Here is a 57671-nt window from a genome sequence, read left to right on the forward strand (position 1 = left end):
CGTACTTAGTTACATCATGAAAACTTCATTCCTAATCGTACAATTGAGTACAACGATAACCGCATAAGTAAGTTCATTGCCCAATATGGAAAATGTGCCGTTACAGGTAGTGAACTAGGCAAACATGATTGGCACTGTCATCATAAAGTCCCGTATCATCTCTCCAGAGATGACACGTACTCAAATTTGATTGTGCTGCATGAAATCGTCCACCGCCTGGTTCATTTAAAGGATATTGAAAAGATGAAAGATTTAATGAAAACTCTAGAGTTAAATAAAAAACAAATCCAAAAGGTAAATGAACTCCGAAAACATTGCGGAAACGACTCAATCATAAATTGGAATCAAAGTGCTTCTATTAATTACATAGAAATGAATGAATTGGATTAGTTGGGGCGCCGTATGCGGTGAAAGCCGCACGTACGGTGCTAGCAGGGGGAAAAGGGAGCGATAACTTCAAACCCTTACCTATCTGTCATGAATAAACCGAAACTATGATGAATGAGTATTCGTCTAATTTTAAGTGTTAATCAATAAGGACAACTGAATAAAAAAATTCTATAAGAGGGGGGGGGAGAAAATTGAAAAAGTTCTCTTGGTTAAGCTACTGGTCTTTAATTTTTAGCGTTTTACCAATACCATTTTTCTTTGCAATGCTTTATGAACTAATAAGGATAAACGGCTATTTCGGTTTTTCTCTTATCGCCTTGTCCATTATTTTATCTTTGGTTTTTGGGATTATGGCTTTCATTAAAAGCACAGAAAAAAATATACTTGCTGGAGTAGCCATTTATATCGCACTATTTAGTGCGGGAGTAGTGGTCATAATTTTATTGCTTGGACAAATGGGTAACCAACCAAATGCCTAATCGTCTTCTAAATACAAGTCACCCTTTGTTCAAGTAAAGGGCAGCATTCCTGTTATGAAGAAAAATGGGGTTTGAACAAGAAAAGATCCTCTTGGTATGATATGAGTGTCCTGTGCTGGCCAGCAAAAAGGACAAAATCATATCTACCAGGAGGCCTTCAACATGAATTATAACCAAAATGAAAAGATTGCTCAAATTACTTCTCAAACACTAATTATAGGTGTAGACATTGCGAAATTCAAGCATGTCGCGCGTGCTCAGAACTTCAGGGGGATGGAGTTTGGAACTCCGTGTCACTTTGAAAACTCACACGCTCACTTCGATCTGTTCTTAAGCTGGATCAAGCAGCTGATGGATCAAAATAAGATGGACAAGTTAATTATAGGCATGGAACCAACAGGCCATTACTGGTTAAACTTAGCCCACTTCCTTAAGGAGAAAGAGATTAAGTTTGTGGTGGTGAATCCCATGCATGTAAAGAAATCCAAAGAGTTGGATGACAATTCACCAACTAAAAATGATGTTAAAGATGCCAAAGTGATTGCCCAGTTAGTCAAAGATGGAAGATACGCTGAACCGCAAATTCCGCAAGGAGTTTATGCAGAACTTCGTGTGGCACGAAAAATACGCGACCTTTTGTCTGTTGATCTTCAGATGCTTCAAGGGCAAGTTCACAACTGGCTAGACCGCTATTTCCCCGAATTCCTAACCGTCTTTAAGGATTGGGAAGGGAAAGCAGCACTACAACTATTAAAGCTGAATGTATTACCACATGAGTTGGAACTTTTATCGGATCAGGACATTCTGACTCACCTTAGAAAGACTGTAAAACGTGCGGTTGGACTCCGTAAAATTCAAGAGCTTAAACGAGCTGTCAAAGACTCAATTGGCATAAGGGAAGGCTCAAAGATGGCTAAATTAGAGCTTCGCACTTTACTGGAAAAGTATGAATTGGTAATCGAAAGGTTCGAAGAATTAGATTCAGATATAGAAGAACTTCTTGAACAAATCCCTGGAGTTCCACAAATGTTAGCGATCACGGGAATCGGTAAGGAAACAGTGGCTGGGTTCTATGCGGAAGTAGGAGACCTAAGAAACTATTCTCACCCTCGCCAGATCATCAAATTGGCGGGACTTAGCTTGAAGGAGAATACTTCCGGAAAGCATAAGGGACTAACGAAAATCACGAAACGAGGCAGGAAAGCACTCAGGGCTCTCCTCTTCCGAGTAGCTATGCCGTTAGTCGCCAAGAATGCCGCCTTTAAATCGTTACATCAGTATTTTACTACTCGACAGAGTAACCCATTGAAAAAGATGCAGTCCATGATTGCCATATTTAACAAGCTAATTAGAATCTTATTTACGATTGGCACAAAGCAATGTGAATTTAGTGAAGAAAGAATGTTGAAAGACATTCCCCATCTGGCTTCATTGCAGGCAGCAGCTTAATGTTTCACAGTTGTTTATTAGTATTTTTCTAATGATTATAGTCATAGACATTTGAAGCACGGATTAGTCAGTAAAACCATTAATGTGCGGGCATAGACCCTGTAGGGCAGCATGACTGACATCCACCTCATGGAAAGGTTGGACGAAGGAATTTTAGAGCATAGACTCTGTGAGAATTGGGAGGGTTAACCTCCATGAGAAATGTGGAGATCCACCAGTGCGACCATACTTTTACTAGTTATCCACTTTTTGGATTGAAGTGGCTAGGTAGACTAGCTTTCTTTTTCTCTTTATGCCCAAAATTACCCTTACTTTCAACATCTATCCATACTTCAGCTGTCTTAGCTATTTAAATTTCTTAGGAATATTGAGAATAAGCGAGAAAACAAGAGTTATCTCTTTCTTTATAGAGGGAGGTTAATTGAATAATTCGAAACTTTGATGAATGGGTTTCCGTCTAATTACCAAAGTATCAAGAGAAATACAGTTCGCTGAATAGCACAAGATTAAGAGGAGGTTGATTTATGAAAAGGTTATTCGTAAGTTTACTTTGTTTTCTGCCTCTAGTGGGCAGCCAACAAAACGATTCTGTTAGTGGAACAATCACGGATGAAAACACAAAGGCAAAAATTGAACAAATAACAGACACTTCGTCTCATACAGTAGTTGAGTATCTTTCGGACGGAATGAGCAGAGGTAATCACGAATATGAAGGAAATATCGTTGTAGATGAAGATTATTACAAAGATAACTCCATTGAAAGAGGAGATGTGATTTATTTTGAAACCCCTGACATAGACAAAGAAAAGTATCCGCAATTGAATCCTAATAAAATGAATATTTCTAGAGTGATTGCTTTACCTGGAGAAACCGTTGAGATAAAAGATGGTAATGTAATTGTAAACAACAAAAACCTGGACGCTTTCTATGGTTCTTCTCTAAGTTTAGGAATGGCACAAGATGAATATTTGTCTTATTTGGACGAACAAAATGCAACGTATGATGAAGAGAGTGTCCGCGAATATTTCTCTAGGGATATTAGGAAAGTTGAGCTCTCTAATAATGAAGTGTTTGTCTTGGGAGATAACGGTTATAGAAGCATTGATAGTTCAATCTTCGGACCACTCCCCATCAATAATTTAAAAGGTAATATCCTGGGAATAACCCCATAGTTAACCAGATTACGATTGTATAGAGCGACATATCTTATGTGGATGAAGGGTGAATTTTTGTATGAGTAGTATCGGAAGTGAATACCTAGGTGTTGTTATAAAACAGCTAGAAGCATTAAAAAGCAGGGCTGAAGAAGCATTCACTCAACTATCTGACGAAGAATTACATTGGAAGCCAAGCAGTGAATCAAATAATGTGGCTATTCTGATTCAACATCTTAGTGGGGATATGAATTCAAGGTGGTCGGGATTTTTAACTACTGACGGTGAAAAAAACACTCGTGACAGAGATAAAGAGTTCGTTGACCTCTGTTCGACAAGAGAATCCCTTATGGAGCAGTGGAATGGTGGATGGAAGTTACTTTTGGAGACAATAAAAAAATTGAAAGAGGATGACTTACAGCGAATTGTTATACTAAGAAATAACCCAATAAGTGTCCTCGGTGCTATTCAGATAGAAATTGTTCACATAAGCAATCACATCGGTCAAATACTTTATATTGGGAAACAGATAAAAGACTCAGACTGGATTATCCTTAGCATACCTAAAAATGGTTCTAAGGAGTTTAATAATAAAGTCTCTGCTAAAGATAGATAAAAAGACCATCTTATGTTTTCGGTTTTGTTTTCAAAGGTCTGAAATTATTTATTGGAATTTAGTTTAAGTTTAATATATATAACCGGTTGGTTTATATTCACAGTAGGAATAATTGGCTTTATAGCTTCTCTGTTAGCGAAGGGAATATACATCTGCCATTCTTAGCAATAATAATTGGTTTCTTTTGTATATGGTTATCCAAAATCTTGAGCAGATAGTTATTCAATAAAGGTGGCGTTAATCCAAGAAGGATTAACGCTTCTTTTGCTGAAGTTATTGGATGAAAGGGGCATTTTCTGGAGAAGTATTGGATAGAAATAAAGGATCTTTTACAATCTTTAATGAACCTAAAAGGAAAGGGAAAAGGGGGAAATTAAATTGGGTTCGAGGATCATGCACCTGGTTATAGCAAATAGAATAGCAGATGAACTGTCACTCAAAGATAAAACATCATTTCTTTTAGGGGGCATTGCAGCTGATGCAGTTTCACCTAAAGACTTATCACATTTTTACAAAGGGAATGTTAAAGACTATTCCCGATATATTGATTACAGGGAATTCATACATAAATATAGCTTTAATAAAGATTCCCACTTTATAAAGGGATACTATACTCACTTAATCGCTGATGACATTTGGTTGAAAGGCTTTTATCTGCCTTGGTTAAAGAACCGAATGGAGGCAGATGAGGATATATTCAATCGATACCATAATGATTTTCGATTATTCAATGGGAAACTATTAGATTACTATGGATTCACACAAGAATTAAGTGAAACAATTAGTAAAAGTGGGACAATCATTGACACGGAAGAGGTAAATTCTAACGATGTAAAAGAATTTATCCCTTATGTCATAGGGGATATGGATTATGGCAGCGACGAACTTGAACAGCCACTAAGAGTGTTCACAATGGAACAAATTATTGGGTATATAGAGACTTCCGTAGATAAGGGCTTAATAGGCATTAAATCTTTATAAATAGTTAATGTGATGGTGTTGAACTGTCCCAGCTTAGGTTTATTTCATTAAGGGGTGCCATAGCTAAAGATTAGCCAAAACTGATCCCAGGCTACTGCTTCTTCAATTATTGGAGCAGTTTAATGGAATTAGTGTAAAAGATTGAAACTCTATCCATTTGCTAATCGTCATATACCCAAATAAAAATGCCATAATGGGAGCAAGTATTAAAGTTGAGGAGGCAATTGATTGTGGATATAGTGTTTGGGGTTTTAATTGCTGTTTTGTTGTTATTTTTCTCTTCTTTGGAACTTTGGTATGCACCGGATAATAGTTCGTTATTTAAGGGTTTTAGAACAAAACTAATGATAATTCTTCCTCTATTTTTATTATCGTTTGCAATTTATTATTTCTTTTTGTCGTGATGGTTTTATAACTGTATTCCATATACGGAGGCGTTGGCTGAACAAGCTGTCGCCCTTTGAGTCTATGTAGGTTAGAAGATTGAAAGGAAAATAATTCACGCACAAAAAAGGGGGTATAGAAGCTGGACTTATTAATCTGGATAACTATTGTTTTCATAATAGTCGGATTTGCTTTTCTTACTTTTATGAAAAAAGGGATGGAAAGGAAACTTGCTTTTATAACAGCAAATACGGAAAACGAGGAAAATTCAACAGAAACTAAATCCATAATTTGGTGGATAGTGAGTGCCGCAGCTTGGGGAATAGTGAGTATGTTTCTTATTGTTTGGTGTTTTCATAATCACTTTGGATAACTGTTAAAGGAACAGGTGCATATGCTTTCTAGAAAGGAGTAGAGTGACTTGCAAAAAATAAGATATTCCAAAGACCTAATGGGTGTTCGAATTGTGGCTACAGTGGTTGTAATCTTGGCTTTGATATTACCATACTTTGGTTTTATTTCATATAGAATAACGCCGTTTTTAATCCTTGCAACGATTGTTGTTTTTTACATAATCGAAGGTCAACTTGGTAATTAAAGGTGATTAGAAATAATCTTACTTTTTTTGAAAAAACGGATACACCAAATAAATTCTGAAATTTAGTAGAGCTATGATAATTCTTCTAGAGTAATCCAAGTTATTGAGGTGATAGAGTATTTTCCATTACTTAGTCCAAAGCAGCAAATTTTTAAATAACAGTAGTCAAAGGGATTAAATTACCTTGTTTGCAGTTATTTGTTCTGCTGCTGAAGTGGCCATTTGCTTTAATCACTGACAAAATAATCCATAGAGGGGGGATTCCGTGAAGGGTGTAAAAAAGCCGATAAAAGAAAACAGAAAAACTGACTCAATATTGATGGCATTGGTAGTGGTTTTACTTGTAAAGAATGCAATTGACCTCTTTTTCTTTGACCTGCTGCCAACTGCTGCAGATAATCTCTTTTGGTTTTTAATTTCTACAGTTTTGATAGTTACCTTTTTTATCAAGAAAAATTACATATATCTTGCCATAATGCTGGTACTATTAATAGCAGGTTTCGTGAATCTTAGTCTGGAAATATAAAGAGTACGTATTAGGGGGTATCAGGCAGAGTCTATATCCTATTTGCAGACGTTTAGTCCAATCTCACTTATAGAGGTAATGCTATGATCACTATAAAAAAGATTAAAATCATCCTATTTCTGATACTTGGCTTCCTGTCGCTCGCGATCGGGGTCCTGGGAACGGTGCTGCCTGTATTGCCCGGCGGTCCGTTTTATTTGTTTGCAGCTTTCTGCTTTGCCAGAAGCTCCAAGCGGTTTGACGATTGGTTCAGGAACACTTCTATATATAAAAAATATGTTTTAGCTTTTCTGCAGAAAAAAGGGTTGACTCGTAGAGAGAAAATAAGAATAAATGTCATTGCGGATTTCTTCGTGATTCTTTCTATCTTGTATATAGATATCCTGATAGTCCAAATACTGTTATTAGCTCTTGCCCTGTATAAACATTATTACTTTATCAAAAAGATCGAGACAACAGCGCCAAGCATTAAAAAGTACCACTCATTATAGTTGTAATGAAGTTGTACCAACCTTTGAATATAGGATTATAGGAATGATAATGGCTTGATATTATTATAAATTGGCTTCCTGTTAATTATTTGGAACAGTATTTTCTCTATTAATAGATGTCCTAGTCAGGGAAAATACTGCGCATAATAACGAAATAATCACAATGGCAGCCCCAAACCAGGCAGTATGGGTGACTGTTCCGGTTTGATTAAGCACTATGCCGCCGAATCCTGAACCTAGTGAAATCCCTATTTGTATAGCTGAATTATTAAAGCTTTGCTGAATATCGGAAGTAGCTGGGTCTGTATTGATCAAGTAGGCTTGCTGCGGTGGTGCCAGGCTCCAGCTTAATGCAGCCCAAACCATCATGACAGGTATAAAAACGATCAGTGAAAAAGTCGAAAATGGTAAGATAAATAAGGCGATTGCAAATGCACTGATCACAAGGATAATGCTTTTTGGAGCTCCGATCGAATCGGAAAGAATGCCTCCAAAGGCCCCTCCACTTACAGCTGCAATCCCAAATAATAAATAACAAATACTAATCCAGCCGGAGCTCAAGTTCATTTCCGATTCTAAAAATGGAGTGAAATAGGCATAAAGTGTATAGTGTCCGGCCAGCAAGAATACAGTTGCAAGGTGAGCACTTCCTATTTTGGCGCTGGCCACTGCTTTTAATTGCTGTGAAAGAGGGATGGTACTTTCCCCTGGTACACGCTCCAAAAAGATTGAAATAAGGATGAAAGATCCGATTGATAAAATCGCAATTCCAAGGAATATCACTCTCCAGCCGAATGTATCCGAAATAAGGATACCAAGCGGAACGCCCATCACAAGGGATGAACTGATTCCCATATAAATAAGCCCCAAAGCCTTTGCCCGATGTGCAGGCGTAACAATTTTAGCAACGATAGTTAAGGACAGGACAACGATGAGGGCTGTACTCATTGCAGTCAGTACCCTTGCGGTCATCATAAAAGTAAAATTCGGACTGAAATAGGTCATAATATTTCCAATAAAGAAAACAAACAGAGATATGAGATATAGTTTCTTTCGCTCAATTTTGCTAGTCAAGACAAGCAAACCTGGTCCTGCAACTGCATAAATCAGCGCGAAAACGGTTATCAGTTGTCCTGCACTGCTTAATGAAATATTAAAATCTTCTGCGATAGTAGGAAGGATTCCGCCTACGATTAATTCGACCAATCCAACCGCAACAGTTGATAAGGCCAGTATATACACTTTAAAATTCATCTTGATTCAACGCCCTTTCACAATAAACTTCAAATTTCAGAAAATAAAAAACTCCTGATTACAGAAAAAGAATAGAAATTCATTTTCTGTAATCAGGAGTTTAAGGTTCCTGGTAGAGACCCCCAAGCCATATTCTTGAGGTTATACAGTGTATATATTTTTTATAAAATACTTTGAAGAGTTTATCAGATGTTTATAGATTATACAAGGGTTATAGGTAGTTTATATATTATTTCATTAGGCTCGGATAAAGCCAAATGATCTCCGGCTTTCTCTTTCTTTATTAATCGAACAGTTTCATAGATTAAGAAAATCGCAAAAAGCACTTAATTTAATATGAAATTCCACTTGGGAGTGATCTTATTGGAAAAAGAGAATAGAGATATGGCCTTGAAAACTTTAAACTATTTATGTAATGGTTCACAAATTGAAGGGGTAATATTTCATGGCTTAAGGGTTCTTCTTTCTGAAAATGAAAACAACAGCCACAGAATAGATGGACAAATATCGATAAATATTGAAAGCGGTATCAAGGTATTTCAATCAATGCCTGAAACAGATCCAGAGTCCAATGAAATACCTAATCTTGATTGGGTGGAATCAGCGAAGATACTGTGTGAACTGCGTTTGAAGAAGATTGTAGATGTTAAGTTGGGACAAGAAACTCCTCATCTCTACTTAATTCTTCAATCTGGAGAAGTCTTATTCATTAATGGTCATCATGACAAATTTGAGAGCTGGCAAGTGGAAGTTCAAAATAACACTCTTGAAAATGAAGTTTTTTTAGTAGCAGCCTGCCCAGGGGATGATTTAGCTGTATGGGTCCCAGGGGATATTCTAGAGTAGGAGAGTTATGCTTGGCTTGTAACAAAAGATGATCCAGAACTAGCCAGCGTATTAAGAGACCTCCTGCAAATGGAGATTGAATTTCAAAATTGAATAAGTTGAATTTGAAACATTAACTATTTGGAACTCGTCATATTCTTAAGAGCCAGCAGAGATTAACTGTAAGTGTTGGGAGGGGCTCCTTCAACTTAGAGGTTTTTTTAATAGGATGGTTTTCAAACCAAAATCTAATTGAAGTTGCATCAGCGATAGGGGGCATTAGAATGTCTGGTTTCTTTATAGCACTTATGTTTTTCTTTATCGTAATGGCAAACATCATCGCGTTTATTTCTTATAAGAAAAAGAAAAGTCTATATGCTGCTGCTTTTGTTCTATTACTGCTGGCAGCTGTATTTGGGGCAATTGGCGGTATTGTAGCATTACTTACTATTCGTGACCCATTTGCAATATTTTATGGTTTGCAAGTTGGATATTATTTGCTGATTAATAGTGTCATTGTTTTAATTATTGCAGTTATCGTCACTGTTATTAAAAGATACAATAACAAGTAAAGATGGGCGTATGGGAGAAGTCATTGAAGTTCCGAGTATTTGTACTTTCCCAAAGTACAAATCTAAACTGAGGAGGGTTTGTTAATGAAAGAGCAGTATTATTCAGTCTTATCAGTAGTCTTCTTTCTAATGGCTGTTTTCCCACTCATAGCTGGGTTGACGACATGGGGAAATGACCTATACGCAGCTGTTTTGAATATAAGCATCTTTTTGCCTTTGATTTTTGGTTTGGCGGGATTGACTTTTGCTTTACTTGGTATGAGAGGCAAGGTCAAAATTAGTCTTATTTTGGTGAATGTTTTAAGTGTAGCTCTTTCGTTATTTTTGGTGTTTGTAGCGATGTATGGCTTTCAACAAGCTTAGCAGCTACTTGATTAGAGCCTTCTTATTTTTTCTAAGTGCAATCCTTGAGTATAAGGGCAGGGTAAATGATAAAGTCTTAAGGATACGTTTGTTCAGGCTCTGAAAAAGTCATGATATACTAAAGAAAACTAAAGAAGCGAGGGTGTATCATGGCAAAACATCGAATTTATACTACCAGTTTTGCAAGTGTCTATCCCCATTATGTTGCGAAGGCGGAGAAAAAGGGACGCACCAAAGCAGAAGTGGATGAAATCATAAGCTGGTTGACAGGGTATAGCCAGGAAGAGTTAGCTGAAATACTGAAAAAAAGACAGACTTTGAGACATTCTTTGGAGAAGCTCCCCAACTGAATTCTTCACGTACCTTAATTAAAGGTGTGATATGTGGTATCCGAGTGGAGGATATCGAAGAACCAACTATGAGAGAAATTCGCTATCTGGATAAGTTGATTGATGAATTAGCTAAGGGTAAAGCGATGGAAAAGATTTTGCGTAAATAATACTGAACATGCAGCACCGATTCCCTATTTAAAGAGTCAGTGTTATTTTGAAAACAGATTATGACATTCAATAGAAAAAAGGGAGTAGGAAGGACGGTGAAATGAGTGAAAGCTATTTTGCAGAATGAATTTGGCAGTGCAGATGTCCTTACTTACACGGATGTTGAGATACCAACCATTGCTCATAACGAGGTGCTAATTAAAGCATCACATACAAGTGTTAACTATGCAGATATTAAGAAACGTGTGGGAAATAAGGGAAAAGGAAAGTTTCCTTTAATGCTTGGATTGGATGTTGCAGGAACGGTTGAAGAGGTATCTCCTGACTCTGCCTTTTCGGTAGGAGACCGGGTAATTGCTTTTCCTAAGAATGGATCTTATGCCGAATATGTCGCAGCACATGAGCAGTTAGTTTTTAAAATTCCAGACAGTCTGTCATTTGAACAAGCCTCCGCCATGCCTACCGTATCAATCCTCTCGTATATTCTTCTTTATGAGGTTGGACAAGTGAAGGAAACGGACACCATAGTTATACATAGCGCGGCTGGTGGTGTCGGATCGATGTTAATTCAATTAGCCCGCATAGCAGGTGTTGGTAAAATAATAGGGACTGTCGGTAATTTGGAAAAAGAATCTTATGTTAAGAGATTAGGCGCGGATATTGTTTGCACTTATGAAACCTTTTCTGAAGAAGTATTAAGGGAGACTGATCAGAAAGGTGCAAATGTGATATTCGATTCAGTTGCCGGAGACGTGACCACTAGTAGTTTAGACTGCTTAGCCTTTTACGGCACCCTTGTTCAATTTGGAAACAGCAGTGGTAAAGTGGGCACAATCAAAACAAGTGATGTACATAGCAGCTGCAGGAATATTAAAGGATTCAGTCTGGGAACAACAAGAGAACTTGATCCAGCACGATTGAAGCCTGTTGCAGAAAAAGTGATTGAACTATTTGCTTCTAATAAAATTTCGCTTCCAATTGCACAAGTATTTAATCTAAGCGATGCTGGGCTGGCGCATAAATTAATTGAGAGTCGTGATTATGAAGGGAAAGTTTTGTTGAAAATATAATCTTAGATCAGCTCCGTTTAGCTAGGCTTATCCAAAATGGGTAAGCTTCTTTTTATAAAAAATTTCCTCTTGAGTTTGCTGAACGGTTTTGAAATAATTAGAATAAGTTTCCAAATCAAAAGAGATCAATTCTACGATTGGTGGGGAAGTCATGGAAAAACCAGTAGTAATTCTGAGTGAGTATAATCCCCATTGGGAAGATCAATTCGAGTATGAGAAGAAACAAATCATGGGTGTAAGTGGTAATAAGATTAATGGGATTGAACATATCGGAAGCACTTCGGTCCGGGGGCTTAAAGCTAAGCCCATCATTGATATCCTGGCAGGAGTCAGGGATTTGAATGTGGTTTCTTCTCTGATCGGTCCTTTAAGTGAAGTCGATTATGAGTATGTTCCTAAACCGGAATTAACCGACAGAAGTTTTTTCAGAAAGGGATTGTGGGGCAAAGGCACCTGCCACCTGCATATTTGTGAGATAAATAGCAGTGAGTGGGTTGAGAAGTTACTGTTTCGTGATTATCTGAGGAAGTTTCCTGGAGCAGCTGAAGAGTATGCTCTGCTAAAGAGTGAGCTTTCTTCTCTATATAAAAATGATCGGCCTGCTTATACCAAACAAAAGGAACCTTTTATTAAAGATATAATTAAAAAGGCTAGTAAATTAAGTGGATCTTGATTTCCCATTTTCAAGTAATAGTCATATAAAGAAAAGGAAGTGCCGTTTTGAAAAGAAGCTATTTAGTAATAATGTCAGCAGCAATTCTAGCAATCTCTACAGCATGTTCTAACTCCACAGGTGAAAATGAAGAAACATCCAATGTATTACCCGCATCAGAAACTGCAGCTTCTAGGACGGATAATAAGGATACAAGTATCCCTGAAGAAGAAAACAGTTCCCAAACAAGTGCTTCAAAAGATGAGACAGAAAAGGGGACAAATGATTTTGATGTCGATAACTATTTAAATGAGAAGTATGCAATAGAAAATACGCATTACAAAACAGACATATGGAACAATGAAGAGACGGGAAGAACAGAATACACAGTAATAATACTTCCTGATACCAAGGAATTTGGCCAAGAGATAAATGAAGTGTTCAAGAATGGCGATACCGTATCACCTTCTGATGATGAACGAACAAAAGCAATGCTGGATATGGCTCCGAAAATCATGGACGATTTAACTGATGACAAGCATCACGTCGATTCGGTTAATTGGATGTCATACGATGGTGAATTCACAGTAAGGTTAATGCAGGATTTCCAAAATAGTGATTTGAGTACTAATGAAGAGGGAGAATCTTTATCTAACTATTCCAGTAAACAAATTGAATACGCTCGTGTATGGCTGCAGCTTGGTGTTCATCAAGAAATCGATGAATTGAACGTCCGTCACATTCCGGCAGGGACGCCAATGAACCCTAACCATGAGAAAAGCATCGGCTACCCGGAAGATGTCATTCAGTTAGCAGGTTCCCGATTGATCGACGGTTCGGTAACTTATAGTGGAAATGGTGATGGTACTATCAACGTATATAAAGTTCCTTTGCGCTGGGATGGCAACTACTCTGATATTGATGAAAGCTTCTATGAAGAAATCGTTGAAGATACCGAGCTTGTCTATATTGACACCGGCGACGATGAAAAAATTATAGACCTAATACAATTAATTTCGGATAATGGAGCGTATTGACAGGCTGAAAAATTCATCAAAAACCATATCTCTAGCAAAAGTATTTTTCTATTGTTTATACTATAAGCAATATCTATAAAAGGGGTTGCAAAGTCATGACAAAAAGAGAGCTGGAATACAAAATCAGCGAGGTAAAGGCTGATTATGTCCGGATACAGGCAGACATGGAAAAAGTGGATTCTGTCGGAGGAAACACTAAAAAATCAGAAGAGCGATTAGAGCAGCTGGAAAACGAATTGGCCCAGCTTAACAAACAGCTTTCAGAGCTATAATAAAATCCTGGAATCAAGGAAGTACATAAATAAAGTAGAGGACGAAATCGCTTAGGATTTCGTCCTCTTTTTTTATGATCATAGGGCAGGATTTTATACTTGTATAGGAGGATTGAGGGAATCTTCTTCGAGTGTTTAACAGCATTAAATGCTCAGATTTAGAAGGTGATGAGGTAAAAAGGAGTTTTAAACAGCATCAAATAACCAGATTCCCAAGATGATGAGTTATAAGGGAGCTTTTAACAGCATCAAATGCTCCGATTATAAAAAATGATGAGGTAAAAAGGGGCTTTAAACAGCATCAAATGCTTAGGTTTAGAAAATGATGAGGTAAAAAGGAGCTTTAAACAGCATCAAATGCTCAGATTCTAAAGATGATGAGGTATAAAAGGGCTTTAAACAGCATCAAATCATCAGAACCTGAAACATGCTGGGGTATAGAAGTGTGTTTAACAGCATCAAAAATAAGATTCTTGAAAACAATGCAGTATAAAGATCCGTCCCCAAAGTAAAACAAGCCATGAATGTTTAGAGTCTCAGCATTTACAGATAACATTAAAAGAAGAATTTAATGTTACTCGCCTCTTAACAAAACCTTTACAATTCCATCCTTGAAATTAATATATAAGCGTATTATTATATAAGCAGAACGTTATGTATCAAACGAATAAATGACTTTACTGGTTGAGACACTAAAAATACTAACATCACCCAAGCTTATAAGTAAATCATTATTTGATTATTATTAACATGGAAGGTGGTTATGAAATGCCTGCTGTCATGATTCAATTAGAAAGAGCTGCTGCTGTCTTGAAATTGCTTGGCGATAAAACAAGACTGACGATGGTAAAGATCCTTGATCATCATGATTGCTGTGTTTGTGAATTTGTGGAGATTTTTAAAACCAGCCAGCCAGCTATCAGCCAGCATGTCCGTAAACTGAAAGATGCTGGATTGGTGAGTGAATCACGAAGAGGTCAGTGGATAGTTTACTCATTGAACAAGAACAGTGAATTCTATCCTTTGGTACAGAGCCTGCTCGATCAGCTACCGGACCAGGGATTCAGATTGAAAGAGTTGGAGAAACAAGGTTTGAGAATATCATGTGAGTAAAAAGGAGGAAGAATCTTGACGCAGATTATTTTAGCATCGGTGATTTTCCTGATCACCCTTATCTTAGTCATCTGGCAGCCCAAAGGGTTATCCATTGGGTGGTCAGCATGCGGAGGAGCTATACTGGCTCTGATTGTGGGAGTAGTCGATTTTAATGATGTCATCGACGTTACATCCATCGTCTGGAATGCCACTTTGGCTTTCATCGCCATCATCATCATCTCTCTCATTTTGGATGAAATAGGTTTCTTTGAGTGGGCTGCCCTGCATATGGCCAGAGCTGCAAAAGGAAACGGAGTCAGGATGTTCGTGTATGTTTCCATCTTGGGAGCATTGGTGGCAGCATTTTTCGCGAATGACGGAGCGGCCCTGATTTTAACACCCATCGTATTAGCAATGGTAAGGAATCTTAACTTCAATGAAAAAATGGTGTTTCCATTCATCATTGCCAGCGGATTCATTGCGGATACCACATCGCTTCCGCTTGTAGTCAGTAACTTGGTGAACATCGTTTCAGCGGACTTTTTCGATATAGGATTTGTAGAGTTCGCATCACGGATGATTGTTCCGAACTTGTTTTCATTGCTTGCCAGTATTCTTGTCTTATACTTATTTTTTAGAAAAAGCATTCCATCCAATTACGATTTATCGCAATTGAAGAAGCCTCAGGAGGCCATTAAAGATCACAAGATGTTCCACTTATCATGGATTGTTTTGGGGGTACTATTAGTCGGTTACTTTGCGAGCGAGTTCATCGGAGTTCCTGTTTCTTTCATAGCAGGTATTGTCGCGATTTTCTTCCTGCTAATGGCGAGAAGAAGTTCAGCCGTCGACACAAGGACGGTCGTGAAAGGAGCACCATGGGCAATTGTTTTCTTCTCTATCGGAATGTATGTAGTTGTTTACGGATTGCGAAATGTCGGCTTGACCAATGTCCTGGCAGACCTCATTCAGGTAACGGCAGACCAGGGGTTGTTCGCAGCGACCATCGGTATGGGATTCATCGCGGCCATCCTCTCTTCAGTTATGAATAACATGCCTACCGTTATGATTGATGCACTCGCTATCGCGGAGACGGATACAAGCGGAGTCGTCCGGGAAGCCTTAATATATGCAAATATCATCGGATCAGATCTTGGTCCGAAAATTACACCAATCGGTTCTCTTGCAACCCTGCTTTGGCTGCATGTACTGTCCCTGAAAGGTGTGAAAATTTCCTGGGGAACGTACTTTAAAACCGGAATCATCTTAACCATTCCAACCCTGTTCATCACATTAGTCGGCCTTTATATTTGGCTGCTGATTATATAAAAATTTTAACCTGTAAATTCACAAAAAATCTATTACACCAAAAGGAGACTAATTATCATGTCAAAAAAACACTCTACTTCCTATGCACAGGTAACTCTTGCCGAAGCCAAATGGCTGAAGGCTGGGCTAAAAAACACTTAGGTGACGACTGGAATGTCTATAGCGCCGGAATTGAAGCGCATGGTTTGAACCCGAATGCTGTAAAAGCAATGAACGAAGCAGGAATTGATATCTCCAACCAAACATCGGATATCATTGATCCTGAAATCTTGAACAATGCTGATTTAGTTGTTACCCTTTGTGGAGATGCAGCAGATAAGTGCCCTATGACACCTCCTCATGTTAAACGTGAGCACTGGGGCTTCGATGACCCTGCAAAAGCGCAAGGAAGCGAAGAAGAGAAATGGGCTTTCTTCCAGCGCGTCAGAGATGAAATTGGCGAGCGCATCCATACATTTGCACAAACTGGAAAATAAAATAAGGAGCCAAGGGACCTATCTCTTGGCTTTTCTCAAAAATAACATATAAGCATATGCTTATTTAATTGTAAAGGAGCATGAGAGATGAACAAAATTGATATTTTCGATCCTGCTTTATGTTGTCCGACTGGTGTTTGCGGCCCGAGTGTTGACCCGGAATTAACAAGGATGGCTTCAGCTGTATTTCTTTTAGAGAAAAAAGGCTTTGAAATTAAACGTTTCAACCTTGCCAGTGATCCTTCTGCTTTTGTGGAACACAAGGAAATTAATAAATTGCTTCATGAAAAAGGCCCGGACTCTCTTCCGGCCATCCTCGTTAACGGCGAATTAGTGAAGGTCGGAGAATACCCTTCCAACAGTGAACTTGCCCAATGGTGCGGAATCAAACCGGAGGAACTAACAGAAAAGAAACCTAAGCTCAAACTTGATTTGAATTAGAAAGGATGAACGCTCTTGTTTCAACCATTCGATACCAGGACAATTGCCAACACAAAATTTTTATTCTTCACAGGTAAAGGCGGGGTGGGGAAAACTTCCACCGCCTGTGCTTCCGCATTAAGATTGGCAGATGAAGGAAAGCCGGTCCTGCTAGTGAGCACCGATCCCGCTTCGAATCTTCAGGATGTGCTCGAAGTGGAACTGACCAACACACCGATGCCGATACCAGGGGTGGCTAACCTGTCCGCCTGTAATCTGGATCCTGAAGAAGCTGCCCGTGCTTATCGTGAGAAAGTAATCGGACCGTATCGCGGGAAATTGCCGGATTCTGTTGTTTCAACAATGGAAGAACAGATGTCAGGTGCGTGTACCGTCGAGATCGCTGCCTTTGATGAATTCACCAACTTGTTAAGTGATAAATCCCTTGTCGAGTCTTACGAGCATATTATTTTTGATACAGCTCCTACAGGACATACATTGAGGCTTCTTCAGCTTCCAACAGCATGGAGCGGTTTTCTTGAGGAAAGTACACATGGAGCTTCATGCTTGGGTCCTTTATCAGGATTATCAGAAAAGAAACAGGCCTACTCCACAACGATGAAGGCACTTGCAGATCCATCGCAAACGACTCTTTACCTTGTGGCAAGACCGGATGAATCATCCCTGCTGGAAGCCAGCCGTGCGTCACGTGAGTTAAAAGAGATCGGGATCATCAACCAGAAGCTTGTCATGAATGGACTGCTGCAATCACATATTCCAGAAGATAAAGCTTCCTCTTCCTTGCATGCCAGACAGCAAAGAGCTCTGAAGGGTATTCCTGAAGATTTAAGTCAGCTTGACACTTATTCGCTGCCATTCGTTTCCTATTCACTGACTGGTCTTGACAGCCTGCGAAACTTATTCAAAGGAATGATCATCGATGAAGCAGAAACTGAAAACCAACTGCAGACTCTAAGCCTTCCGGGGCTCGGGGCTATAATTGAAGATTTTTCAAACTCCAATACCAGGGTCATTTTTACAATGGGAAAAGGAGGCGTAGGAAAAACCACAATGGCTTCCGCATTAGCCATCGGGTTGATTGGAAAAGGACATAAAGTTCATTTGACGACAACAGATCCTGCGGCACATCTTGAATATATGTTTAAGGGGAGGCAGGCGAAGGAGAACCTGACAATCAGCCGAATCGACCCTAAAGCAGAGGTGGAAGCCTATAAGACAGAAGTACTGTCCAATGTAAGCAGTGACCTGGATGAAGAGGCAATGGCGTATATTAAAGAGGATTTAAATTCTCCATGTACAGAAGAAATTGCCGTATTCCGCGCCTTTGCAGAAGTGGTCGCGAAATCAGAAGAAGAAATTGTTGTCATCGACACAGCGCCTTCAGGCCACACATTGCTTTTACTGGATGCTGCGCAGTCTTATCATAAAGAATTGGCCCGTTCCACTGGCGAAATTCCCGAAAGTGTAAAAACACTGCTGCCGCGGCTTCGCAACCCGAAAGAAACGGGTGTCGTGATTGTTACGCTGGCAGAGGCAACACCTGTGCTTGAAGCCGGCCGGCTGCAAAGTGACTTAAAGCGTGCAAACATCGTGCCAAGATGGTGGCTGATCAACCAAAGCCTTCACGCTACTGAAACAACAGATCCAGTACTGAAAGGCAGAGCAAAAGCTGAAGCTGGGTGGATCAAGAAAGTATCCTCTGAGTACAGTGAACAGTGCGCCATTGTCCCGTTTATGGATGAGGACGATTCAGGCCATGAAGAAGTATCGAAATATATCAATCGGTAAAATGGGGGAATTAAGATATGGAAAAAGTAGTGATTTTAGGAACAGGGCCTGCGGGTCTGACGTCAGCGATTTATTTGGCAAGAGCGAATATGGAACCTCTTATTATTGAAGGAGATCAGCCGGGAGGCCAGTTGACATTAACAACAGAAGTGGAGAATTTCCCTGGATTTGTTGATGGTATCATGGGCCCGGAATTAATGGACAATATGAGGAAGCAGGCAGAAAGATTTGGTGCCCGATTTAAAAGGGGCTGGGTAACAGATGTTGATTTATCGCAGCGTCCTTTTACCTTGAAAGTCAGCGGTTTGGGTGAAATTCAGACGGAATCACTTATTTTGTCCACGGGGGCTTCAGCCAAAATGCTGGGTATTCCCGGAGAATCTGAAAACATCGGCCGCGGAGTCAGTACTTGTGCAACCTGTGATGGTTTCTTCTACCGCGGAAAAAAAGTCGTCATTATCGGAGGCGGAGATTCGGCCATGGAAGAGGCAAGCTTCTTAACGAAATTTGCATCAGAAGTGATAATCGTTAACCGCCGCGAAGAACTGAGGGCATCAAAAATCATGCAGGACCGTGCAAGAGAAAACGAAAAGATTTCCTGGTCCCTGAATAGGACACCCCTTGAAGTCATCTCAGATGGAATGAAGGTTACAGGCTTGAAGGTCAAAAACAATGAAACAGGTACTGAAGAACTAATCGAGACAGACGGAATCTTTGTCGCAATCGGCCATTCACCGAATACTTCTTTCTTGAAAGGCCAGATTGATACAGATTCAAATGGCTATATCGATGTAGTTCCAGGCACGACTGAAACAAATATTCCCGGCGTCTTTGCCTGCGGTGATGTTCAGGACAGCAAATACCGCCAAGCGATTACAGCAGCGGGAACAGGCTGTATGGCCGCACTTGATACGGAAAGATACCTGGAAGGAAACAGAGTGCAGGACTGGAGTAAATCTTTATAAAAGGCTGGTTGCTAAAACCTTATTGCTTTTTCAACAAAAAGTATTAACACTTCTAGCCTGAACTATCTTGGTAAATAATCAAGAAAAGAGCTGCTCATCCTCAAGGGTACGAAACGCAGCTATCCATATTAAACACTCTTTTAAAAAGGCGGAGGAAATATGACAACTCAACACTATCATGAACTAATCAAAGATCGCATATATATCGGCGGTGCTGATGGAGCCAAAGAAATCCTGGAAAAGGGCAAGGCAGATGTCATCTTTGATTTACGTGCCGAAGCACCTGAAGTTGAATATGATAGAACACACAGCCCTATCGTGGATGATGCTGAACATCAGGATGAATCCATCAGAAAATCTATAGACATGGTCGTTGATGCCTATGAACAGGGACAAAAAGTTTACTTTCATTGCGCTGGGGGCAGCAACAGAACCGGTACAGTCGCCATTGGTACACTACTTTCATTAGGGAAAGCAAACTCGATTGAAGAAGCAGAGGATATGGCAAAGGCTGCCCGGCCAAAGATTAACGTAAAACCTGAAATGAAAGAGTCTTTGGGTCGCATTTTCCCGAATAAATAAGGTATCATGGTAATTGGCGTGAAAAATTCATAAAGTAGTAAGGAGTGCAAATATAGTGAACATTACAGATGGAGCTCGTGATTTCTTACAGGAAATGTTAAAAGAACACGATGCTGAAAACATTCGTTTTTATTTTGCAGGCTTTGGCTGAGGACAGCCACAAGTTGGGCTGGCTCTGGATGAGCCGGAAGAAAATGATGAAGTATCAACGATTAATTCAATCAAGGTAGCGATAGACCCGAGAATAGAATCGGCTGCGCAAAACCTGATCCTGGATTTCAATCAGGATAGCAACGGCCTGGAACTCAAAGGGAACGAAAGTGACTGTTGTTAATCTGTAATATAAGAATGGGAAAACCTCTGTGAGGCTTGAAAACAGTTTTACTTTAGAGGAGCGCATTAAATTCAAATAAGATAACGCACTGTGAATTCACTTTAAAATTCACAGTGCTTTTTTTATTGTGGATATTTATTATTAACTTTTTCTTACCCTGCAATTGAGCAGACGCCTATGTTAGAAGAGATTTCAATACAACATTTCACCCATGTTGGATCAATAAGGGGAAATTTTCCCGTTATGATGAAAAACAGGCGCCGTTTTGAAGTGAATAAGGGTAAATTTTCCCCTTAAGCAAAGAAAAATGACTCTTTTGACCTGATTTTTAGCAAATAGAGGGAATATTTCCCTCTATTAAAGGCATTTTAGGAGCTGTTTTACTAAATAAGGGGAAATTTTCCCCTTATTATTAAGCGTCTAAAAAATCTGTCTTACTTACGGACTTTGATAAACTAGGCTTAAAGATCTAAGAATAATACCGTATTTTATAGCAAAAAACCCAGATTCAAAAGGATCTGGGTTTTTTGATTTTTTAGGATCTTCTTATTACATTAAAGCCTTCGTTAGTTTAATATCTTTATCAATTCAATCTCATCTCTTATTGGGATACCTTCATTGCCAATCAAGGGTATCTCTGGTTTTAACTCTCTTGCTTTATCAACTGCATTATTTATAATGTGAGAAAGAATAAAACCTCTTTTTTGATAAAACTTTAATGCTGATAAATTATCGTTTGTTGTTATAAGTTTAACGAGTCTACATCTTTTTTTAATAGCAAGATTTTCTACTTCTTGAACTAACGATGTGCCTATTCCTTTACCTTCTTCAATACTATCCAAAGATATAATTTCCAATTCTTTATCTTTGATTATATAAGTAATTAAGCCAATGATTGCTCCTTTCACATTTACAATTGCAAAACCCTCTAATATACTACAATCATAAACGCCACTTGAAATAACCATTTCTGGACTTCCCCAATGTAATTTGAAAAATTCAATTATTTTGTTTTTCGGTATATCCTCAACTGAGTAGATTTTCATTATATGCCACCCCATTGTAGTAAGATCATATTCCAGCAAGCTGCCCGTTTATAGAAATATCCATTATTCACAATTGTATCACACAATACTAGATGCTCATCTTCGCAAGAACAGGTTGCTAATTGACAAGTCATTTATCACCCTAATTAACATCTCATTTATTATCTGTTCAATATTCGAAGTGCTAATAAACCCCAAATTCGAATGCAAACATTGTTATAACAACAAATAAAGCAGGCTAATTCATATGAATTAGCCTGCTATTTATAATGCTATTGGTAATTTTTTCTACCAAAACGGCACCCCTTAGTGACCTTCACAGGGGCTTTTCTTTAGTCAATAGTTCCTGATTGAAACCATTTCGAGGCCAGCCTCGTATATAACATATAGAAGAAGACGGAGGGCTGCCAATGTATGAATACAAGTATGTTGAAACGACACTTGGAGGATTTTTCACTTCTCCTCAACACAGAGAGGTAATCGATGAGTACGCTTCACAAGGATGGAGGCTGGTTCAGGTTCTGCCGCTAAAATATAATGGACATGGAAAACCGACAGATTATGAAATTATATTCGAACGTAAGATTTCGGTAGACGATTGATTCACTGAGCCTTCTAGACTGGGAATAATTAAGGTATGACGCAGATTATATTTTATTTTAAGTTCTAGGGAGAGGTATAAATGTTTAAAAGTAAACGTTACTGGATGCTACTGCTGCCGTTTTTAATTGTGGGAGTATTGCTTATCCTGTTTTTGCCTCAAGAAGTCAAGCCATTGGTACAACTTCTGGGTATACCATTTTGGATTCTCTATTTTGTTATGGCTATTCTGTTCTGGAAGTTCTCGGATACACATGGGCAGTGTTTGAGTCTGCTGGTCCTTTCCCTGATACACTGCAGGAAACATGGGGACGTATCTATTCAGAATGGTTTCCTGCCTCAAGCTATCAACAAGTAGAAGGGCCGGAGATTTTGTCAATAAAAAGCAAGGATTTATCTTCGTCCGAAGTCAAAAGTGAAATATGGATCCCTGTTTTGAAAATATGATAGGGAAGAGCTAGTTAAACAATGGACTGTAATTCTGTGATTGCAGTCCATTTTTCATTTCATGACCTATACCTATCAGGAAATTCTGTAGATATATTTATGGGTAATTATGTTAAAATAAAGTAGTCGTTTCATAGTAATATTTTGGAATTATTGAAGTGCAAATTTGGAAAGTGGGTTATTAATCTATCTTTTAGAAGAAGTTATTGAAGATGCAGGGGGCTGGGGAAGTGAAGGGAAAATATTTGTTTGATTTCATATTGGCGGTTACGTTAAATGGTTTTTCTTATTATGTTGGAAGTATGATCATAAGCAGCGGCATTCCATTTTGGCAGGCATTCATAATAGGCTTTACGGTTGTTTCTTTAGGTGCTTTAACAGAATTTCTGGGCAGTCCGATGTGGTTGATTGTGCTGGTTCCTTTTCCTGCAGGGATGCTTCTCCTTTACTTATTTTTGGGGGAGGCTATCCCTTTATGGTTTCTTACTTATATCACCACACTCACTATTTATGTCATCATTCATATTCCCATGAGTTATTTCTTCCGCTTTCATTCCTTGATTCCTTCATGGAGATTGTCTAATCATTGACTGATTAAAGGTTTTTCATTGTCATGAAAAAAGGAGGTTTATTTTAATGGATAACAAAACAAAAGGGTTAGTGCTTGTGTTATGCGGCTTGGTCTTTCTGCTGCTTGGAGTTACGATGCCATTGGCAGCTGTCTTAAAGGGTATTTTGCTTGGTTCCAGTTTGATTCTGAATGTGTCAGGTGCTGTTATTTTAATGAATTATATCAAAACTACTAAGGAGAGCAGCCAATAGTAGAACTGAATAGTTACAGTGCAAACAGCAATCATCTTTCGATTGCTGTTTTTTTAGGCTCTTTTCGTAAACTTTGTTGCTTTTAAAATATTGTTGTAAGATAAACCACTTAACTATCTTGGGGAAGCAAGAAAGAAAAGAGCTACTCACTCCAATTAGAGAGAAAACATCAGTATCCGGGGAAAAATCCGGCTCTTGGGATTTTTCCGAAAGCAGTAATTTATGCGAAAACAGCCTTTTTTATTCAGCACGGTTATTTATGAACGTGTTTTGTAAGTGCATGAAAGAAATGAAACATTTGAACTCTATTAATCGTCTAATCAAAACAAGAACATAGACTTGGTAAGGGAAGTGAAAACAGTATGAAAACTTATTCAACTTTTTAAAGCACTCTCTGTTCCCTTGTCAGTCATTTCACTAAGAATGGTTGATCAATACCTATATGGTCTTTTAGGGGGAAGTGACAATTTTGAAAATGAGAGCTATGAATGAAGGGGAAGTTGATAGAGTTGCAGAATTCATTTCCCATTTAAATAGAGAAAAAGCTTCACACATAGGATACTGCGGCCAGGACAGCAAAGAGATCGCTTATTCAATCAGAAATGACATAACTGATTTATCTTATATGGATAGCTTTTTGGTTGCTTATGATCAAGATGAGCTGGTTGCTGTTTTAGGGTTTGATGCCGACATTGAGAATAATTCCGCTGAGATATGGGGACCTTTTTTCAAGGGATTTCATATCGATGTTCTGCATAGCATGTGGAACCGGATGATTGAATTAATTCCTGATCAAGTCCACAGTCTCCGTATGTTTCCAAATAAGAAAAATGTTAATGTGCTTACCTTGGCGGAAGAACTTGGCTTTGTTCAAAAGAGTGTGCAGACCATCCTTAGTTTCGACCGAAAAGACATGGGGCAGGTAAGTGGTGAGCCGTTTCAAGAAATCACACCAGAGTACTATAGTGCAATGAAAGAGCTGCACAACAAGATTTTCCCCGAATCATATTATAATGGCAGTCAAATAATTGAAAGAATGATTGATTACAATAAAGTAATGATCACCAGTGAAGGCGGCCGGTTAACTGGATATATTTATGCCGAAGCAGAACCTGAGTTTGGGGAAGCGAGCTTAGAATTCTTTGCAGTAGATGAATCAGCAAGAGGAAAAGGAATAGGAGCCCGTTTAATATCTCAGGCGCTGAATTGGTTATTCTTATTCGACTCCATGCATTCGGTAACACTCTGTGTGGACTCGGCTAATGAAAAAGCATTAAGGCTCTATACGAAAATGGGGTTTAAGAAGGAGCATGAGTTGGTCTATCTTATAAAAAATTCTAAATAGCTGAAGTAATAGTAATCTATTAGTTATATAAAAGCCTGTCTTAATTCAGGAGGTTGAAATGAAGTTCTTCAGAGATATGACAAAGGCAGAAAAAAGTCATTGGAATAAGGGAGCGGTTTTTGGGTTTTACACTTACCTGGTATTGTTGTTCATCGACCATTCCCACACTTTGATTTTCAATAGGGACTTATTTTCCTCCTTCTCTATTTTTTGGATCGGGATTGCTGCAGCTTGGAGTTATTCCTTAATTTTAGACAAAAGAAGGAGCAAGAAAAATGAATCAGGTACTGGATAAATTAAACGAAATTCAGCAGGGAAGGATCGGGATTAACGTTTATTGCACGGAAAACACTGCTTTCTTGCCTTCCATTAACACAGAAATGATCGTTCCTCTGGCGTCTGCTGCCAAAATAGCTATAGGGTATTGTGCGGCCGCGCGGGTGGAAGAAGGTGAATTTAATTGGAATGATATTGTGGATAACATTTCCTTTAATCCCTCAGAGGATAGTAAAGAACTCTATCCGCATTTTCAAATAAGAAGTTCATTACAGTTGAGTGAAGCAGTTGAAGTCATGATTGCCTGCCATGACAGCTTTGTTGCCGGAGAGGTCGTGAAGTACTGCGGCGGCTGGGAGGAAGTGAATCACACCATTCAAGCCGTGTTCCCATCCATCCAAGTCACGGATAATCCGAGAAGCCATGAAAATAAGGGAAAGCTGGATGAAGCTTTACATCTAATGATACATATCTATGAAGAATATACAAAAAATCCCGATATATGGACACCAGTCATAAATGGATTGGTTAGACAAAAAGGGGAGATAGAAGGAATTCCTTCCTCTCATCTAAACCATATGACTGGCGGACTGGAAAATGTCGTGGTGGATATCGGCATCATGGAAGCTTTTGGCGAACACCCGCTTCTTTTTGCTTTAGGAGCTGTGGATTTGCCCAATCGATTTAATGATGAGACTGCAGATCAGAAGATCATCGAAGCTATGAAATTACTTTATCATGAATACACCAACCTTTTAGGATGAAACTCGTAGTAGAAATTAGAGCAGGACTGGTAACGGTTTATAATATGGAGAAGAAAAGCTAATGGATACTTCAATTTAAGTTAAAGGGAAGTCAATTTATTAGAAGGCAAGATTTATTCTCGTTTTGCATTGAAAATGGATTCATTGATGTTAACGTTCAGTAATATTTATGAATGTGTAATGTGCTTACATAGCCTTCTAAATATTAGACGATTGAAGTGGAAGGTGTACGATCTCCTGCGGGACTAGCGGGACAGGTGAGACCCCGCAAGCGAAGCTGAGGAGGCTCACCGCCCGCCCCGCGGAGTCGTACACCTGGAGCGGAAATCACCTAGATACCCATTACCGGATATACTTTTTGTGGAGGTGTTTTTTATGTGGAAGCAGCAGCTGCTTAAAACGACTCGAGGGCTTTTTGAAATCTTTGTCAGAGGAGAAGGTAAACCTGTATGTATCACACATTTGTACAGTGAATTCAATGAGCTGGGCTATTATTTTGCTGATGCTTTTGTGGACCGCTTTCAGGTCATTCTAGTTAACCTGAAAGAAGCCGGGAACTCTTGTAAGGCTGATTTGGAAGAAGAGTTGGGCATGACAGAGTCAGTGAAGGATCTTGAAGCGGTTCGGGAAGAGCTGGGATTAGAGAAGTGGAGTTTCGCAGGCCATTCAACTGGCGGAATGTTGGGGCTTGTTTATGGGGATTTATTCCCCGGCAGCCTTGAAGGATTGGTGGTTGGCGGAGTTGCAGCTTCTAAAAAATATATGGAGAACAGGGGAAGTATGTACTGTTCCAAAAGCCCATTGAATAAACGTCTAAAAGAGATATTTGCTATTTTGAAATCACCTGAGGCAACGGTTGAGGAAAAAAGGAATGCCAATCAAGAATGGACTAACATGTCTTTGTTTAATGCAGATAAAAGAGAAGACTATTTTAAGAGTCTCTCAAGCGGAAAAGTAGTTCAAAGGAGACTGGATTATTACTCTTTTCAGGAGCTTCCCGAATTTGATATTCGAGAGAAACTACAGGGGATTAACGTTCCTACCCTGGTTTACTGCGGAAGCCACGATAAGCAGTGCCCTTTGTATTATTCTGAAGAAATACATAGAGAGATTCCGAGTTCACAGCTTTATATATTTAAAGAGAGCAATCATCTTCCCTATTTAGAAGAAAAAAGCCGTTTCTTACAAATGGTCGAAGACTTTGAAGAAAGCTTGTACATGAAGGAAGCAGAAAAATAATGTGAAATCAGGAGAGGGGTTAACGTTAAACGCGTTAATCCCTTTTTTAAGAAAGTATAAATCTTCTTGATCGGAAATTAAGCTGCGTTTCTGAATCCAGATCGAGCACCCGAGGGTTCGAACCCCCGGGAACGGACTTAAACACCGGAATCAAATAACTATCAGAGAATCTAAGGAAAGACCGCCTTTTTTTCTTTCTACTCATTAAGTACTTGAATCATTTTTTTCTGAAATTCTTGGGCTTCATAGGAAAGTTCTTTGTTTTTATTGTAGATGACCCAAAAATAATTGAGGATCTTCCCAGGGTTCATGAAGGGGATGATTGCCATGTTTCCTTTTTTACGTCGATATGGTTTTTGAAGGTGAAATTATAAACCAGGGATGAAGCATGTCCATCAAAAATCGCACTCTTTAATACTCCAATATTATTAGTGGTAAATAGAAGAGACGCGCTTGGCAGGTATGAATTCACAAAATGGCTGGACCGTTTAGAATTATACATGACCATCTTTTCTCCTTTTAAATCTTCTGGAGTGACAAAGTCCTTTAAGAAAAGAGGAGAGTGTTTACCAGCACAAATACAGGCGTATCCGGTATAGATTAATTGATAGTCGAGAAAATCGCTGATCCTCAATCCGCTCAATTCTTCTTCACTAAAAGGCGAAAAAGCTAAATCTATATCTCCATGTATCAACCGGCTTAAGATCTCGTCCTGGTCAAGCTCGATAATTTCTACCTTCACATTGCTGTGACCCTCGTGAAAAAGAATGAATGCGTCATAGACAAGATAAGTAATCGAAGGGGAACAGCCTATTTTTAAGAGCTTATCCTCTTTATCCACGGAAATTTCTTTATACATCTTTTCCAGGCTGTAAATCATTTCATTTCCTCGATTTAAAACTTTTTTCCTTCTGATGTAGGAGTAGTACCTTTTCGGGATCGAGAAAAAATCGTTACTCCCAATTCTTTTTCTAATTGAGTAATAGACTGGCTCAATGCTGATGGAGAAAGGTGCAATCGCTCGGCAGCCTTGGTAATGGACCCTTCTTTGCTTACTTCCAGTATGTATTTGATCTGCTCGATATTCACAGTAAAATTAACACCTTCTTCGTCTTTGTTAAGTAATGCTTAAATAAAGTTTAACATCATTAAATTTACATTAATAGGAATAAATTTTATAATTTTTAGGAGGTCAGAAAAAATACCAAATTCTGTTTATATGTAATTCTCTGGAGGAGATTCTTTTGAGAGAGTGTGATTTGCGCAGGCTGATAGAAGAAACCAGGTCAAGATTATTTAAGTCTGCTGCTAAAAATGGTTTGGATAGTCAGGTCACAATTGACATCAGTCAAGAACTTGATGTTCTAATAAACTGCATACAAAGAAAGCACTTTAAGGAAAATCAGTCTCAATCTTGAATTCAATAATGCTTCGATTCAGTGAGTGGAAGATATAACCCGTATAATCAATAAAGATAAGTAACCTTCTACGATTAGCATGAATGAATTATTTATTATCAAGAAAAGGTGATTAAATAGATGAGTATTCTTATCCTGGCTTCTATGTTGATATGGGGCGCAGTTATTAAGGAACTAAGTAAACCTTCTAAAGAGCAGAGCAGCCGGAAAATCGTATCTTTAACTTCTTTAGGCACTTTATCAACTTTCGTTATTACACTCTCACTTTTTGAAAAACTAATGGTATAAATTAAGGCGGTTTTCTCATCAATGGTGGCATTCGGAAACATCCCAAGAAGTGTTTTTCCCCTCAATTATGGCGGTAGTTTGCAAAAAAAAACTCAGAAAGGACCTAACATTGAAGTGTCAATCCTATGTTAGGCCTTTTCTGTTGGTCTGCATTTATACGCGTTAATAACAGGATTAATAGAGGAGCCTTTATAACCTAATACGTCTTCCCATTTTTGTCCACGTAAATAGATTTAATGATTGTTCTTTCGAATTTCTTCCCGGCTTTGGTCTTTCCTTTTACATCCATGGTCAGGGTGTAGACGCCTTCTTCCTTGAATGTAAATGGTACTTTTCCTTTTTGCATGATCATCATAGAGGAATCTTTCTTCTTCTGGCCGTCTTTATTGATATTGACATTGACATGGAAGTCTTTCACTTTGCTGCCTTTGTTCTTCAATTCAAGGGTCTTCTCGTCTAGGATGATCTCTTCGTTCAAGTCAGAATGGAAGCCGACTGTCATCAAGTAGGCTGCTTTTTTCTTGTTCACTTTTACACTCCACTGACCTGCTTCTGGCTTCTGGATCTGAAAGCTGTGGTGATGTCCGCCTTTGAATACTCCTTCGTCTACTGCATGAGTGAATTTCCTGTACTCTACACCAGACGGACTGATTACTACAAGATCTTTCATCTTTTTATCGCTGAGCCAGTCAAGATCCAGTTTGGCAACGTTTTCTTCCACCTGAAAGGTTTCCAGAGCACTTGCTGAAAATTCTCCTCCCCTATGAAGGACACTGATGTTGGCAGGCTCCAATTCCGGGGCCAGTGGTTCATTCATTGATTCCGCAGATGTGATTCCAGCAACCGGCTGGGCATTAAGAGTTAAGTAAGGACGGAAATATTGAAATGTTCCGCCTTCCCTGACTGTCGTGTGATTCCAGCTGCTGACACGGACCTCCCTGCTGTAAGGAAGCCGTGAATTGGCAACGGTCACGGCACCGTCATTGGAACCGTAAGAGCTTAAGTAAAGTCCTCCCCAATAAAGAGAAGAGCCAAAGCTTCCCCATTTAGTCCCGGCTAAAGTAAAAAGTGGATTTTTAGAGCGGTTACTATGTGCATCAATCTGAGAACGGTAATTTCTCATGTATCCTGTCTGAAGTGAGTAAGTAGCATCATTTTTGCTTCCTAAAATGCTGGCAAGCCATCCGGCCCAACCGCTATAGGCAAGGTCGGCAAGCTGTGAGCCGTAATGAGGTGTGGACAGAGTGATGAGGTTAGAAACATAAGGGTATGCCCCGTAATGGACCAATGCGTTCTGAGCATCGATTCCACCTTTGCTGTGGCCGACTATGACCAATTTCTTCTGGCCAAAATAGTTGTAGATGTCACGGACACGGTTATTGATGATCGTTCCGTTATCCCACATATTCTTGTCTGGATGAACGTCGATGAATGCAGTTTGATACCCATTATTGAGGGCGGTTTGATACATGTTGTTGCTCTCCCACCAAGTTTTGGAGGAGCTGTTGATTCCATGGATAAACACAAGCACCGGCTTATTAGGGTCAGAGTAACCAGGAGCATCTCCGGCGTACCATTGTCCGGGTACACCACCGGGATTATCTTTTCCGCCGATTGTCCCGGCGTGCGTGCTGACCGGCAGCACCAAAAACAGCATTAGCAAAATCAATCCCAACCTTTTCATTTTCCCACTCCATTTCATCCGAAATAGGGGAAGTCCTCCCCATCTATCCTATCGGAAATCCTATTAGTTTCAGAAGCATTTTTTGGAAAATGAGCTGATTGGCATGCAGCAGATAGGAGAATGGTCTTGTGGCGGAGGAAATGTGTCTGATTAATTTTAGAAGAAGGAGATCATAAGCACCAGAATAAAGAAAGGAGAGGTATGGAGGGAAAAGTTTCGTCTAGGGGGTTAATAGTGTATTTTCTTTGCTGATGTAATCAATCAGTGAGCATTTTAGGCAAAGGCCGGAAAGAAAGGGTTTCCATCCGCAGAGAAAGCCAGCCGTTCTCACAGGTGGTTTTTATTCTTGAATGGTTCCCTCTAAATTCACTTTCCAGCGGACTTGCGGAGTCTGATAAGGAAAGAGCCGATTAACACAACCGCAGTTAGAGTCAAAATGAATTTCCCTGTTCCACTCATGAGAAGCACTTCCTGAACGGAATAGGCTTCTATAAGAATAGCTGGGATCTTACCAAGTGTACTTGCGGCTGCGAAATTGAGAATGCCCATTGTACTGAAAGCCCCAGCCAGCGTGACCAAACCGGATGGTGCAAATGGAAATAATCGAAGACCCAAAACCAGGAGGAACGCTTCCCCGCCTTTGGAATGCAGCAGCTTTTTTAAATGCTTCTGTTGAATGCTTTTCCTGCTTGCGATTTTTCGTAATCCTTTACGATAAAGAATGAAACTGATGATTGCACCAAGCACTTCCCCGGTGAATGACAGAAATAAACCGAATTCGAACCCGAAGATGGAGATATTAGCCGCTGTTAAAAATACACTGGGAATGACACCGAGTGTGCTGATGATAATGTTTAAAAGGATGCTTAGTCCAACTGCAGCTGGAGCACTAATGGATCCCAGCCAGTCTGTTATTATATTTTCCACGCAATCTCACCTTAACTGATAAAATTATTCAATTCTTTTACTTCTTTTAGATGTAACCATACCCTTTGCCAGCGAAACCGTCAATAAACGGAATTTTTAGGTTTTCCCTGTTTTCCTTTTTGCCTTTAATGGATGTTTCAAAATGATTTAATTCTGAAGAAACCATACCCGGCAGACTTCTCATCATTTATGATGATTCGCTCGCTGTTTGTAACGTTTAGGCGGGGATATTATTTTCGCCTTGCAACTCAACCTCAGCCTTAGAATTAATATCTGTATTTGGTTCTGAATTTTTTGAAACTTATTGAGGTGTCAGCCGTAAATATACTAGCACTTGGGAAAAAGCACCAAAACATAAAAGTGAAGTTTCTGCTCATTCATTAGAATCTTCTCTTGTGAATAGGTGCAGCTCCAAGTAGTCGTGAAAGGAGAGGTTTAATGGATTGGCTGTGGACCTGGTTTGCGTTTTCACTTGCAGCCGGAGCATTTTACAACTCATATGAAGTGAAAAAAGAGAATTTTATATTGAGAAGAAGAATTGAAGAGCTGGAGGATGAGGTTTATAAATAATCTTTTCTCCAAAATGAATTACCATTATAAAACTGGCAGCATACAAAAATACTTACATAAAAAACCCTAATTACATCACTTGCTTCATAGTCTATTAGAGGGGTTTGAAAAAATAAGATTAACAGTTGAGCAAAGGGGAGACCATGATGGAAAACGTTATTACTGTTAAAAATTTATCTAAAAACTTTGGCAGCGTCCAAGCCGTGAAAGATATTTCTTTTTCTGTAAGAAGGGGAGAAATCTTTGGCATCATTGGACCGAATGGAGCAGGAAAGACGACAACGCTGGAAATGCTCGAGGGCATCAGTAAACCGACACAAGGAACGATCGATGTACTGGGGCTTGTTCCCAGCCGTCAGCTGAGAGAGTTGAATAAGCGGATAGGTGTGCAATTTCAAGCTACCTCGATTCAGAGAAAGATGAAGGTGAAGGAGGCGATAGACCTGTTTGCCTCGTTCTACAGTGAAACAACAAAGAAAGAGTATCTGATTGATTTGTTGAATCTTGACGAGAAAATGAATGTGCGTTTTGAGGATTTGTCCGGAGGCTGGAAGCAAAGGGTCACCCTTGCACTTGCCACTCTGCACAGCCCGGAAATTGTGTTTCTTGATGAACCAAGTATGGGATTGGATCCTCATGCGCGGAGGGAAATGTGGTCGATGATCAGGATGTTAAGGGATGAGGGATGTACGATTGTTGTGACGACCCACTATATGGAGGAAGCAGAAAAACTGTGTGATCGTGTGGCGATGATTTACAGCGGTGAACTGAAAGCATTGAACACACCTGAAGAGTTACTAGATAACCCATCAGGTCAGTATATTGCATTTGAAAGCGATCAGGTTGATCAGAGATTTTTAGAGGCACTGCCTGAAGTGGTCAGGGTGGAAAAAGAGGATAAAGTATTTAAGGTTTTCAGTGAAAATCAGCAGGAGACGGCGTATCATATTTTTACATACTGCCGCAGCAAAGGGATTGTACTTTCTGATTTTAAATTTGAAAAGGGCTCTCTTGATGACTTGTTTGTTCACTATCTCGAAAAGGAGGTTGCCGCGGGATGACAGCTATTGCCAAGCTTGCTACATTAGAAACGAAGATGTTCTTCAGAGACCGGCTCAGCGTGTTTTGGACCTTTTTATTTCCGGTGGCCATGATTTGGTTATTCGGATCCATGTTTGTCGGGCAGGAGATGGATGAAAGATTGTTCGCCGAATTGTTTGTTCCTGCCTGGATCGGCGTCAATATTGTCACCACCTCTTTCTTTACCTTGGGAACGGTTTTAACGGGTTACCGGGAAACAGGTGTGCTCAGGAGATATCAATCGACACCTCTTCAGCCATGGAAAATCCTGGCCGCCCATACCTTCCAGGGGACTGTCATTTTTGCCATCTCTGCTGTTCTGTTGATGGTTTTTGGCATGCTGATGTATGACCTGTCCATGCCCGTTTATATTGGCAGTACATTGCTGGCGCTGCTGATCAGCATCCTTGCCTTTTTTCCTTTCGCGCTTTTTCTGACATCGCTTGCCAAGAATACCCAAAGTGCGGCTGCTATCAGCTCGTTGTTCCTGAATCTTATGCTGTTTTTATCGGGAGCGACTTTTCCGCTTGAAATGATGCCGACTGTGCTTCAATATGTAGCAAAAATCCTCCCGTTGTATTATGTGATTGAAATGCTTCGTGGAACATGGAGTGAAGCGCCGATTACAGACTTCGGCCTTGAGGTTGGTGTGCTGCTGGGCATTGCTGTTGTTTCCACATACCTTGCCTCCCGGTTCTTTCGCTGGAGTGATAAATAGGCATATCAGTTTTTTCTTTAGAAAGGATGCAGGCCGCCCCTCTTTTTTCATGTACAAACCAAAGGCGTGAGGTTTTCTTTAAGAAGACCTCACGCCTTGTTAGTTTCCTATCTAGAATCGGAACAAGTCACTGGACAGGTATCTTTCTCCTGTATCACAAGCGATGCATACCACAATATCATCAGGTGAAAGCTTTTTCGCCACCTGGATTGCGGCATAGCAGGCTGCACCTGAAGATGGGCCGACCAGAATTCCTTCTTCGCTTGCCATGCGCCTTGTGATATCATACGCATCTTCATCCTCGATTTTATGGATTTCATCATATACATCCTGATTCAGGATTTCAGGGATGAATCCAGGGCTTGTACCGACCAATTTATGTTTTCCGGGCTGTCCGCCTGAAAGGACAGGTGAACCTGCTGGCTCGACTACATGAACTTCAAGGTCTTTGTAGTGTTCCCTCAATACTTCCCCGGTGCCTGTGATCGTTCCGCCTGTGCCCGCTGTCGCAACAAATGCTGATAGAGGTTTGCCCAGCTCATCCATTGCCTCGATGATCTCCACTGCGGTTGTTTTACGGTGCGCATTAGGGTTGGATTCATTTTCAAACTGCATCGGCATGAAGCTGTTCTCGATTTCCTTAGTAAGATCTTTTGCCTTTTGAATCGCTCCAGGCATTTTTTCATCTCCTGGAGTAAGGACCACTTCGGCTCCATAGGCTTTGAGCAGATTAATTCTTTCCTGTGTCATGGTATCAGGCATAACAAGGATTGCTCTATATCCTCTTGCTGCTGCATTCATCGCAAGCCCGATTCCCGTGTTACCGCTTGTCGGTTCTATGATTGTGGAGCCTGGCTTTAAAAGCCCTGCATTCTCAGCCTCCACAATCATTTGAAACGCAGCCCGGTCTTTTACACTTTTGCTTGGATTGTAGAATTCCAGCTTTACATAAATCTCTGCTCCGCCTTCTGGTTTCAGACGATTCAATTTGACCAGGGGTGTATCTCCGATTAAATCCGCTATATTTTGAACGACTTTCATATTATTACGTCCTTTCATTTTAAGTCAATAAGGTGATTGAAGTCATTATTCGTTTCCTTTAAAAGTTGAGTAGTTATATTATTATGTTACTAATTCTAACAAATCATATCAAATATATAAGATTTAATGATTAGATTTACATATTGCTTATAGTAGAAGGTTTCACCTAGAGTGCCTCTTTCTTATTGAATTTGCTCTATCCTAACACTGCTTTCGTAAAGATTGTGGCTGTTTAATAGGAACGGATTTCCGCTCCAGGCGCGCGACTCCGCGGGGCGGGCGTTTAGCCTCCTCGGCTTCATATAAAGCGGAAGCGGCCGTTCAGCACCGTACGGATTGTAGGGCTCCTGCATGAGATAAAGGAATCACAACGAACAACGTGAGTTGATGATGACTTATCGCAAGGAAGGAGACCGAAATCCGCTAGTTGCTGGCCGCTGGAGCTGGATTCGCCTGCGGGGTCTCACCTGTCCCGCTACTCCCGCAGGAGGTCGCGTGCCTTCCGCTCCAATCCTTCGGCCTTCTAGAAAAGAGCCTTTGTAAAAGATAGTTGCCATTGGGTAATTCTTTATCCTCCTCTGACTAACATGAGCTGCTTCGCAGATTAATACTTCCTGTTCCGCTTTTTCTCTCAAACATTTGCCTGTCGGGACTGGAAGGCGAGAAAAGATGCTGATTCCCGCAGCCGGAAAAGTTAAAAGTCACTTTTATCGATTAGGGGGTCAGGAAAGGTAAATAGATTTGATCTATAAATAGAGGAAGAAAGTTCCCTTATTGACTAAATAACGATGAAAATTTCTTTAATAGAGGAAAAAACTTCCCTTATTTGCTCCTAAAAATAGAAAATAAGTGTTTTTGCTTTATATAAGGGAAAAAACTTCCCCTATTCACCAACCAAATGAGCTAAATCTAAAAATAAGGGAAAAAAATTCTCTTATTTATTACCGCTAGTTAATCAATCAAGGACAGGGCTTTCAATTTTGCTTTCGCTGAACGGTTCCTTCTCCTTTTCAGTTCACCGCAATTGAAGTCGTGCGGCTGAAGCGGAAATCCATACTTCTAAACAGCCTGACTCATTCTGATAAGGACAGTGCAAAAGATGTCATTCTCACCGATCTCTTCACTGGAATGTTTAATCAGCAGGCGTAAAGGCTATTAAAGATGGCAATAATTGTGATGGAATCAAGCATGCGTTGCTGATTTAGATATCTGTTGCATGCTTAGTCTGATAAAATAAAATTAATGAAAATCCGGGAAGGTGTGTATGATGAAACAACACCACTATTTTTTCGCTGTTCCGATACCGCAGGAAACCAAAGAGACAATGGAGGAATGGTCGGGGAAGGTGAAGGGGGCTTTGCCCTTTCAACGCTGGGTGCATCCTCAGGATTACCATATCACGTTGGCTTTTTTGGGCGGGACCGAAGAAGAGCGCTTAAGGAAAACCATCGAAAGAGTTCATGCTTTAAAAGGTGAATTCCATATTTTTTCACTAGCTGTCCAACAACTTGGAACATTCGGCAAACCATCATCTCCCCGTATTCTCTGGAGCGATGTGAGTCCTTCTTCTTCCTTGTCTTCATTAAGGGATGCTGTGTACTCTGCCTGTCTGCAAGAAGGATATGAACTTGATCAAAGGCCTTTTAATCCGCACATTACAATAGCAAGGAAGTGGGCTGGCGATGAGGAGTTCCCAGGCAGCAAGCTTGCCTCTTTATCTCTTGAAGAGCCCCTGGAATTCAAAGTAGAGGAATTTGTGCTCTACCGGACGCATCTCGATCGCACACCTAAATATGAAACAGTAGAGAAATTCACATTGATTTAATGATTAAAACTTATTCGTAAGAAACGAAAAATACAAACATATAATGCAAGAGGGGAAACTTATGGCGCAACTAATTAAACTGCAAGACTATATCTCAAGGTATGAACTGGATACTTATCGTTATCCTTCCCAATTTGTCCGGTTAAAAAAACAGCAATGGGCAAAGTGGAAGGAAAGCTGGGATCAGGGAGAATTGCTTTTTCAGGAAGAACCTGAAGATGTGGAGGAACTCTTGGAGAAACCAAGCTTGATTTCAAGGTTTGGAGGCATGTTCAAAAAGCGGGAGAAAGAGGAAGAATCGCAGAAGCTTGAAATGCAGACACCTCTTGTAGAAGAAGATTCGGAAATGAATCTGAGAATCACCGAGCTTCCTTCAACTGAAGAGGAACTGAAGCATTTGTTCCTCGACCAGCTGTTTCATTTTCAGTTAAGGTGGGCGAGCTCGACCATTATGGAGAAATCCTATGTGGATCAGAGTTATGTTTCTGATGAGAAGCTTAAGTACTTCTTGAAAAGGTTCCCGGATAATATTTTTCTGATGTATTACCCGGTCTTCAAATTTAAAAATGCTCCGATGGAAATGGATATTCTTCTGCTGACCCCCACAGACATCTGGTGCTTGACCTTTATGGAGGAAGAAAATGAAGCGGCTTATATAGGATCCCAGGAACGCTTCTGGATAAAGAAGTCTGGAGATAGGGATTTCAAGGTACTTAACCCATTGATTTCTCTTAATAGGATGGAATCTGTCATTTCGACCCTGATGAAACACCTGGAAGTGGATCTTCCCATTAAAAAGGGCATCATCAGCCGAAATGGATATATAGATTATGGGATGGCGCCGCACAACCTGCACCTTATTGATAAGAGGGCGCATGAAGAGTGGTTTGAGAAAATGAGGGCGGCACATTCGCCCATTAAAAATGTTCAGTTGAAACTCGCAAAAGGACTTCTGGATTTCTGTCAAAGCACATCCTTTAAGAGGACGGGATGGCAATCAGATCACCAGCATCCATTGCGCGAAGATGATGCAGATTGATTATAATTTATTGTGGGAGATGGCCCTATCGAAGTACAGCATCGTAATTGGAAGACAGCCGATATGAAAAGCTGAGTACATAAGGGGAGGTGTTTATTTTTGCTTATTATTCAAAGGGATTTTTATGCCTATTTAGATGAAATGAAAACAGTAACAGTCCTGCTTCCCCACTCTTACTTTGAGGGACACTCTTCTGCCTTTTATATGAAAGAGGAGAATAAGGAAAAAGTACCTCTGGTGATTAGAGAAAGACATTCTCTTCCAGAGCAGAATAAATATATATGTTCCATTGATTTTGAACCTCAGCTGGACAGGACTTATTATATTGAAGATGAGCATGGAAATGAAACGGATCTCCAGGTTGGGGCGGTTATCAGGACACACGAATTCGATGAAAAGTATTTCTATGAAGGCAATGATTTAGGGGTGACTTTGGATGGCGGGAGAACTATCTTTAAAGTTTGGGCACCCACTGCAACGAAGGTTATGTTGAAGCTTACCGGTTCCGATATGAACTCGTCCCAGCAACATGATATGACCAGAGGAGAAAAAGGAGTTTGGGCCTTTTCTCTGGAGGGAGATGCCGACGGTTGTTTTTATACCTATCTTACTTGCATTAATTTGCATTGGCAGGAAGCGGTGGATCCTTATGCAAAATCTGTTTCGCTTAACAGTGAGTGGGGCGCCGTCGTCGATATGGGGAAAACCGTTCAGGCCATTGACTCTCTTCCGGCCTTGGAATCCAAAACAGACAGTATTATCTATGAACTTCATATCAGAGATTTTTCGGTGCATGAGGAAAGCGGGATGAAGCATAAAGGGGCATACCTGGCTTTTACAGAGACCGGGACCAGAACGTCAAACGGTCTTACAACCGGGGTGGATTATTTGGATGAGCTAGGTATCACCCATGTGGAACTTCTGCCTGTAAATGATTTTGAAGGTGTGTCGGATCTCAGGGACGATGGAAGATATAACTGGGGCTACAATCCGCTGAACTTTAATGCCCCGGAAGGAAGCTATTCCAGCAGGCCGCAGGATCCATATTCCAGGATCAATGAGCTGAAAGAGGTGATTCACTCCCTTCACAGCAGAGGCATCAGGGTCATCTTGGATGTAGTGTACAACCATGTTTATATAAAAGAGGAGTCTTCCTTTGAAAAAATAGTTCCCGGCTACTATTTCCGCTATGATGAAAATGGCATGCCTTCCAATGGCACCGGAGTAGGAAATGACATGGCTTCGGAAAGAAAAATGGTACGCAAATTCATTATGGACTCTGTACGTTACTGGCTGAAGGAATTCAAAGTGGATGGCCTCCGCTTTGATTTGATGGGGATTCTCGATGTGGAGACCATGAATCTTGTTCATGAAGAAGCCGAGAAAATCCTGCCTAACGCCTTGATCATCGGAGAGGGATGGAACTTGAATACCCCGCTTCCACAAAGCATGAAGGCTAACATTCGCAATGCTGGGAGAATGCAAGGAATCAGCCAGTTTAATGATTCGTTTCGCGACGGCATCAAAGGGAGTACCTTTAACTTGTATGACAGGGGCTTTGCACTGGGCCACAGCGGCCTTGAAAAAAGAGCGGCTGAAGTACTCACAGGAAGCATTGGGTTAACGGGAGAATCCGGCCTGTTTTTACATCCTGCCCAAACGGTTAACTATGTTGAATCACATGACAATCATACCTTATGGGATAAGATTTCCGCTTGCTGTCCGGATGAAGCTGAGAGGGAAAAGAGGCATATGCTTGCCACCTCCATGGTTCTTCTTTCCCAAGGAATCGCCTTCCTCCACGCAGGCCAGGAATTTCTGCGGACCAAGGAAGGTGTCGAAAACAGCTACAAATCTCCGGATGAAATCAATCAGCTTGATTGGCACAGGAGAACGATATATCAGAATAAGGTTGAGTATATAAAAGGACTGATTGCCATACGGAAAGCACATGGAGCTTTCCGTTTCAGCCAGCCAGAATTGATCCGGAAGCACATACAGGCGGATTACAGTTCTCCTGGAGTGGTTAAATTACATCTTAACAATATTAAAGCTTATGGCCCTTGGAATGAAATCTTTATTCTCTTCCATGCAGGTGAGTCACAATTGTCTGTTTCTCTTCCTTTAGGTGAAACACCATGGAAACTCATATCTGATGGAGAGAGTGCAGGACTGCAGGCGCTGGATGTACTGGATGGCGGCATGCTGAAGGCAGATCCTGTCAGCTGTTATGTTTGCTGCCGGTAGGCCTTTAGTTTATATAGTGTGGATACAAGTGCTGTATAGGGCGATGGGTTTTTATATAGCACGGAATGTTGGATAGTGGGAAATGATGAGGTATGAAGCCGCTTTGAATAGGATCAAACTCAGAAAAACGGGAAATGGTGCAGTATTAAATGACCTTTAACAGCACCAAACTATCAAAAACGAAAAATGGTGCAGCTCAAAATGGATTTGAACAGCATCAAATCTCGGAAATCGGAACTTGATGCAGTATAGAGTGGCTTTTAACAGCATCAAATTATTAAAATTAGAAAATGATGCAGTAAAAAGTGGCTTTTAACAGCATTAAATCTCTAAAAACTAAAAATGATGTAGTAAGAAATGACCTTAAACAGAATCGAATACTAAAAGCTTCAAACGATGAACAAATGTACGGATATTCAATAAAGGCCATGCCCTCCAACCCGCGCGCTTTTGATAGGACTTGACGGAATGGGGCAAGAGACGATACTATTGATAAAGATGGCTATTGCACTTTTTGCCCAATAGCTGTCTTTTTATTTTCAGGGTGATTTAAAAGAAATGGACCGGAAATCCGTTCTTTTAAACGGCCGAAATTTTAACTAAAGAACTCAAAATGCGAATTAAAAAGATATTATTTCAATATAAATGAAGCGAACCAATAGAAGGTGAATATTATTGGAACACTTATTTGATCAAGATTGGGAAATCCTACCGGCGGGAGGAGCAACAGGAGAAGCATTTTTTGCCCGTTATCAGGAGCAAAAGCTTTTTCTGAAAAGGAACTCTTCTCCTTTTTTGGCGGTTCTATCAGCTGAAGGGATCGTCCCAAAACTTGTCTGGACTAAAAGAATAGAGAATGGCGATGTCATCACAGCGCAGCATTGGCTGAACGGGAGAGAACTGGATCCTGAAGAAATGCAAGAGGAAAGGGCAGCGAAGCTCTTGAAAAAAATCCACTCTTCCAGGCCGTTGTTAACGATGCTGGAAAGACTGGGAAAAGAGCGTTTTCAGCCTGAACACATGTTGACGGAACTGGAGACCGGGCTCGATTTTGAGTTGCTTTCACATCCCAAGGTTAGAGAAGCCCTGCACTTTCTCCAAACGGATCTTCCCAAAATCTCTCATGACGAATATGTTGTCTGCCATGGAGATGTCAATCACAACAACTGGCTGCTATCGGATAACAACCAGCTGTATCTGATTGACTGGGACGGAGCTATGATTGCCGACCCGGCAATTGATATCGGGCTTCTCCTGTATTGGTATATCCCTGAGGAGAACTGGGACACATGGCTTTCGCAATACGGTGTACCATTGACGGACAACCTTAAGCTTAGAATGAAATGGTATGTGATATCCCAAACCCTTTTGTCCATCCAATGGCATAAAGGAAAGGCAAGATTTCACGAAATGAACCACTGGATTGAATACCTTCACACCATCGTCTGAGCCTTAAGACAAAGTATCCATGTCATGAACCCACTGGGAGAGGTTCTGTTTCTGGGAAGTGATATGGAAATCGAGGTCTGATGAATTGATACCGTTTTGACTGTAGTTATAAACTTCCTGAAGAATCGGCTTGATTCCTTCACCGATGTTGGTATTGACCATCAGGGACTTCACCAGGCGTTCCAGCTGTTCACACTCTGCAACCGATCCGCAGCAATCATCAGAGTGATTCATTAATATATCCTTCAACAAGTTCATTTGATCATGGTGTCCGAGTGGCATAATAACACCCTTTCCGGTTGGAATTATAGAAAAGAATTCACAATTAGTTTGTGGATTCTTTTTTGTTTATGCATGAATTTGGATGGGGCATGGTACCAGGGCAGAATCAAAAGGATTCAAAAGGCCGGCGATAATCAGAACAAAGAAAGCCGCCACTAATTTTTTGTGGCGGCTTTCTTTGTTTTACTTATATTGAAAACGAACGCTGAGTCAGTTTCTCTACAGGATACACAGCCAGGCTGTAACCCACGAACATAACAGCCATCCCGGCCAAAACAGAAACCTCTGCAGCGATATTTACTAATTTACTCATCTATACTCATCCCCTTTTCTGTATTTTCTAAACCCGTGCAAATAATCTACATTCTTAACCTTAACAGAACATAAGCTTTATCCAAATTGCGGTAAGGGTTATTAAAACATCTCTATCAAGGATGACGACTGATGTAATCGGATACAGAGACCTTGTTTGTATGTATACAGGTATATCCTCAAGGATGCTCCAGAATATAAAAAGTGCTCTCAAATACTGATGAATTCCGACATTACTTGCAGAGAAAGGGATGTCATGGTATTGTTTTGACGATGAGAAATTATATTTTTACTCTTTTTAAAAGTCTTGTTTATGAACTATACTTTTTCATAAGGCTCTATTCTTAAAGATAGATTAATGTTTTTGGTCGCTATTTTACCTTCTTTCCCCCTTTTACGCAGGGATTGGAGCGGAAGGCGTACGACCTCCTGCGGGACTAGCGGGACAGGTTAGACCCCGCAGGCGAATCCAGCTCCAGCGGCCAGCACCTAGCGGAGTCGTGCGACTGAAGCGGAAATCCACTACTTTTCAACAACCAGAATCTTTGAGAAAAGAGCATGCATTTTAAAAAGAGCTCAAGAAAAAAAGAGGTGTCTATATGCGTTTAAGAAATAAACCATGGGCAAGCGAAAAGCTTAATGAGTATCCTCAATATGTTGTTGCCCAGCCTGAAGATAAAAAGGGTAAGTGGCATGAGGAATTCAAAAATGATAACCCTCTTCATATTGAAGTGGGAACCGGCAAAGGACAATTTGTGACGGAGATGGCTAAAGCCAACCCTGACGTTAACTATATTGGAATTGAATTGTACGAGAGTGTCATTGTCTCGGCCCTGGATAGAATTATCGAGGCGGACATACCGAACGTCAAACTATTGAATGTCGATGCCAAAAACCTTAAAGAATACTTTGAGAAAAATGATGTGGACAGGGTGTATCTCAACTTCTCAGATCCATGGCCAAAAAACCGCCATGAAAAGAGACGCCTGACATTTGAAAGCTTTTTAAAATTATATGAAGATATCCTTGTGGATGAAGGTGAAATTCATTTTAAAACAGATAACCAAGGGCTGTTTGAGTATTCACTCAAGAGCTTTTCTCATTATGGACTTCTGTTGAACTTTCTCAGCCTGGATCTTCATAACAGTGATTTTGAAGGAAACATAATGACTGAGTACGAAGAGAAATTCTCTTCCCGCGGTCAGAGGATCTACCGTTGTGAAGTAAAGTATCCCAAAAAATAGTCTTAAGTACAGGGCAGCTCACTAGGTGGGCTGTTTTTTTGTTGAGACAGTGCTGATTTTTTGGGGCATGGATTGTCCTACATCACCGCGATACCTTGTGAAAAGGGACAGTCCCTCCTAGTGCTTTAGAGTATTAAAGCGGGAGGGGCTGGAAGTTTTAATCCGGAGAAATTTTCTGATAATATGAAGAGTGAAAGGGGAGATGGAATATGGAATCTTTGGAACTGCATAATTTAAGTTTCAGATGGCTGGACGGCGGGGTGACCAGGATGGACGGCGGTGCTATGTTCGGTGTTGTGCCAAAGCCGCTATGGTCCAGAAAGTACGATGTTAATGACCTGAACCAGATTGAGTTAAGAACGGATCCAATCTTTTTTCAGCTGGATGGTAAGAATATACTGATTGAATCTGGAATCGGAAAGGGAAAACTTACGGATAAACAAAAGCGGAATTATGGAGTGACAGAAGAATCCTCTATAGAGGATTCACTGAAAGCACTGCAGCTGGCGCCTGAGGACATCGACATTATTTTAATGACACATATGCATTTTGATCATGCATGCGGTTTGACCAAATATGAAGGTGATAAACTTGTGTCTGTATTTCCAAACGCGGATATTTACACATCTCAAACGGAATGGGATGAAATGAGGAATCCGAATATCCGTTCCAAAAATACATATTGGAAAGAAAATTGGGAATGCATTGCCCATCAGGTGAAGGCTTTCAAGGATGAAGTCGAAGTGTTGGACGGTGTGAGGATGATTCACACTGGAGGACATAGTGATGGGCACTCGATTATCCTTATTGAAAGAGGAGAGGATAAACTCATTCATATGGCGGATTTGATGCCGACACATGCGCACAAAAATCCATTATGGGTCTTGGCATATGATGATTATCCGATGACATCCATTTCTGCAAAAGAGAAGTGGATCCAAAAAGCCATCGATGAAGGATATTGGTTCTTGTTCTACCATGACGCCGTCCATCGTGCATTGAAATGGAATCCCCAGGGTGAAATCGAACAGTCTGTTGATAGGCAAAAATAAAAAACTGAAAGGCCCGGGGCCTTTCAGTTTTTTTGCTTCAGGACAGCTGCTGGATATGCAGAACTGTTCCATTTTTAGAGTCGGCAACAAATTCATATTGCTGAAGGGCACCATCTTTATGACGGGAGATACCGCCGCGATAGACCTTGGTTTTAATTGGATACACTTCATAGCTTTCCGGCACCATGCCTATCCACGAACCATCGATCGGTCCCTCTTTTTTGAATGCTGTTTTGACAGTTTGCAGAACTTTTTCAGGAGAATGCAATGTTTGTGTATCAAGCGTTTCTTTCAGTAAGTATCCTCCGGCAATTCCCACTCCTGCACCGAGTAAAAACGATTTCCAATTCATTACTTTTCCTCCTAGCACGAATATTTCTGATTCCATTATACTAAACTTTCCAGGAAGGTACATCTTAAAGGGAGGATCACTTTTGAGCAAGAATTGTGGAAAGTCGCTTGAAAGTTCTGTAAAATAGAAAATGGAGATAATCATTACATACATAAAGGGGTTAAAGCCATATGAATCAAGAGACATTGGAATTATTCCGTACACTGACTGAACTGCCAGGTGCGCCTGGCAATGAGCATGCTGTACGTAAATTTATGAGAGAAGAGCTTACTAAATATTCGGATGAGGTCATCCAGGATGGCCTTGGCGGAATATTCGGAGTTAGAAAAGGACAGGAAAACAGCCCGAAAGTAATGGTAGCCGGCCACATGGATGAAGTTGGATTCATGGTTACTTCGGTTACGGATAACGGAATGATCCGGTTCCAGACTCTTGGAGGATGGTGGAGCCAGGTTCTATTGGCGCAGCGTGTGCAGGTCATTACCGACAACGGCCCTGTAACAGGTGTTATCGGTTCGATTCCTCCTCACCTGCTGGATGAATCACAGCGAAGCAAGCCAATGGCCATTAAAAATATGCTGATTGATATCGGAGCAGATGATAAAGAAGATGCCAAAAAAATCGGAATCAAGCCAGGTCAGCAGATCGTGCCGATTTGTCCGTTCACGCCAATGGCAAACGAGAAAAAAGTCCTTGCCAAAGCATGGGATAACCGCTATGGCTGCGGGCTTTCAGTGGAGCTTCTTAAAGAACTGAAAGGCGTCGATCTTCCGAATACACTATATTCCGGTGCCACTGTCCAGGAAGAAGTTGGCCTTCGAGGCGCCCAGACTGCTGCCAACATGATCAATCCTGATATATTCTTTGCTCTTGATGCAAGCCCGGCAAACGACATGTCAGGCAGCAAGAAAGAGTTCGGACATCTTGGGAAAGGTGCGCTTCTTCGTATCCTTGACCGTTCAATGGTCACTCACAGAGGCATGAGGGAGTTCATCCTCGACACGGCCGAATCAAATGATATTCCGTATCAATACTTTGTTTCTCAAGGCGGCACCGATGCTGGACGCGTCCATATGTCGAACGAGGGCGTACCGAGTGCGGTCATCGGAATCTGTTCCCGCTATATCCATACGGCGGCTTCCATGATTCACGTAGACGACTATGCAGCAGCAAAAGAATTGATCACAAAGCTTGTAAAAGAATGCGACCGTTCCACAATCGAAAGCATTCGCCAAAATTCTTAATAGGTCATCATCCAGGGAGAGAGGGTTATTAACCTCTCTTTCTTTTTGTAATCATTGCTGCTATTTAATATAATTTTCGTTAGCTAATGCAATAGCTCACCGAAATTATCCTGGTAAGCAAGAATGAAAAGAGCTGCTCACTCCGTTTAGAGAGATTATCCGGGGGAAATCCGGGTCTTGGAATTTTTCCGAAAGAAATATATATGCGAAAACAACCTTGAGAAAATAGGGGAGGAAGCATTGATGATCATAGGTATCGGTACGAAAAATAAAGCAAAGGTTGAAGCGGTCAAGGGAGGTTTCTCTGAACTGCTCACTGAAGGCATTGATTTTGAAAGTTACAAAACAGAATCGGGTGTCAGTGAACAGCCTTTCTCTGATGAAGAAACCATTCAGGGGGCTGTCAACAGGGCTGAAGCTGTTTTGAAAATGTCAAAAGGAAGTATTGGTATCGGATTGGAGGGCGGAGTCGTTCAAACAGATTACGGGTTGTTTCTTTGCAATTGGGGAGCGCTGGCTGAACGAGGGAAGAAGCCCATCATAGCAGGCGGAGCCCGGATTCTTTTGCCTGAAACCATTGCTAATAGAGTGCTGAATGGAGAGGAACTGGGACCCGTGATGGATGATTACTGTCAGAGTGAAGGCATACGTCAGCATGAAGGAGCGATGGGCATCTTCACGAATGGAGCCGTGAACAGAGATGAGATGTTCAAGCATACGGTAAAGCTGCTTGTTGGGCAATGGAGTTTCAGGAGAGCCGGTCTTCAGCGCGGGTAAGGTAATGAGCTGCGGGTGCTGAGAGTCGCTAGGTATATGATCTTGGTGTTTTTCCGTTTTGATGTCCTTCGGAAGCCGTGCGAGGGACAGTATCCAGGAGATTTTCGGTTTTAGTGTCCCTCTGAAGCCGAGCGAGGGACAGTATGCAGGAGATATTTGGTTTTAGTGTCCCTCGGAAGCCGTGCGAGGGACAGTATCCAGGAGATTTTTGGTTTTAGTGTCCTTCGGAAGCCGAACGAGAGACAGTATCCAGGAGATTTTCGGTTTTAGTGTCCTTCGGAAGCCGAGCGAGAGACAGTATCCAGGAGTATTTTCGGTTTTAGTGTCCCTCGGAAGCCGTGCGAGAGACAGTATCCAGGAGTATTTTTGGTTTTAGTGTCCCCCCGGAAGCCGAGCGAGGGACAGTATGCAGGAGATTTTCGGTTTTAGTGTCCATCGGAAGCCGTGCGAGGGACAGTATCCAGGAGATTTTCGGTTTTAGTGTCCTTCGGAAGCCGAACGAGGGACAGTATGCAGGAGATTTTTGGTTTTAGTGTCCATCGGAAGCCGTGCGAGGGACAGTATGCAGGAGATTTTTGGTTTTAGTGTCCTTCGGAAGCCGTGCGTGGGACATCAAAATCAGATTTTTCCCTTTGGCTGCCCCTCTTTAGTCTAAACCAAAACAAAAAGGAAGCAGGCTATGCTCCCTTTTAAAATAAACAGTAATTGATCCGCATTATTTACTCTGCCTCAAAAATGTAAGAAAGAGCTTTAATCGCTTGATTGACTGTTTCCACTGTCACGTTGGCCTTATTGGATAATTCCTTAAGAGGATGATGAAGTTCTTGCGGTCGGACGAGGATCAAAGGCTTTCCTTTAGCAAGGGCTGCACTGGCGTCCATGGCGGTGTTCCATTGTTTGTACTTTTCACCGAATAAGGCGATGACTAAATCAGCTTTGGACATTAATATTTCTGTACGAAGATTGTTGAGATCTGAAGCTGCGTCATCCTTATATACAGCTCCGGGTTGTTCTCCCTGTATTTCCTCTCCAATATTATCCGAGCGTTCATGGTTTTCCATTGGCCCCACAAATGTAAGAGGAAGCTGTAACGCTTTAGCTTTCTCTTTTATTTCGCTTCTCCAGTCACTATGGATTTCTCCTGCAAGATAGACCGTCAGTTCCATAAAAAACCTCCTTAAGATTGTTTTGTTTTATCTTACCATGAATGAAAAAGGTAAACGAATGGAAAGGCTCTCATAAATTGTCGAAAGATGGGGAATCTTACTAAAAAGAGGGTTGTCAATAGGCCTTTTTGAGGGGTATGATAGAAAAGAACGATTGCTAGATAAGGAGTGAAGCGGGTGTCAAAATCAATTATATTCAGGTTTTCTGTCATTCTAATGCTATTACTGACCGCTGGGTGCAGCAGTGCAACACTTGAGGAAAGTCAGAAAGAGGCCGTGGAAGCTGCCAAAGACACGTTTGAAAGTCCTGTTGAAGAGGCATCGGAGGAAACAGAAAATTTTCATTTTCACCTTCCATCCGGAGCATCCATTAAAGAGAAAAACGCTAATAACGTTATTATAGAGAATGGAAACCACACTTATATATTATTTTATAATCAAAATGTTTCTTCTGACAGTGAGCAGCTATATGAGCTGTCAGTCCAGGACGAGACCGATCTCTTAAAACAGGAAACCTTCAGGGACGACGAAAGGTTCGGTTATTTCCTGATTAGGGAAGTAGAAGAAGAGCAATTTGAACTGACTGCTGGAATCGGCGGGACCAAAATGACTACCCAATCCGTTAAAGATGATATGGCCTCAGACAGTGAGTTCATGATGGAAGTTGTGTCTTCAGTTAAAAATAAATAAAGCTTCTTTCCTTTTGCGCTTGGTCAGCCCATCAAGCGTATTTATTTTATTTTTTTTCCTTCTCTGCAAGGATAGCAGAAATGAAGAACCACTTGATGCTCTCCATATGAATCAGAAGGAAAAATGCATTAAGGGAATACAGAGGTTAATCGTGAAAAATATAGTGGACATTTACGACATGTGTCTTTACACTAGTAAATGATTCTTTAGATATCAGATAAAAGGAGGCCAACATGAAAGAATTTTTAGAGAAACAGGGAGTCAAGCCTTCAGCAAAGGTTTACTTTATCGATGCGTTGTCCTTTATGGCACTCGGTTTGTTCTCATCATTGATTATAGGACTTATTATAAAAACGATTGGACAACAGTTAAATTTCAATTTCCTTATCGAAATGGGAGACCTGGCCATCAGCTTGATGGGTCCTGCCATAGGTGCGGCAATCGCATACGGACTTGGCGCACCTCCGCTCGTCCTTTTTGCAGCAGTGGTGACTGGTGCTGCGGGTGCATCGCTTGGAGGTCCAGCTGGTGCCTATGTCGCTGCGGTTCTTTCCACTGAAATTGGAAAGATCGTCAGCAAAACGACCAAGGTGGACATCATCGTTACCCCTCTTGTCACCATTGCAGCTGGTTACACAGCAGCAGCTTTGATTGGACCTTGGATTGGAGAATTCATGGTTCTCTTCGGCAGCTGGATTGAATGGGGAACAGAGCAGAGACCTATCATCATGGGTATTTTGGTGGCGGCTCTCATGGGGTTAGCCCTGACCGCCCCGATTTCGTCGGCAGCCATTGCCTTGATGCTTGACTTAAACGGAGTGGCGGCAGGAGCAGCGACTATAGGATGCAGTGCCCAAATGGTCGGTTTTGCGGTCATGAGTTATCGTGAGAACAAGTTCGGCGGGCTGCTTGCACAGGGAATCGGGACGTCCATGCTTCAGGTGCCGAATATCGTCCGAAACCCCCGGATTCTTATACCTCCGACGTTAGCAGGGATGATCCTTGCTCCAATAGGCACGACGATATGGGTGATGGAAAATAATGCAGCGGGTGCCGGCATGGGAACAAGCGGTTTTGTCGGGCAGATCATGACGCTGAAAACGATGGGCTTTTCCGGGCAGGTCTGGATACAGATCCTGGTGTTGCATATCGTTGGACCAGCCTTGCTTACGCTGGTAATATCTCTATATATGAGAAAAATCGGCTGGATCAAATCAGACCAGCTGTACATCAGTACAGGAGGGAAATAATATGAAAAAACTATCCAGCATAGAAGAATTCAACACAATGAAAAACGAAGGAATGCACATCTTTATGTTCTCGGCAGATTGGTGTCCTGACTGCCGGGTGATCGACCCGGTTCTGCCGGAAATCGAAGAGAACAACTCGGAATACAAATTCGTCTATGTAGACAGAGATGAATTCATCGACCTATGTGCCGACCTGGGAGTCTTTGGAATCCCGAGCTTCCTTGCTTTTAACAGCGGCAAAGAACTTGGACGGTTCGTCAGCAAAGACAGAAAGACCAAAGAACAGATCGAAGAGTTCATTCAAGGACTATAATATTGCTGAACAGAGGAGCACCCGTGTTTCTCTGTTTTTTTTGTGCATGAATGTGAGTATGCGTGCGTACGTGACAGTCACGCCCCGGAATTTGTCGATGGATTAGAAAGATGTTCGTTTGGCGGTAGTGTCTTAAACACCGCTCCACAGTGCAAATTCTGGGTTTTAAAAAGTGATTAAGAGTAAACACCCTGCTTCAGGAGGAATTTGAGGATCTAGCAGGGTGATTAAGCGGAAAACACCCTGCTTCAGAAGGGAGTTGAGGATCCAAGCATGGTGATTAAGGGGGAAACTCCCTGTTTCAGAGGGATTGCGTAAATATATCAAGGTGTATAAGCCCTGGCTAAGTTTTAAATGAAAAACCCTATCCCAAAACACTGCTATCAATGAAGCCTTGCAAAACACCCCTTTCATTTTGTATAACAGGCTGTTTATTGTACAATAAGAACGATTAAAGTATGCTCCTGGCGAAAAGGAGGACAAATATATGGATGCAAAGAAAATGAGGAAGATGCTTGAAGAGAGGCTTTCTTCTCCTGACCGCAAGTTTCTTTTTGACAGGGAAAAAGAAGTCTTGCGTATAGAGAACATCAACACAGGTAAAGGGATCAGCATCACGCTGGCACCGATTGTCGCAAAATGGGAAGTTTCGAAAGAGAAAGCCATCGATGAAGTGGTCTATTATGTGGAAGAGGCCCTGGATGTGATGGGGTATGAACACACGCTGACGGATAAAGAGAAGAAGATCTTTCCAGTAATCCGCTCAACATCCTTTCCAACCAAGACACATGAAGATGTGCCTTTTATTACGGAAGAGCATACAGCGGAAACACGAATTTATTATGCGGTGGACCTCGGTTCTACCTATCGCATGATGGATGAGAAAATACTGCAGGCAGAGGGATGGACAGCAGGGAAAGTGAAGGAAGCTGCCCGTTTCAACCTTCGTTCTCTTCCTGTGAAATTGAAGCAGGATACTCTTGCCGGCAATGTATTTCATTTCTTGAACACGAATGATGGCTATGATGCGAGCAGGATCCTGAACTCTTCTTTTCTAAATGAAATGAAGGATAAGACAGAAGGGGAGATGACCATCTCCGTGCCTCATCAGGATGTCCTGATTATTGGTGACATCAAAAATGAAACAGGGTATGATATTCTAGCTGAATTGACTATGAGCTTTTTTACAAACGGAAAAGTTCCAATCACTTCCTTATCATTTCTCTATGAAGATAACGAATTGGAACCGATCTTTATATTGGCTCAAGACCGTAAATCTGGAAGGGAGAAATAAGCATGAACGTATTTTATAATTTGGAAGGCATTGGAGATACTTTAATCGTTTCAATGGTTCCTGGGTTTCAAGGCGAAAAGTCATTTGACAAAAAAGGTGACGCAGTAAGGATTTATGATGAAAACTCCGGCGAAACTATTGGTTATAACTTGTTTAAGGCTTCCTTTTATATGAAGCTTGACAGCAATGGGCAAGTGGAAATGAATCAGGACAAGCTTAATCAAATCAATGACGCTATTCAAAAAAATGGCTTTGAAGAGACGCTGGAAGCAGACTTCTCTCCTAAGTTTGTGGTCGGGTATGTGCAAGAAAAAGAAAAACATCCTAATGCAGACAAGCTGAGCGTCTGTACAGTAGATGTTGGAAAAGAAACATTGCAGATTGTCTGCGGCGCACCGAATATTGACAGTGGCCAAAAAGTGGTCGTAGCCAAGGTTGGAGCTGTAATGCCAAGCGGAATGCTCATCAAGGATGCCGAGTTAAGAGGTGTGGCATCGTCAGGCATGATCTGTTCCGCGAAGGAGCTGGATCTTCCGGATGCTCCTCAAGAAAAAGGCATACTGGTTCTTGAAGAAGACGCACAAGTTGGACAGCCATTTTCTTTTTGAAAACTTGATGCTTTTAAGCAGGGTAAATAAGAAAAGAGTAATTCATAACCTATCCAAAAGAAGCCAATCATAGTAATTAAAAAATTGACTCACAGGGAATTCATTCCGAAAGAGTCAATTTTTTTGTAGAGAAATTTAGTGTTGAGGTACGGACAACCTGAGCCGCATGTCTCACATAACAAGCTGGCTGGGGAAACCAAGTATGGACAAAATCTCCCATTCTGGTGATTTTACTCGAATTTTTTCTTTTAACTGTTACAATAAAGAGATGATTACAGTAGAGAGAGTGATAACAATTGAGTTGGCTTAAAAAAGTTTTTAACAGATTAAAAGATGAACCTATTCAATCAGATGAAGCCTCTTATAAAGAAGAGCGAAATATAGATGCACCGAATGATAAAAATAAAGACATAGAAGCAAGGATCTCCTATCAATATCCTAAAGGAGAATTCAGGTTCCCGGTCATCCCTGATCAAAGGGGAGCGCGAAGAGAAGAAAGAGAAAACCGGTCAGAAGAGAGAAGGCAAAGGCGCCATCCTTCCAAAGAGAAGGAAAAGCAAACTGAAAAAGAAGCCAAGATCCAAAAAGGCAGCCCGAAAAAAGAAAAGACTGCTGATAAAAAGGGAGATGCGTTCAAGCGTCCTTTCCGCCCTACGGAAATTCCCTCTCCGATCTACGGCTTCAGTAAACCGGCACAAAAGGATCCGATTCAATTCGAGCTGAAAAGCCATGAGCCGAGATTATGGAGAGAGTCTGAAAAGGCTGTTGAACCTCCTCGACCAGAGAATCAGCATCTAGTGGATGAGATTGAGAATATAGAAGATCATGAGGTTTATCCAAACGAAAACACCAATCTTAAGGTGAATGAAGAAGAAGAGAAAGTGTCAGCGGAAGAGTTCGAGCCGCTCAAATTCAAGGAAGAAACCAATTCAGAGAGAGTACATACAGAGATTTCACAGGAAGATTCTCCTGAAGCTCTGGCAGAAGAAACTGAAGTAACAGCGGATGTTCCGGAAGAGCCTGCAGCTGAAGTTGATAACGAGATTGAACCAGTTATCGAAACAGAAGAGCCTCGTGCTTTAGAAAACAGCAACCCTGAACCTGAAGAAATTGAAACGCAGCTTGAACCGCTGCCGGCCAAACAGGATGAGGAGCTTGAAGAAAAGTCTGAAGAGCCTGTTGAAGGTCTTATTCAAGAAGAGTCTATAATGGGTGAATCGAGCATAGAAGAGCCATTCATGGACGAGACAGAATCAGGGGAAGATCAGCAAGATGAGCAAATGCATGAAGAAGCACCACAGCCAGCTTCCAGACGGTCACATCTTCCTTTCAATGTATTGATGCTGAAGCAGGATAAAAGGATGATGGATCGAAAAAACGATTCGAAGCAATGAGAGTCAAAGATGCTGGAAATGAAGGACCGCCTGAAGAGCAGGATAAAAGGGAAGCACCGGTAAATGAGGCCAAAGATGTCCAAGTGGCAGTCAAAGAAGAAGCGGCTGCTATAGAGGAAGCTCCTTTGCAGACCCATAACGAAGAGAATCACTTGCAACAAGAAAACCCGATACATGAGGGTCCCGCTGCTCAAGCCGTTGTGGAACCTCTAGAAGAAAATGCAGGAGAATCTGCAAATGATGAGGAACCTGCCCAGCCAGAAAACGACCCTCAACCCGTTGTTTCTCAACATGAAGAGGAGACTCATAATGACCCAATCCCTTCGGAAGAGGAAACAAGCAGCCAGCCAGCACCATCAGAAGGCTCATCCAATCGGTCCCACCTGCCCTTCAATGTGTTAATGCTGAAGCAGGATAAAAGGAAGATGGTCAATCAGCCGAAAGCCGAACCAGCCGCTGCAGTCAAACCAGCTGCAGCAGAAGAGAAAAGCCAGGACGATGATTCTTTGAAAAAGTATGAAGAATTGGCAGACCAGCCTTCAGAAGAGGAGGGCTACGAATTTCCCCAGCTGAATTTCCTTGCTCCGCCGATTGTGAAGGAGTCGAGCGGTGAGTGGCTTGAAGCTCAAAGGGAGCTGCTGAACGATACGCTGGTGAACTTCAATGTCAGAGCTCGTGTGGTCAATGTAACAGAAGGCCCTGCCGTAACGAGATTTGAAGTTCAGCCGGAACCTGGCGTGAAAGTGAACAAAATCACCAATCTTGCCGATGATATCAAATTGAGTTTAGCAGCAAGAGATATCAGGATTGAAGCTCCTATTCCCGGCAAGCATACAATCGGGATAGAAGTGCCGAACCAGCAGAGCCGCCCGGTATCCCTGAGTGAAATCATTTCAAGCGGTCCATTCCAGGACAGCTCTTCGCCCCTTACGGCAGCTTTGGGCCTTGATATATCAGGAGAGCCGATTGTCACAGACTTGAATAAAATGCCCCACGGTTTGATTGCGGGTGCGACGGGCTCAGGAAAAAGTGTCTGCATCAATTCAATTCTGGTCAGTCTTTTGTATAAAGCATCTCCGCAGGATCTGAAGCTGCTGCTGATTGATCCGAAAATGGTTGAACTGGCTCCCTATAACCGGATGCCTCATCTGGTGAGTCCCGTCATTACAGATGTTAAAGCTGCGACTGCCGCTCTTAAATGGGCAGTGGAGGAAATGGAAAGACGGTATGAATTGTTTGCTCATACAGGAGTCAGGGATATAACCCGCTACAATTTAAAAGCAGAGAGAAATGGCGAGAAGAGCCAGAAGCTGCCGTATCTAGTGATTGTTATCGATGAGCTGGCAGACCTGATGATGATGTCTCCTGCAGATGTTGAGGAAGCCATCTGCCGTATCGCCCAGAAAGCAAGGGCTTGCGGAATTCACCTGATCATTGCGACCCAGCGTCCCTCAGTGGATGTCATCACCGGATTGATCAAGGCGAATGTTCCAACACGAATCGCTTTCTCCGTTTCTTCAGGAGTGGATTCCAGAACCATCATTGATGCAAGCGGAGCCGAGAAGCTGCTTGGAAAAGGCGATATGCTGTTCCTTGAAAATGGATCTTCCAAGCCTGTAAGACTTCAGGGTACATTCGTGTCGGATGACGAAATTGATGAAATCGTCCACCATGTCAGGGAACAAGGAGAACCTAATTACTTGTTCCAGCAGGATGAATTACTGAAAAAAGCTCAGGTGGATGAACAGGAAGATGAACTGTTCCTCGAAGCCTGTGAGTTTGTAGTCAACCAGGGCGGGGCTTCGACATCTCTCATCCAGAGGCATTTCCGTGTCGGCTACAACCGTGCGGCGAGACTTGTGGACATGATGGAAAGCCATGGAATCGTATCAGAAGCAAAAGGAAGCAAACCGAGAGATGTGTTAATTTCTTCTAGGGAACTTGGAGAGCTTCAAGACACTAGTACAATGACCTAAAGAGTGGTATTCTTAAAAGAATGAAACTATAATAAAATCAATACAATAACCTCATAGCAGAAAAGTGAAGGATGTACTCAGTCGTTCTTCGCTTTTTTGTTTCGTTAACTTTTAAGGAACTGGTTTTTGTGGTTGGTGTTCCTTTATAACTCAGTCAATGACAATCAAATAGACATGTACAGTTGATGGTAAGGAGCTTTTAGGATGAAGGAAATTCAATTGAAACTTCAAGGTAAACTGAATAGATTGACCAATGACACTTTCAAGTTTGATGAAAGGGTCAAGGAAGGCTGGTTTTCAGCTGTCTATTTTTTAAAAACAAGAGAAATTGCAAGGAAGTATAAATCAGACAGCACCATCACGATGCAGTTCTTCCAAAAGGAACATGCCGTTCTCTGCGGTACAGACGAAGTCATTGCTCTTCTGCATACTTTCGCAGATAACCCGGAAAACCTGGAAATCCATTCATTGAAGGATGGAGATAAGATTTCTCCGTTCGAAACAGTGCTGACCATTACAGGGCGGTATCAGGATTTTGGTTATCTGGAAGGAATCATTGATGGAATTCTTGGCCGGAGAACATCGGTCGCAACCAACGTCTACAAATTGATGAAAGCAGCGTCTCTGTCAGGAAAGAAAAAGCCAGTCATTTTCATGGGAGACCGGGATGACCATTATACCCAGCAGGCTGGAGACGGTTACGCCGCTTTTATCGGCGGATCTACCGCTCAAGCCACACATGCAATGAATGAATGGTGGGGCAAGCAGGGGATGGGCACCATGCCGCACGCCCTCATCCAGCTCTTCAACGGTGACATTGTTGCTGCGACACAGGCATATAAGGAAACCTTCCCGGAAGATGAATTGATTGCGCTGGTCGATTATAATAATGATGTGATCGATGATGCCTTGAAAGTGGCGAGAGCCTTTGGTTCAGAGCTGAAGGGTGTCCGCGTTGATACATCAAGAACAATGATTGACAAATACTTCGTCCGGAACCAGCATCTGCTTGGAACATTTGATCCAAGAGGAGTCAATGCAGAACTGATACTTGCCTTGCGCGAGGAATTGGATGGGGAAGGATTCAATCATGTAAAGATAGTGGTATCAGGAGGGTTTACAGAAGACCGCATCCGAGCTTTTGAAGAAAATGATATACCTGTGGATATGTACGGAGTCGGAGGAAGCCTTCTGAAAGTGACGATCGGCTTCACGGGTGATAACGTAATTCTTGATGGAAAGCCTCAAGCAAAAGCAGGAAGAAAATTCAGATGGAATGAACGTCTCGAGAAAGTCGAATGGCAATAGGTGTGATTCAATGTGAAGGAAAAAGAATCGCTGATTAATTTAGCGTCGTATAAGGAGAAAAAGCAACGGCAGGCTGAAGAGCATACAGAAGAATTGTATAATCAAAGCCTGCTGTATCTGGAAAGAGAGACAAACATCCGGGAAAAGGTAAGGGCAAAATTTATGTTTTCCAAGAAATTCTCCCTCTCTCTTGAAAGTGCGGAACCGGGTTCTGCTTTAGATACACTGTACAGACAATGGCTGTTATTTGATTATAAGACGGCAGCGAACAAGACTGTTTTTCATCAGTTCCTCCAGGTGAATGCACCCGGGATGACAGAAACAGACAGGATGCTGGGCGCTCTTTTTTTGACAGCAGCTTGGGAACCGGTGGAAGTGCTGGAAATTGATTGCGATGAAAATTCATTATTTGTACAGAATATACTACATAAGCACAAAGAAATGGTTGTGAGCCCTTTTACTCATGAAGGGCAGCTGAATTCCGGGGACATGGCTTTTATAAGAAAAATCCCTTTAGTTTCAAAAGGGATGTTACTCGGGCCTCCTTTCAGGGTAAAGGATGGAGAAATATTCAGAGGCCTATTGGACCATTATGAAAACAGCAGCAAGGACAGGGTCACTGCTTGGAGAAGCTTCATGAAAGAAAATGCAGCCCGGTTCATTGCTATGTCATTATAAAATCATACTTGTCGTTCATAGCCACTGGCATAAAAAGATGATATAATCTTTTCATTATTATACGGTCGATACTGAAGCGGGTTGTTGTTCATTAAGCAATCCCATTTTTGCAGGCTGGTCAAGATCTGCCTGCTGGCAAAAATGGATTAATGTCATATACTGCTTACAGATAGATGATTGTTGGAGGTTCTAATATGACAATATACCATTTCGTTGGAATTAAGGGATCTGGAATGAGCGCGCTTGCCCAGGTGCTTCACGATATGGAGTATGAAGTACAGGG

61 protein-coding genes, 4 pseudogenes and 1 riboswitch (1 of these 66 running past the window's edge) are annotated in these 57671 nt (G+C 41.2%); of the genes and pseudogenes, 54 read left to right on the forward strand and 11 right to left on the reverse strand.

Features of this window, described 5'->3' with window-relative positions; all coding sequences use genetic code 11:
• Positions 1-186: 186 nt before the first annotated feature.
• The 9 genes from B9Z54_RS25200 to B9Z54_RS06025 all read left to right on the forward strand — a co-directional run bounded on the left by B9Z54_RS25200 (position 187) and on the right by B9Z54_RS06025 (position 7068).
• Positions 187-390, forward strand: a complete 204-nt coding sequence (locus tag B9Z54_RS25200) for a hypothetical protein (protein WP_205207677.1) — start codon at positions 187-189, stop codon at positions 388-390.
• Positions 391-581: 191 nt separating this feature from the next.
• Positions 582-869, forward strand: a complete 288-nt coding sequence (locus tag B9Z54_RS05985) for a hypothetical protein (protein ID WP_113927567.1) — start codon at positions 582-584, stop codon at positions 867-869.
• 162 nt (positions 870-1031) lie between these two features.
• The gene (locus B9Z54_RS05990) at positions 1032-2318 is read left to right on the forward strand and encodes an IS110 family RNA-guided transposase (RefSeq protein ID WP_113927568.1); all 1287 of its coding nucleotides are present in this window, start codon (positions 1032-1034) and stop codon (positions 2316-2318) included.
• A 524-nt stretch (positions 2319-2842) separates the two neighbouring features.
• The gene (gene lepB / locus B9Z54_RS05995) at positions 2843-3490 is read left to right on the forward strand and encodes a signal peptidase I (protein WP_113927569.1); all 648 of its coding nucleotides are present in this window, start codon (positions 2843-2845) and stop codon (positions 3488-3490) included.
• Positions 3491-3551: 61 nt separating this feature from the next.
• A complete protein-coding gene (locus tag B9Z54_RS06000) occupies positions 3552-4088 on the forward strand; it encodes a DUF1572 family protein (protein ID WP_113927570.1) in 537 nt (178 codons plus the stop codon).
• 378 nt (positions 4089-4466) lie between these two features.
• Complete coding sequence (locus B9Z54_RS06005; RefSeq protein ID WP_113927571.1) at positions 4467-5069, forward strand: zinc dependent phospholipase C family protein; 603 nt, start codon at positions 4467-4469, stop codon at positions 5067-5069.
• A gap of 526 nt (positions 5070-5595) precedes the next feature.
• Positions 5596-5826, forward strand: a complete 231-nt coding sequence (locus tag B9Z54_RS25550; protein WP_113927573.1) for a hypothetical protein — start codon at positions 5596-5598, stop codon at positions 5824-5826.
• 490 nt (positions 5827-6316) lie between these two features.
• On the forward strand, positions 6317-6577 hold the full coding sequence (locus B9Z54_RS06020; RefSeq protein WP_113927574.1) for a hypothetical protein: 261 nt from the start codon (positions 6317-6319) through the stop codon (positions 6575-6577).
• Between the two features lie 83 nt (positions 6578-6660).
• Complete coding sequence (locus tag B9Z54_RS06025) at positions 6661-7068, forward strand: YbaN family protein (protein ID WP_240189819.1); 408 nt, start codon at positions 6661-6663, stop codon at positions 7066-7068.
• A gap of 81 nt (positions 7069-7149) precedes the next feature.
• Here B9Z54_RS06025 and B9Z54_RS06030 read toward each other — a convergent pair whose 3' ends face one another.
• Entirely contained in the window at positions 7150-8322 is a 1173-nt protein-coding gene (locus tag B9Z54_RS06030) for an MFS transporter (RefSeq protein WP_113927575.1), read from the reverse strand.
• Between the two features lie 69 nt (positions 8323-8391).
• A riboswitch (purine riboswitch) is annotated at positions 8392-8491 on the reverse strand.
• 194 nt (positions 8492-8685) lie between these two features.
• On the opposite strand from B9Z54_RS06030, the gene B9Z54_RS06035 reads away from it, so the two are divergent.
• The 15 genes and pseudogenes from B9Z54_RS06035 (at position 8686) to B9Z54_RS06105 (ending at position 20289) form a co-directional block, all read left to right on the forward strand.
• Positions 8686-9168 (forward strand): hypothetical protein, encoded by a 483-nt coding sequence (locus B9Z54_RS06035; RefSeq protein WP_113927576.1) that lies wholly within the window; start codon positions 8686-8688, stop codon positions 9166-9168.
• A gap of 263 nt (positions 9169-9431) precedes the next feature.
• Positions 9432-9719, forward strand: coding sequence for a 3-isopropylmalate dehydrogenase (locus B9Z54_RS06040; protein ID WP_113927577.1), 288 nt, complete (start codon positions 9432-9434; stop codon positions 9717-9719).
• Positions 9720-9803: 84 nt separating this feature from the next.
• Complete coding sequence (locus B9Z54_RS06045; RefSeq protein WP_113927578.1) at positions 9804-10082, forward strand: hypothetical protein; 279 nt, start codon at positions 9804-9806, stop codon at positions 10080-10082.
• A 149-nt stretch (positions 10083-10231) separates the two neighbouring features.
• Positions 10232-10581, forward strand: a pseudogene (locus B9Z54_RS06050) (DUF2200 domain-containing protein).
• A gap of 105 nt (positions 10582-10686) precedes the next feature.
• Entirely contained in the window at positions 10687-11652 is a 966-nt protein-coding gene (locus tag B9Z54_RS06055; protein WP_113927579.1) for a quinone oxidoreductase family protein, read from the forward strand.
• 151 nt (positions 11653-11803) lie between these two features.
• The gene (locus tag B9Z54_RS06060; protein ID WP_113927580.1) at positions 11804-12325 is read left to right on the forward strand and encodes a GrpB family protein; all 522 of its coding nucleotides are present in this window, start codon (positions 11804-11806) and stop codon (positions 12323-12325) included.
• Positions 12326-12396: 71 nt separating this feature from the next.
• The gene (locus B9Z54_RS26625; RefSeq protein WP_162785108.1) at positions 12397-13341 is read left to right on the forward strand and encodes a hypothetical protein; all 945 of its coding nucleotides are present in this window, start codon (positions 12397-12399) and stop codon (positions 13339-13341) included.
• A 95-nt stretch (positions 13342-13436) separates the two neighbouring features.
• Positions 13437-13613 (forward strand): SE1832 family protein, encoded by a 177-nt coding sequence (locus tag B9Z54_RS24705; RefSeq protein WP_162785109.1) that lies wholly within the window; start codon positions 13437-13439, stop codon positions 13611-13613.
• A gap of 768 nt (positions 13614-14381) precedes the next feature.
• The gene (locus B9Z54_RS06075) at positions 14382-14726 is read left to right on the forward strand and encodes an ArsR/SmtB family transcription factor (RefSeq protein WP_113927583.1); all 345 of its coding nucleotides are present in this window, start codon (positions 14382-14384) and stop codon (positions 14724-14726) included.
• 15 nt (positions 14727-14741) lie between these two features.
• Positions 14742-16037: an arsenic transporter gene (locus B9Z54_RS06080; RefSeq protein ID WP_113927584.1), complete on the forward strand. Its 1296-nt coding sequence runs from the start codon at positions 14742-14744 to the stop codon at positions 16035-16037.
• 2 nt (positions 16038-16039) lie between these two features.
• Positions 16040-16513, forward strand: a complete 474-nt coding sequence (gene arsC / locus B9Z54_RS06085) for an arsenate reductase (thioredoxin) (protein WP_113927639.1) — start codon at positions 16040-16042, stop codon at positions 16511-16513.
• An 87-nt stretch (positions 16514-16600) separates the two neighbouring features.
• Positions 16601-16954, forward strand: coding sequence for an arsenite efflux transporter metallochaperone ArsD (arsD, locus tag B9Z54_RS06090; RefSeq protein WP_113927585.1), 354 nt, complete (start codon positions 16601-16603; stop codon positions 16952-16954).
• A gap of 15 nt (positions 16955-16969) precedes the next feature.
• The gene (gene arsA / locus B9Z54_RS06095) at positions 16970-18742 is read left to right on the forward strand and encodes an arsenical pump-driving ATPase (RefSeq protein WP_113927586.1); all 1773 of its coding nucleotides are present in this window, start codon (positions 16970-16972) and stop codon (positions 18740-18742) included.
• 17 nt (positions 18743-18759) lie between these two features.
• Positions 18760-19707: a thioredoxin-disulfide reductase gene (gene trxB, locus B9Z54_RS06100; RefSeq protein ID WP_113927587.1), complete on the forward strand. Its 948-nt coding sequence runs from the start codon at positions 18760-18762 to the stop codon at positions 19705-19707.
• A gap of 159 nt (positions 19708-19866) precedes the next feature.
• Positions 19867-20289: a protein-tyrosine phosphatase family protein gene (locus B9Z54_RS06105; RefSeq protein ID WP_113927588.1), complete on the forward strand. Its 423-nt coding sequence runs from the start codon at positions 19867-19869 to the stop codon at positions 20287-20289.
• A 900-nt stretch (positions 20290-21189) separates the two neighbouring features.
• On the opposite strand, the gene B9Z54_RS06110 is transcribed toward B9Z54_RS06105, so the two are convergent.
• Complete coding sequence (locus tag B9Z54_RS06110; RefSeq protein ID WP_113927589.1) at positions 21190-21669, reverse strand: GNAT family N-acetyltransferase; 480 nt, start codon at positions 21667-21669, stop codon at positions 21190-21192.
• A 410-nt stretch (positions 21670-22079) separates the two neighbouring features.
• On the opposite strand from B9Z54_RS06110, the gene B9Z54_RS06115 reads away from it, so the two are divergent.
• The 8 genes and pseudogenes from B9Z54_RS06115 to B9Z54_RS06150 all read left to right on the forward strand — a co-directional run bounded on the left by B9Z54_RS06115 (position 22080) and on the right by B9Z54_RS06150 (position 27162).
• Positions 22080-22271 (forward strand): DUF4177 domain-containing protein, encoded by a 192-nt coding sequence (locus B9Z54_RS06115; protein WP_113927590.1) that lies wholly within the window; start codon positions 22080-22082, stop codon positions 22269-22271.
• A 223-nt stretch (positions 22272-22494) separates the two neighbouring features.
• Positions 22495-22716, forward strand: a pseudogene (locus tag B9Z54_RS06120) (GyrI-like domain-containing protein); the annotation flags it as partial.
• A gap of 230 nt (positions 22717-22946) precedes the next feature.
• Complete coding sequence (locus B9Z54_RS06125; RefSeq protein WP_240189821.1) at positions 22947-23306, forward strand: hypothetical protein; 360 nt, start codon at positions 22947-22949, stop codon at positions 23304-23306.
• Positions 23307-23352: 46 nt separating this feature from the next.
• Positions 23353-23538, forward strand: coding sequence for a hypothetical protein (locus tag B9Z54_RS06130; RefSeq protein WP_113927592.1), 186 nt, complete (start codon positions 23353-23355; stop codon positions 23536-23538).
• A 460-nt stretch (positions 23539-23998) separates the two neighbouring features.
• Complete coding sequence (locus B9Z54_RS06135) at positions 23999-24883, forward strand: GNAT family N-acetyltransferase (protein ID WP_162785110.1); 885 nt, start codon at positions 23999-24001, stop codon at positions 24881-24883.
• Between the two features lie 58 nt (positions 24884-24941).
• Positions 24942-25178, forward strand: a complete 237-nt coding sequence (locus B9Z54_RS06140) for a hypothetical protein (protein WP_113927594.1) — start codon at positions 24942-24944, stop codon at positions 25176-25178.
• The gene (locus B9Z54_RS06145; RefSeq protein WP_113927595.1) at positions 25159-25923 is read left to right on the forward strand and encodes a serine hydrolase; all 765 of its coding nucleotides are present in this window, start codon (positions 25159-25161) and stop codon (positions 25921-25923) included. Before B9Z54_RS06140 ends, B9Z54_RS06145 begins: the two co-directional genes overlap by 20 nt.
• Before the next feature lie 375 nt (positions 25924-26298).
• Positions 26299-27162 carry an alpha/beta fold hydrolase gene (locus B9Z54_RS06150; protein ID WP_113927596.1) on the forward strand — a complete coding sequence of 288 codons (864 nt, stop codon included), beginning with the start codon at positions 26299-26301 and terminating at the stop codon, positions 27160-27162.
• A 307-nt stretch (positions 27163-27469) separates the two neighbouring features.
• On the opposite strand, the gene B9Z54_RS06155 is transcribed toward B9Z54_RS06150, so the two are convergent.
• Together B9Z54_RS06155 and B9Z54_RS06160 are read right to left on the reverse strand one after the other, a co-directional pair.
• Positions 27470-28042 (reverse strand): substrate-binding domain-containing protein, encoded by a 573-nt coding sequence (locus B9Z54_RS06155; protein ID WP_113927597.1) that lies wholly within the window; start codon positions 28040-28042, stop codon positions 27470-27472.
• Positions 28043-28056: 14 nt separating this feature from the next.
• The gene (locus tag B9Z54_RS06160) at positions 28057-28251 is read right to left on the reverse strand and encodes a LysR family transcriptional regulator (protein WP_113927598.1); all 195 of its coding nucleotides are present in this window, start codon (positions 28249-28251) and stop codon (positions 28057-28059) included.
• Positions 28252-28421: 170 nt separating this feature from the next.
• Here B9Z54_RS06160 and B9Z54_RS26115 point away from each other — a divergent pair, with 170 nt between their 5' ends.
• Complete coding sequence (locus B9Z54_RS26115) at positions 28422-28580, forward strand: aspartyl-phosphate phosphatase Spo0E family protein (RefSeq protein ID WP_262371025.1); 159 nt, start codon at positions 28422-28424, stop codon at positions 28578-28580.
• Between the two features lie 484 nt (positions 28581-29064).
• On the opposite strand, the gene B9Z54_RS06170 is transcribed toward B9Z54_RS26115, so the two are convergent.
• Positions 29065-30552, reverse strand: a complete 1488-nt coding sequence (locus B9Z54_RS06170) for an esterase/lipase family protein (RefSeq protein WP_240189822.1) — start codon at positions 30550-30552, stop codon at positions 29065-29067.
• Positions 30553-30918: 366 nt separating this feature from the next.
• Positions 30919-31479, reverse strand: a complete 561-nt coding sequence (locus B9Z54_RS06175; RefSeq protein WP_113927601.1) for a TVP38/TMEM64 family protein — start codon at positions 31477-31479, stop codon at positions 30919-30921.
• Positions 31480-31917: 438 nt separating this feature from the next.
• Between B9Z54_RS06175 and B9Z54_RS26120 the strand changes: the two genes are divergently transcribed.
• The 3 genes from B9Z54_RS26120 to B9Z54_RS06185 all read left to right on the forward strand — a co-directional run bounded on the left by B9Z54_RS26120 (position 31918) and on the right by B9Z54_RS06185 (position 33847).
• Complete coding sequence (locus B9Z54_RS26120) at positions 31918-32049, forward strand: hypothetical protein (RefSeq protein WP_262371022.1); 132 nt, start codon at positions 31918-31920, stop codon at positions 32047-32049.
• 146 nt (positions 32050-32195) lie between these two features.
• Complete coding sequence (locus B9Z54_RS06180) at positions 32196-33110, forward strand: ABC transporter ATP-binding protein (RefSeq protein ID WP_113927602.1); 915 nt, start codon at positions 32196-32198, stop codon at positions 33108-33110.
• Positions 33107-33847 (forward strand): ABC transporter permease, encoded by a 741-nt coding sequence (locus B9Z54_RS06185; protein ID WP_113927603.1) that lies wholly within the window; start codon positions 33107-33109, stop codon positions 33845-33847. Before B9Z54_RS06180 ends, B9Z54_RS06185 begins: the two co-directional genes overlap by 4 nt.
• A 111-nt stretch (positions 33848-33958) precedes the next feature.
• Here B9Z54_RS06185 and cysK read toward each other — a convergent pair whose 3' ends face one another.
• Positions 33959-34888 (reverse strand): cysteine synthase A, encoded by a 930-nt coding sequence (gene cysK / locus B9Z54_RS06190; protein ID WP_113927604.1) that lies wholly within the window; start codon positions 34886-34888, stop codon positions 33959-33961.
• Positions 34889-36152: 1264 nt separating this feature from the next.
• Here cysK and thpR point away from each other — a divergent pair.
• From thpR to B9Z54_RS06210, 4 genes are all read left to right on the forward strand, one after another.
• A complete protein-coding gene (thpR, locus tag B9Z54_RS06195; RefSeq protein WP_113927605.1) occupies positions 36153-36713 on the forward strand; it encodes an RNA 2',3'-cyclic phosphodiesterase in 561 nt (186 codons plus the stop codon).
• Positions 36714-36774: 61 nt separating this feature from the next.
• Positions 36775-37752 carry an NERD domain-containing protein gene (locus tag B9Z54_RS06200; RefSeq protein WP_113927606.1) on the forward strand — a complete coding sequence of 326 codons (978 nt, stop codon included), beginning with the start codon at positions 36775-36777 and terminating at the stop codon, positions 37750-37752.
• A gap of 99 nt (positions 37753-37851) precedes the next feature.
• Complete coding sequence (gene pulA / locus B9Z54_RS06205) at positions 37852-39999, forward strand: type I pullulanase (protein WP_113927607.1); 2148 nt, start codon at positions 37852-37854, stop codon at positions 39997-39999.
• 675 nt (positions 40000-40674) lie between these two features.
• A complete protein-coding gene (locus tag B9Z54_RS06210; RefSeq protein WP_113927608.1) occupies positions 40675-41448 on the forward strand; it encodes a phosphotransferase family protein in 774 nt (257 codons plus the stop codon).
• A gap of 3 nt (positions 41449-41451) precedes the next feature.
• Here B9Z54_RS06210 and B9Z54_RS06215 read toward each other — a convergent pair whose 3' ends face one another.
• Together B9Z54_RS06215 and B9Z54_RS26125 are read right to left on the reverse strand one after the other, a co-directional pair.
• A complete protein-coding gene (locus B9Z54_RS06215) occupies positions 41452-41730 on the reverse strand; it encodes a YtzH-like family protein (RefSeq protein ID WP_113927609.1) in 279 nt (92 codons plus the stop codon).
• Between the two features lie 187 nt (positions 41731-41917).
• On the reverse strand, positions 41918-42043 hold the full coding sequence (locus B9Z54_RS26125) for a hypothetical protein (RefSeq protein WP_262371021.1): 126 nt from the start codon (positions 42041-42043) through the stop codon (positions 41918-41920).
• A 598-nt stretch (positions 42044-42641) separates the two neighbouring features.
• On the opposite strand from B9Z54_RS26125, the gene trmB reads away from it, so the two are divergent.
• Together trmB and B9Z54_RS06225 are read left to right on the forward strand one after the other, a co-directional pair.
• Complete coding sequence (gene trmB, locus B9Z54_RS06220; RefSeq protein ID WP_113927610.1) at positions 42642-43286, forward strand: tRNA (guanosine(46)-N7)-methyltransferase TrmB; 645 nt, start codon at positions 42642-42644, stop codon at positions 43284-43286.
• 209 nt (positions 43287-43495) lie between these two features.
• On the forward strand, positions 43496-44338 hold the full coding sequence (locus tag B9Z54_RS06225; RefSeq protein ID WP_113927611.1) for a YtnP family quorum-quenching lactonase: 843 nt from the start codon (positions 43496-43498) through the stop codon (positions 44336-44338).
• Positions 44339-44375: 37 nt separating this feature from the next.
• Here the strand turns inward: B9Z54_RS06225 and B9Z54_RS06230 are convergent, their stop codons facing one another.
• Positions 44376-44690, reverse strand: a complete 315-nt coding sequence (locus B9Z54_RS06230; protein WP_113927612.1) for a hypothetical protein — start codon at positions 44688-44690, stop codon at positions 44376-44378.
• A gap of 170 nt (positions 44691-44860) precedes the next feature.
• Between B9Z54_RS06230 and B9Z54_RS06235 the strand changes: the two genes are divergently transcribed.
• Both B9Z54_RS06235 and B9Z54_RS06240 read left to right on the forward strand, forming a co-directional pair.
• Positions 44861-45934: a M42 family metallopeptidase gene (locus tag B9Z54_RS06235; RefSeq protein ID WP_113927613.1), complete on the forward strand. Its 1074-nt coding sequence runs from the start codon at positions 44861-44863 to the stop codon at positions 45932-45934.
• Positions 45935-46177: 243 nt separating this feature from the next.
• On the forward strand, positions 46178-46711 hold the full coding sequence (locus tag B9Z54_RS06240) for a DUF84 family protein (protein WP_113927640.1): 534 nt from the start codon (positions 46178-46180) through the stop codon (positions 46709-46711).
• A gap of 719 nt (positions 46712-47430) precedes the next feature.
• On the opposite strand, the gene B9Z54_RS06245 is transcribed toward B9Z54_RS06240, so the two are convergent.
• Complete coding sequence (locus B9Z54_RS06245; protein WP_113927614.1) at positions 47431-47877, reverse strand: YtoQ family protein; 447 nt, start codon at positions 47875-47877, stop codon at positions 47431-47433.
• Between the two features lie 177 nt (positions 47878-48054).
• Here B9Z54_RS06245 and B9Z54_RS06250 point away from each other — a divergent pair, with 177 nt between their 5' ends.
• The 10 genes and pseudogenes from B9Z54_RS06250 to murC all read left to right on the forward strand — a co-directional run.
• Positions 48055-48567: a hypothetical protein gene (locus B9Z54_RS06250; RefSeq protein WP_113927615.1), complete on the forward strand. Its 513-nt coding sequence runs from the start codon at positions 48055-48057 to the stop codon at positions 48565-48567.
• A gap of 233 nt (positions 48568-48800) precedes the next feature.
• The gene (locus B9Z54_RS06255) at positions 48801-49817 is read left to right on the forward strand and encodes a PTS sugar transporter subunit IIC (protein ID WP_113927616.1); all 1017 of its coding nucleotides are present in this window, start codon (positions 48801-48803) and stop codon (positions 49815-49817) included.
• Position 49818: 1 nt separating this feature from the next.
• Positions 49819-50130 (forward strand): thioredoxin family protein, encoded by a 312-nt coding sequence (locus B9Z54_RS06260; protein WP_113927617.1) that lies wholly within the window; start codon positions 49819-49821, stop codon positions 50128-50130.
• Positions 50131-50617: 487 nt separating this feature from the next.
• A complete protein-coding gene (locus B9Z54_RS06265) occupies positions 50618-51424 on the forward strand; it encodes a DUF1444 domain-containing protein (RefSeq protein WP_113927618.1) in 807 nt (268 codons plus the stop codon).
• A gap of 2 nt (positions 51425-51426) precedes the next feature.
• Positions 51427-52032 (forward strand): YtpR family tRNA-binding protein, encoded by a 606-nt coding sequence (gene ytpR / locus B9Z54_RS06270; RefSeq protein WP_113927619.1) that lies wholly within the window; start codon positions 51427-51429, stop codon positions 52030-52032.
• Positions 52033-52328: 296 nt separating this feature from the next.
• Positions 52329-53426 carry a hypothetical protein gene (locus B9Z54_RS06275; RefSeq protein WP_113927620.1) on the forward strand — a complete coding sequence of 366 codons (1098 nt, stop codon included), beginning with the start codon at positions 52329-52331 and terminating at the stop codon, positions 53424-53426.
• A 161-nt stretch (positions 53427-53587) separates the two neighbouring features.
• Positions 53588-55402 (forward strand): annotated as a pseudogene (locus tag B9Z54_RS06280) (DNA translocase FtsK); the annotation flags it as partial.
• Positions 55403-55606: 204 nt separating this feature from the next.
• A complete protein-coding gene (locus B9Z54_RS06285) occupies positions 55607-56710 on the forward strand; it encodes a nicotinate phosphoribosyltransferase (protein WP_113927622.1) in 1104 nt (367 codons plus the stop codon).
• Between the two features lie 12 nt (positions 56711-56722).
• Complete coding sequence (locus B9Z54_RS06290) at positions 56723-57388, forward strand: hypothetical protein (RefSeq protein WP_113927623.1); 666 nt, start codon at positions 56723-56725, stop codon at positions 57386-57388.
• A 194-nt stretch (positions 57389-57582) separates the two neighbouring features.
• Positions 57583-57671 (forward strand): annotated as a pseudogene (murC, locus tag B9Z54_RS06295) (UDP-N-acetylmuramate--L-alanine ligase) (it continues 1223 nt past the right edge of the window).

The sequence above is a fragment of the Bacillus sp. P14.5 genome, from assembly GCF_003316765.1.
GTDB lineage: Bacteria > Bacillota > Bacilli > Bacillales > Bacillaceae_B > Rossellomorea.

Coding starts and splice junctions, on each gene's coding strand:
- B9Z54_RS06150 (WP_113927596.1), top strand. CDS start 26,299: ATGTGGAAGCAGCAGCTGCTTAAAACGACTCGAGGGCTTTTTGAAATC.
- B9Z54_RS06235 (WP_113927613.1), top strand. CDS start 44,861: ATGAATCAAGAGACATTGGAATTATTCCGTACACTGACTGAACTGCCA.
- lepB (WP_113927569.1), top strand. CDS start 2,843: ATGAAAAGGTTATTCGTAAGTTTACTTTGTTTTCTGCCTCTAGTGGGC.
- trxB (WP_113927587.1), top strand. CDS start 18,760: ATGGAAAAAGTAGTGATTTTAGGAACAGGGCCTGCGGGTCTGACGTCA.
- B9Z54_RS06045 (WP_113927578.1), top strand. CDS start 9,804: ATGAAAGAGCAGTATTATTCAGTCTTATCAGTAGTCTTCTTTCTAATG.
- B9Z54_RS06170 (WP_240189822.1), bottom strand. CDS start 30,552: ATGAAAAGGTTGGGATTGATTTTGCTAATGCTGTTTTTGGTGCTGCCG.
- B9Z54_RS06260 (WP_113927617.1), top strand. CDS start 49,819: ATGAAAAAACTATCCAGCATAGAAGAATTCAACACAATGAAAAACGAA.
- B9Z54_RS06130 (WP_113927592.1), top strand. CDS start 23,353: ATGGATAACAAAACAAAAGGGTTAGTGCTTGTGTTATGCGGCTTGGTC.
- B9Z54_RS06000 (WP_113927570.1), top strand. CDS start 3,552: ATGAGTAGTATCGGAAGTGAATACCTAGGTGTTGTTATAAAACAGCTA.
- B9Z54_RS05990 (WP_113927568.1), top strand. CDS start 1,032: ATGAATTATAACCAAAATGAAAAGATTGCTCAAATTACTTCTCAAACA.
- B9Z54_RS06155 (WP_113927597.1), bottom strand. CDS start 28,042: ATGATTTACAGCCTGGAAAAGATGTATAAAGAAATTTCCGTGGATAAA.
- B9Z54_RS06140 (WP_113927594.1), top strand. CDS start 24,942: ATGAAGTTCTTCAGAGATATGACAAAGGCAGAAAAAAGTCATTGGAAT.
- B9Z54_RS06285 (WP_113927622.1), top strand. CDS start 55,607: ATGAAGGAAATTCAATTGAAACTTCAAGGTAAACTGAATAGATTGACC.
- B9Z54_RS06265 (WP_113927618.1), top strand. CDS start 50,618: ATGGATGCAAAGAAAATGAGGAAGATGCTTGAAGAGAGGCTTTCTTCT.
- cysK (WP_113927604.1), bottom strand. CDS start 34,888: ATGAAAGTCGTTCAAAATATAGCGGATTTAATCGGAGATACACCCCTG.
- B9Z54_RS06025 (WP_240189819.1), top strand. CDS start 6,661: ATGATCACTATAAAAAAGATTAAAATCATCCTATTTCTGATACTTGGC.
- B9Z54_RS06075 (WP_113927583.1), top strand. CDS start 14,382: ATGCCTGCTGTCATGATTCAATTAGAAAGAGCTGCTGCTGTCTTGAAA.
- B9Z54_RS06110 (WP_113927589.1), bottom strand. CDS start 21,669: ATGAAAATCTACTCAGTTGAGGATATACCGAAAAACAAAATAATTGAA.
- B9Z54_RS26125 (WP_262371021.1), bottom strand. CDS start 42,043: ATGAGTAAATTAGTAAATATCGCTGCAGAGGTTTCTGTTTTGGCCGGG.
- B9Z54_RS06030 (WP_113927575.1), bottom strand. CDS start 8,322: ATGAATTTTAAAGTGTATATACTGGCCTTATCAACTGTTGCGGTTGGA.
- arsD (WP_113927585.1), top strand. CDS start 16,601: ATGAACAAAATTGATATTTTCGATCCTGCTTTATGTTGTCCGACTGGT.
- B9Z54_RS06230 (WP_113927612.1), bottom strand. CDS start 44,690: ATGAATTGGAAATCGTTTTTACTCGGTGCAGGAGTGGGAATTGCCGGA.
- thpR (WP_113927605.1), top strand. CDS start 36,153: ATGATGAAACAACACCACTATTTTTTCGCTGTTCCGATACCGCAGGAA.
- B9Z54_RS06040 (WP_113927577.1), top strand. CDS start 9,432: ATGTCTGGTTTCTTTATAGCACTTATGTTTTTCTTTATCGTAATGGCA.
- B9Z54_RS06115 (WP_113927590.1), top strand. CDS start 22,080: ATGTATGAATACAAGTATGTTGAAACGACACTTGGAGGATTTTTCACT.
- trmB (WP_113927610.1), top strand. CDS start 42,642: ATGCGTTTAAGAAATAAACCATGGGCAAGCGAAAAGCTTAATGAGTAT.
- B9Z54_RS06245 (WP_113927614.1), bottom strand. CDS start 47,877: ATGGAACTGACGGTCTATCTTGCAGGAGAAATCCATAGTGACTGGAGA.
- B9Z54_RS06180 (WP_113927602.1), top strand. CDS start 32,196: ATGGAAAACGTTATTACTGTTAAAAATTTATCTAAAAACTTTGGCAGC.
- B9Z54_RS06225 (WP_113927611.1), top strand. CDS start 43,496: ATGGAATCTTTGGAACTGCATAATTTAAGTTTCAGATGGCTGGACGGC.
- B9Z54_RS06105 (WP_113927588.1), top strand. CDS start 19,867: ATGACAACTCAACACTATCATGAACTAATCAAAGATCGCATATATATC.
- B9Z54_RS06145 (WP_113927595.1), top strand. CDS start 25,159: ATGAATCAGGTACTGGATAAATTAAACGAAATTCAGCAGGGAAGGATC.
- B9Z54_RS06185 (WP_113927603.1), top strand. CDS start 33,107: ATGACAGCTATTGCCAAGCTTGCTACATTAGAAACGAAGATGTTCTTC.
- B9Z54_RS26120 (WP_262371022.1), top strand. CDS start 31,918: ATGGATTGGCTGTGGACCTGGTTTGCGTTTTCACTTGCAGCCGGAGCA.
- B9Z54_RS26625 (WP_162785108.1), top strand. CDS start 12,397: ATGTCAGCAGCAATTCTAGCAATCTCTACAGCATGTTCTAACTCCACA.
- ytpR (WP_113927619.1), top strand. CDS start 51,427: ATGAACGTATTTTATAATTTGGAAGGCATTGGAGATACTTTAATCGTT.
- B9Z54_RS06255 (WP_113927616.1), top strand. CDS start 48,801: ATGAAAGAATTTTTAGAGAAACAGGGAGTCAAGCCTTCAGCAAAGGTT.
- B9Z54_RS24705 (WP_162785109.1), top strand. CDS start 13,437: ATGACAAAAAGAGAGCTGGAATACAAAATCAGCGAGGTAAAGGCTGAT.
- B9Z54_RS06060 (WP_113927580.1), top strand. CDS start 11,804: ATGGAAAAACCAGTAGTAATTCTGAGTGAGTATAATCCCCATTGGGAA.
- B9Z54_RS06240 (WP_113927640.1), top strand. CDS start 46,178: ATGATCATAGGTATCGGTACGAAAAATAAAGCAAAGGTTGAAGCGGTC.
- B9Z54_RS06215 (WP_113927609.1), bottom strand. CDS start 41,730: ATGCCACTCGGACACCATGATCAAATGAACTTGTTGAAGGATATATTA.
- B9Z54_RS06200 (WP_113927606.1), top strand. CDS start 36,775: ATGGCGCAACTAATTAAACTGCAAGACTATATCTCAAGGTATGAACTG.